Origin of the sequence: Cryobacterium sp. PH31-AA6 (assembly GCF_030063195.1) — a bacterium.
Lineage (GTDB): Bacteria > Actinomycetota > Actinomycetes > Actinomycetales > Microbacteriaceae > Cryobacterium.
Map to the genome: position 1 here is coordinate 1 of NZ_JASISS010000008.1, position 57671 is coordinate 57671.

The 57671-nt window shown below is 69.0% G+C and carries 44 protein-coding genes (1 of these 44 running past the window's edge); 21 read left to right on the plus strand and 23 right to left on the minus strand.

The window, feature by feature from the left end; translation table 11 throughout:
* Positions 1–307 precede the first annotated feature (307 nt).
* The 7 genes from QMG61_RS07840 to QMG61_RS07870 form a co-directional block, all read right to left on the minus strand.
* On the minus strand, positions 308–1042 hold the full coding sequence (locus QMG61_RS07840; protein ID WP_283493785.1) for a HutD/Ves family protein: 735 nt from the start codon (positions 1040–1042) through the stop codon (positions 308–310).
* Between the two features lie 10 nt (positions 1043–1052).
* The gene (gene hutI / locus QMG61_RS07845) at positions 1053–2255 is read right to left on the minus strand and encodes an imidazolonepropionase (protein WP_283493786.1); all 1203 of its coding nucleotides are present in this window, start codon (positions 2253–2255) and stop codon (positions 1053–1055) included.
* The gene (locus QMG61_RS07850; RefSeq protein ID WP_283493787.1) at positions 2252–3694 is read right to left on the minus strand and encodes a formimidoylglutamate deiminase; all 1443 of its coding nucleotides are present in this window, start codon (positions 3692–3694) and stop codon (positions 2252–2254) included. Before QMG61_RS07850 ends, hutI begins: the two co-directional genes overlap by 4 nt.
* Entirely contained in the window at positions 3691–4905 is a 1215-nt protein-coding gene (locus QMG61_RS07855; RefSeq protein WP_349358132.1) for an allantoate amidohydrolase, read from the minus strand. The genes QMG61_RS07850 and QMG61_RS07855 overlap by 4 nt, the downstream gene beginning before the upstream one ends.
* Positions 4902–6590, minus strand: a complete 1689-nt coding sequence (gene hutU, locus QMG61_RS07860) for a urocanate hydratase (protein WP_283493788.1) — start codon at positions 6588–6590, stop codon at positions 4902–4904. Before hutU ends, QMG61_RS07855 begins: the two co-directional genes overlap by 4 nt.
* 57 nt (positions 6591–6647) lie before the next feature.
* Entirely contained in the window at positions 6648–7313 is a 666-nt protein-coding gene (locus QMG61_RS07865; RefSeq protein ID WP_283493789.1) for an IclR family transcriptional regulator, read from the minus strand.
* 152 nt (positions 7314–7465) lie between these two features.
* Positions 7466–9190, minus strand: coding sequence for a M23 family metallopeptidase (locus tag QMG61_RS07870; RefSeq protein ID WP_283493790.1), 1725 nt, complete (start codon positions 9188–9190; stop codon positions 7466–7468).
* Positions 9191–9466: 276 nt separating this feature from the next.
* Between QMG61_RS07870 and QMG61_RS07875 the strand changes: the two genes are divergently transcribed.
* The 7 genes from QMG61_RS07875 to QMG61_RS07905 are packed head-to-tail and all read left to right on the plus strand — an operon-like array spanning position 9467 to position 27389.
* A complete protein-coding gene (locus QMG61_RS07875) occupies positions 9467–16147 on the plus strand; it encodes an SdrD B-like domain-containing protein (protein WP_283493791.1) in 6681 nt (2226 codons plus the stop codon).
* Between the two features lie 47 nt (positions 16148–16194).
* Positions 16195–17529, plus strand: coding sequence for a multicopper oxidase domain-containing protein (locus QMG61_RS07880; protein WP_283493792.1), 1335 nt, complete (start codon positions 16195–16197; stop codon positions 17527–17529).
* A gap of 26 nt (positions 17530–17555) precedes the next feature.
* Positions 17556–18896, plus strand: coding sequence for a multicopper oxidase domain-containing protein (locus QMG61_RS07885; RefSeq protein WP_283493879.1), 1341 nt, complete (start codon positions 17556–17558; stop codon positions 18894–18896).
* A 38-nt stretch (positions 18897–18934) separates the two neighbouring features.
* Entirely contained in the window at positions 18935–21907 is a 2973-nt protein-coding gene (locus QMG61_RS07890; RefSeq protein WP_283493793.1) for a multicopper oxidase domain-containing protein, read from the plus strand.
* 60 nt (positions 21908–21967) lie between these two features.
* The gene (locus QMG61_RS07895; RefSeq protein ID WP_283493794.1) at positions 21968–22492 is read left to right on the plus strand and encodes a hypothetical protein; all 525 of its coding nucleotides are present in this window, start codon (positions 21968–21970) and stop codon (positions 22490–22492) included.
* Positions 22493–22521: 29 nt separating this feature from the next.
* Positions 22522–24363 (plus strand): copper resistance CopC/CopD family protein, encoded by a 1842-nt coding sequence (locus tag QMG61_RS07900; protein WP_283493795.1) that lies wholly within the window; start codon positions 22522–22524, stop codon positions 24361–24363.
* Positions 24360–27389 (plus strand): S8 family serine peptidase, encoded by a 3030-nt coding sequence (locus QMG61_RS07905; RefSeq protein WP_283493796.1) that lies wholly within the window; start codon positions 24360–24362, stop codon positions 27387–27389. Before QMG61_RS07900 ends, QMG61_RS07905 begins: the two co-directional genes overlap by 4 nt.
* Positions 27390–27424: 35 nt before the next feature.
* Here QMG61_RS07905 and QMG61_RS07910 read toward each other — a convergent pair whose 3' ends face one another.
* From QMG61_RS07910 to hutH, 3 genes are all read right to left on the minus strand, one after another.
* Complete coding sequence (locus QMG61_RS07910; protein ID WP_283493797.1) at positions 27425–28762, minus strand: sensor histidine kinase; 1338 nt, start codon at positions 28760–28762, stop codon at positions 27425–27427.
* Positions 28763–28787: 25 nt separating this feature from the next.
* The gene (locus QMG61_RS07915; protein WP_283493798.1) at positions 28788–29426 is read right to left on the minus strand and encodes a response regulator; all 639 of its coding nucleotides are present in this window, start codon (positions 29424–29426) and stop codon (positions 28788–28790) included.
* A gap of 229 nt (positions 29427–29655) precedes the next feature.
* Positions 29656–31266: a histidine ammonia-lyase gene (hutH, locus tag QMG61_RS07920; RefSeq protein ID WP_283493799.1), complete on the minus strand. Its 1611-nt coding sequence runs from the start codon at positions 31264–31266 to the stop codon at positions 29656–29658.
* 122 nt (positions 31267–31388) lie between these two features.
* Between hutH and QMG61_RS07925 the strand changes: the two genes are divergently transcribed.
* On the plus strand, positions 31389–32162 hold the full coding sequence (locus QMG61_RS07925) for an IclR family transcriptional regulator (RefSeq protein ID WP_283493800.1): 774 nt from the start codon (positions 31389–31391) through the stop codon (positions 32160–32162).
* Between the two features lie 292 nt (positions 32163–32454).
* Here the strand turns inward: QMG61_RS07925 and QMG61_RS07930 are convergent, their stop codons facing one another.
* Both QMG61_RS07930 and QMG61_RS07935 read right to left on the minus strand, forming a co-directional pair.
* Positions 32455–33483, minus strand: coding sequence for an alpha/beta hydrolase (locus QMG61_RS07930; protein ID WP_283493801.1), 1029 nt, complete (start codon positions 33481–33483; stop codon positions 32455–32457).
* Between the two features lie 32 nt (positions 33484–33515).
* A complete protein-coding gene (locus tag QMG61_RS07935) occupies positions 33516–33995 on the minus strand; it encodes a GNAT family N-acetyltransferase (RefSeq protein ID WP_283493802.1) in 480 nt (159 codons plus the stop codon).
* 264 nt (positions 33996–34259) lie between these two features.
* Here QMG61_RS07935 and QMG61_RS07940 point away from each other — a divergent pair, with 264 nt between their 5' ends.
* Positions 34260–36503, plus strand: coding sequence for a DEAD/DEAH box helicase (locus tag QMG61_RS07940; protein ID WP_283493803.1), 2244 nt, complete (start codon positions 34260–34262; stop codon positions 36501–36503).
* A 117-nt stretch (positions 36504–36620) separates the two neighbouring features.
* Here the strand turns inward: QMG61_RS07940 and QMG61_RS07945 are convergent, their stop codons facing one another.
* From QMG61_RS07945 to paaI, 4 genes are all read right to left on the minus strand, one after another.
* Positions 36621–36989 carry a PaaI family thioesterase gene (locus QMG61_RS07945; RefSeq protein WP_283493880.1) on the minus strand — a complete coding sequence of 123 codons (369 nt, stop codon included), beginning with the start codon at positions 36987–36989 and terminating at the stop codon, positions 36621–36623.
* 188 nt (positions 36990–37177) lie between these two features.
* Complete coding sequence (locus QMG61_RS07950; RefSeq protein WP_283493804.1) at positions 37178–37795, minus strand: TetR/AcrR family transcriptional regulator; 618 nt, start codon at positions 37793–37795, stop codon at positions 37178–37180.
* A gap of 45 nt (positions 37796–37840) precedes the next feature.
* Positions 37841–39151 (minus strand): phenylacetate--CoA ligase PaaK, encoded by a 1311-nt coding sequence (gene paaK / locus QMG61_RS07955; RefSeq protein ID WP_502847021.1) that lies wholly within the window; start codon positions 39149–39151, stop codon positions 37841–37843.
* A 32-nt stretch (positions 39152–39183) separates the two neighbouring features.
* Positions 39184–39618: a hydroxyphenylacetyl-CoA thioesterase PaaI gene (gene paaI / locus QMG61_RS07960; protein ID WP_283493806.1), complete on the minus strand. Its 435-nt coding sequence runs from the start codon at positions 39616–39618 to the stop codon at positions 39184–39186.
* A gap of 112 nt (positions 39619–39730) precedes the next feature.
* Here paaI and paaA point away from each other — a divergent pair, with 112 nt between their 5' ends.
* The 7 genes from paaA to QMG61_RS07995 all read left to right on the plus strand — a co-directional run bounded on the left by paaA (position 39731) and on the right by QMG61_RS07995 (position 45258).
* Complete coding sequence (gene paaA / locus QMG61_RS07965; protein WP_283493807.1) at positions 39731–40729, plus strand: 1,2-phenylacetyl-CoA epoxidase subunit PaaA; 999 nt, start codon at positions 39731–39733, stop codon at positions 40727–40729.
* On the plus strand, positions 40729–41034 hold the full coding sequence (gene paaB / locus QMG61_RS07970; protein ID WP_134509343.1) for a 1,2-phenylacetyl-CoA epoxidase subunit PaaB: 306 nt from the start codon (positions 40729–40731) through the stop codon (positions 41032–41034). Before paaA ends, paaB begins: the two co-directional genes overlap by 1 nt.
* Positions 41031–41933, plus strand: coding sequence for a 1,2-phenylacetyl-CoA epoxidase subunit PaaC (paaC, locus tag QMG61_RS07975; protein ID WP_283493808.1), 903 nt, complete (start codon positions 41031–41033; stop codon positions 41931–41933). Before paaB ends, paaC begins: the two co-directional genes overlap by 4 nt.
* Before the next feature lie 5 nt (positions 41934–41938).
* Entirely contained in the window at positions 41939–42472 is a 534-nt protein-coding gene (gene paaD / locus QMG61_RS07980; protein ID WP_283493881.1) for a 1,2-phenylacetyl-CoA epoxidase subunit PaaD, read from the plus strand.
* A gap of 2 nt (positions 42473–42474) precedes the next feature.
* Positions 42475–43665 (plus strand): 1,2-phenylacetyl-CoA epoxidase subunit PaaE, encoded by a 1191-nt coding sequence (gene paaE / locus QMG61_RS07985; RefSeq protein ID WP_283493809.1) that lies wholly within the window; start codon positions 42475–42477, stop codon positions 43663–43665.
* Between the two features lie 26 nt (positions 43666–43691).
* Complete coding sequence (locus QMG61_RS07990) at positions 43692–44465, plus strand: enoyl-CoA hydratase/isomerase family protein (RefSeq protein ID WP_283493810.1); 774 nt, start codon at positions 43692–43694, stop codon at positions 44463–44465.
* Positions 44466–44541: 76 nt separating this feature from the next.
* On the plus strand, positions 44542–45258 hold the full coding sequence (locus QMG61_RS07995) for a hypothetical protein (RefSeq protein WP_283493811.1): 717 nt from the start codon (positions 44542–44544) through the stop codon (positions 45256–45258).
* 299 nt (positions 45259–45557) lie between these two features.
* On the opposite strand, the gene QMG61_RS08000 is transcribed toward QMG61_RS07995, so the two are convergent.
* From QMG61_RS08000 to QMG61_RS08020, 5 genes are all read right to left on the minus strand, one after another.
* Positions 45558–46277: an ABC transporter ATP-binding protein gene (locus QMG61_RS08000; protein WP_283493812.1), complete on the minus strand. Its 720-nt coding sequence runs from the start codon at positions 46275–46277 to the stop codon at positions 45558–45560.
* Entirely contained in the window at positions 46274–48190 is a 1917-nt protein-coding gene (locus tag QMG61_RS08005) for a branched-chain amino acid ABC transporter ATP-binding protein/permease (RefSeq protein WP_283493813.1), read from the minus strand. The genes QMG61_RS08000 and QMG61_RS08005 overlap by 4 nt, the downstream gene beginning before the upstream one ends.
* A 5-nt stretch (positions 48191–48195) precedes the next feature.
* On the minus strand, positions 48196–49068 hold the full coding sequence (locus QMG61_RS08010) for a branched-chain amino acid ABC transporter permease (protein WP_283493814.1): 873 nt from the start codon (positions 49066–49068) through the stop codon (positions 48196–48198).
* Positions 49069–49070: 2 nt separating this feature from the next.
* Positions 49071–50255 carry an ABC transporter substrate-binding protein gene (locus QMG61_RS08015; protein WP_283493815.1) on the minus strand — a complete coding sequence of 395 codons (1185 nt, stop codon included), beginning with the start codon at positions 50253–50255 and terminating at the stop codon, positions 49071–49073.
* Between the two features lie 147 nt (positions 50256–50402).
* Positions 50403–51332: an EamA family transporter gene (locus QMG61_RS08020; RefSeq protein WP_283493816.1), complete on the minus strand. Its 930-nt coding sequence runs from the start codon at positions 51330–51332 to the stop codon at positions 50403–50405.
* A 64-nt stretch (positions 51333–51396) separates the two neighbouring features.
* Between QMG61_RS08020 and QMG61_RS08025 the strand changes: the two genes are divergently transcribed.
* Positions 51397–52035, plus strand: coding sequence for a copper resistance CopC family protein (locus QMG61_RS08025; protein ID WP_283493817.1), 639 nt, complete (start codon positions 51397–51399; stop codon positions 52033–52035).
* Between the two features lie 52 nt (positions 52036–52087).
* Complete coding sequence (gene recQ / locus QMG61_RS08030) at positions 52088–54079, plus strand: DNA helicase RecQ (protein ID WP_283493818.1); 1992 nt, start codon at positions 52088–52090, stop codon at positions 54077–54079.
* Positions 54080–54088: 9 nt separating this feature from the next.
* Here recQ and QMG61_RS08035 read toward each other — a convergent pair whose 3' ends face one another.
* Complete coding sequence (locus QMG61_RS08035) at positions 54089–55024, minus strand: SDR family oxidoreductase (protein WP_283493819.1); 936 nt, start codon at positions 55022–55024, stop codon at positions 54089–54091.
* A complete protein-coding gene (locus QMG61_RS08040) occupies positions 55021–55458 on the minus strand; it encodes a nuclear transport factor 2 family protein (RefSeq protein ID WP_283493820.1) in 438 nt (145 codons plus the stop codon). Before QMG61_RS08040 ends, QMG61_RS08035 begins: the two co-directional genes overlap by 4 nt.
* Before the next feature lie 115 nt (positions 55459–55573).
* Here QMG61_RS08040 and QMG61_RS08045 point away from each other — a divergent pair, with 115 nt between their 5' ends.
* The 3 genes from QMG61_RS08045 to QMG61_RS08055 form a co-directional block, all read left to right on the plus strand.
* Entirely contained in the window at positions 55574–56323 is a 750-nt protein-coding gene (locus QMG61_RS08045; RefSeq protein ID WP_283493821.1) for a TetR/AcrR family transcriptional regulator, read from the plus strand.
* Between the two features lie 14 nt (positions 56324–56337).
* Positions 56338–56982, plus strand: coding sequence for a class I SAM-dependent methyltransferase (locus QMG61_RS08050; protein WP_283493822.1), 645 nt, complete (start codon positions 56338–56340; stop codon positions 56980–56982).
* A gap of 150 nt (positions 56983–57132) precedes the next feature.
* Positions 57133–57671 carry the start of an acyl-CoA dehydrogenase family protein gene (locus tag QMG61_RS08055; protein WP_502847020.1) on the plus strand. It continues 1570 nt past the right edge of the window, so only the first 539 of its 2109 coding nucleotides appear in the window; the start codon lies at positions 57133–57135; its stop codon lies beyond the right edge, outside the window.

Consider the following 57671-nt stretch of genomic DNA (forward strand, 5'->3'; position numbering starts at 1 on the left):
GTGGGAAGGGAGGGTCGGGGTCGGGGTGATTTCGACAGGCTCAATCACCGGGTGGACGGACGGGCGGGAGGGGCAGGGGCGGGGTGATTTCGACAGGCTCAATCACCGGCCGGGAGGGGCAGGGTCGTGCGGTCGTGCTGGAGACGATAGCGCACGAGGGGGCCGGAGCGGGGAGCCGGGAACGACCCGGGGGCGCTCGAACTCGTCCACGAAGGCCATGCCCAGGCGCTCCATTGCGGCCGGGACGGGCGGCCTGGCCAGCCGCCAGCCGACCTCGACCTCGCCCCGGGAACAACGGCCGGTACCGTCAGGTCGGAAGCTGGGCGATGCGCGCCACCGCGATCCGCCCCGCGCCATACAGGGTGACCTCCCCGCCGGCGCCGAGGAACACGGCGTCATGGCGGGCGAGGCTGCGGGCGACCCTGGGCCCGTCGGGCGCGGCGTCGCGAACGGCGTTGGAATCGGTGTCGAAATCGCCGTCGAGCACGACGGCAACAAGCTCCTCCTCGGCGGCGTTCGTCAGCGCCAGGCGCCCGACCGCGTCGATCGTCCGCAGGGAACCGACTGACCGGCCCCGGCGCAGCATCAGGTTCAGGTCGAGGGTCGGCTCGCTGACGCCGACCGCGGCCACGGCCCGCTCTCCGGGGAAGGCGTGCACCTCGTGCTGGGCGACCGGCACGAGAGCGCCATCATTGACGAGGGTCAGTCCGCCGGCGGACAGCGGCATCAGCCACCGGTCGACTCCCGGATACCTGGAGAAGTCGCCGTCGCGCTCGACCGTCGCGATACTGATCCTCCAGTCAAAATCGACCCTGGACCCGACCCTGGACCCGGCGACCGACCCGGGGCGCGCGCCGACAGTTCGCCCGGCACCGCGCACGATCACGTCGACGGTCGTGCCCCCGCCGTTCCGCCACGGGGCCGGCACACGGTCAACGGCGGGCAGCCGGGCCCAGCCGGCCTCGGGCAACCGGTTCGACTCGGGCAGCGGTCCGACCTGGGACATCCGGCCGGCCTCGGGCATCCGGCCCGACTCGGACATCCGCCCCGACTCAGGCATCCTGCCCGCCGCGCGGACTCCGCAGACCCCGGCGCCAGACGGCCATCGTGAGCGGCACGCCCGGCCGGTAGGCCAGGTGGGCGACGGATGGCGCGTCGAGCACCTGCAGGTCGGCCCACCCGCCCACTCTCAGCGATCCCACCGCGTCCGCCCCGTGCTCGCGCCCGACCGCAGCGGCGGCGCCTCTGGTCGCCGCCCAGACGGCCTCCTCAATGGTCAACCCCATTTGCAGCACCGCCGTCGCCACGCAAAACGGCATCGACGTGGTGTACGAGGTGCCCGGGTTGCAGTTGGTGGCCAGGGCGATCCGGGCCCCGGCGTCGAGCAGTCGCCTGGCCGGCGGAAACGGTTCCCTGGTGGAGAGGTCGCAGGCCGGCAGCAGCGTCGCCACGGTCGTGCCGCCCGCGAGTGCCTCGATGTCGCGTTCTTCCAGGTGGTTGCAGTGGTCCACGCTGGCCGCGCCGAGCTCGACCGCGAGCCGCACGCCGCCGCTGAAACCGAGTTGGTTGCCGTGCACGCGCACGCCGAGACCGGCCGCGCGCCCGGCCAGAAGCACCTCGCGGCTCTCCTCGACATCGAAGGCGCCGACCTCACAGAACGCGTCAATGTAGTCGGCGTGCGGGGCCACCGCGGCGAGCATCGGACCGGTGACAAGATCGAGGTAGTCGCGCCGGTCCATCCCCGCCGGCACGAGGTGGGCCCCGAGAAAGGTGACCACGTCGGCCACGGCCGCCGCGGCGCGTGCCGATCGGGTCTCGCTCTCCAGATCGAGGCCGTAGCCGGTCTTCGTCTCGAGGAACGTCGTGCCCTGCGCCTCGGCCTCCCGCCGCAGCCGGGCGGCTCCCGCGATGAGCTGCTGCTCGGTCGCGGCGCGGGTCGCGGTCACGGTGGTGTTGATGCCGCCGGCCGTGTAGCGCTGCCCGGCCATCCTGGCCTCGAACTCCGCGGCACGGTCTCCCGCGAAGACGATGTGGGTGTGCGTGTCGACCCAGCCGGGCAGCACGGCGCGACCGCCGACATCCGTGCGGGTGTCGGCGGCGGGGGCCTCGGAGGCCGGGCCGAGCCAGGCGATCCGGCCGTTCTCGATCACCAGGGCGGCACCCCGCAGGCGCGCTCCGTCGTCGGCCTGGCTGGTCAGCTCGGCGATGCCGGTGATCAGTTCGGTGGTCTGCGGGCTGGTCTGCTGGCCGGTCATGCGCGGTCTCCCGACGGGTCGTGGCGGGTGGGCGGGGTGTTGTCGAGCACGGCCAGGGCGTGGCGCAGCAACGCCTCGGGCAGCCGGTCGGCGGCACCGTCGATCGCGGAGACGAGACGACCGGAATCGGCGACGATCACGCCGTTCACGATGACCCGGAGCACGTCGGACGCGGTGGCCGTGAGCGGCACCTGGGCCGGCACCGACCCGACGGTGCGCACGCTCTCCATCGACACCTCGACGAGGTCGCAGAGGGCTCCGGGGCGGAGTCCGTTGTCGCCGAGACCGAGCGACGCATAGCCGTTGGCCGAGGCGGCGCCCAGCAGCGCGGCCGGATCGAATCGTCCGCGTTCCCCGGAGGCCAGGCGTTCGCCGGCCTCGAGGCCGCGCATCTCGAGCAGTGGGTCGACGACGGCGTTCTGGTCCGAGCCGAGGGCGATCCTCGCGCCGGCGTCGGCGAGACGCCTTGCCGGGCCGATCCCGTCGCCGAGGTCGGCCTCCGTCGTCGGACAGATGACGACGGTGGCGCCCGATTCTCCGATCAGCGCGATGTCGGCGTCGGTGAGGTGGGTGGCGTGCACGACGCTCAGGCGGGGTGAGAGAGCTCCAAGGTCCGCGAGCACGCCGGTCGGCGTCAGGCCGTATTCGGCCAGGCAGTCCGCGTTCTCCTGCGGCTGCTCGGAGAGGTGAATGTGCAGGGGCGTCGCGGCAGGCAGTCCGGCGAGCACCTCCCGGATGGCGGCCCTGGGCACGGCGCGCACGGAATGGATCGCCGCACCGAGGCTGACCCGGGCATCCGGGTCGGCGCCGAGCGCGTTCTGCAGTGACCGCCAGCGTTCCAGCCAGGCGGCCGCCGACCCGTCGTCGAAGGCGCGCTGCTCGGGAGCGAGCGGACGCCCGATGCCGCCGGCCAGGTAGAGCGTGTCGAGCAGCACGAGACGGATGCCCACATCGCGAGCCGCCGCGGCCAGCGCGAGTTCCATCGCATGTTCGCGCGGGTACCGGGAGCCGTCCGGGCGGTGGTGCACGTAGTGGAACTCTCCGACGGCCGTCCAGCCGCTGACCAGCATCTCCGCGAACACCGCGCGGGCGAGCGCGTAGTACCGGTCGGGGTCGAGCCGGCCGGCCGCGAGGTACATCGCGTCCCGCCACTGCCAGAAGTCGCCCCCGTCGTCGTGGGTGCGGCCGCGCAACGCGCGGTGGAACGCGTGGGAGTGCGCGTTGGCCATGCCAGGAAACACGGTGCCGAGGCGGACGTCACGCGGTCTCGGCGCGCAGCCCGGCGTGAGGCGGGCGATGCGCCCGTCGTCGCCCACCTCGACGCGAACGCCCGGGGTCGCCACACCGTCGATGAGCAGGGTCTCGCACCAGTAGGTGCGCTCGGCCGCTGCGCTCGGCGAGTTGGTCAACGCCGGGTCGGGCATCGTCGCGGCCTTCACAGCAGGGTCCTCAGCAGTTTCTCCAGGGCCTCGACCCCGGCCACGCAGTCCTCGGCCGTGGCGAATTCCTCGGGCGAGTGCGAGATTCCGGTGGGATTGCGCACGAACAGCATGGCGCTGGGCACGCTGGCCGCGAGCACCCCGGAGTCGTGACCGGCCCCGCTCGCAAGGGCTGGCACGTTGCCGAGGACGGTGTTGAACCGGTCGCGGAGTTCGGGGTCGAAGTGCACGGAAGCGGCCCAGGATTCCTCCACGACGGTGACGGAGCATCCGTTTTCGGCCACGACCGCCACCACCGCTGCGGTGATCTCGTCCAGCAGGGTGTGGGTCTCCTCGTCGGTCTCCGCCCTGGCGTCGAGCCAGGCCTGCACGCTCGACGGGATCACGTTCGTGCCGCCGGGCACGATGTTCATCCGGCCGACGGTGGCCCGGGTACCAGGGCGGGCCGAGGCCGCGTCCTGCACGGCGAGAACGGCGCGGGCGGCGGCCACCATCGGGTCGTGGCGGTCGGCCATCAGGGTGGCGCCGGCGTGGTTGCCCTGGCCGGTCACGGTGAGGCGCCAGCGCCCGTGGGCGAGGATCGACGAGGCCACAGCCACCGGCTCGCCGAGGTCGATCAGGCCGCGGCCCTGCTCGACGTGCAGCTCGACGAACAGTCCGATCCGGTCCAGTGACTCCCGGTCGGTGCCGAGGCGGGCTGGGTCGAGTCCGGCGCGGGCCGCGGCGTCGGCCAGTGTGATGCCGTCGGGGTCGACGAGGGCCCTGGCCCGGTCGGCGTCGAGGGTCCCGGTCATCAGCCGCGAGCCGAGGCAGGCGATGCCGAACCGGGAACCCTCCTCCTCGGCGAAGACGAGGATGGCGCACGGCCGCGACGGCACGAAGCCGCTCGCCTGCAGCCGGGCGATGGCGTCGAGCGCCGACACGACGCCGAGCGGACCGTCGAAGGCGCCACCGCCGGGCACCGAGTCGAGGTGACTGCCGGTGACGACGGCATCCGGCCCGGGTTCGCCCCACCAGGCCCAGATGTTGCCGTTGCGGTCGGTCTCGACGACGAGCCCGATCCGCTCGGCCCGTTCGATGAACCAGGCGCGCAGCTCGAGGTCGGCGGCCTGCCAGACGTGCCGCGAGTAGCCGCCGCGCTGGGTATCCCGGCCGACGCCTGCGATCTCGTCGAGCCCCGCCAGCATTCCGTGCGCGAGGAGTTCGGTCACTCCGACTCCCACATCGGCACGCGCAGGCCGCGCTCGCGCGCCACCTCTTCGGCCCGCTCGTAACCGGCGTCGACGTGGCGCATCACCCCGGTGCCCGGGTCGTTCGTGAGCACGCGCTCGATCTTCTCGGCGGCGAGCGGGGTGCCGTCGGCGACGATCACCTGGCCGGCGTGGATGCTGCGACCGATCCCGACGCCGCCGCCGTGGTGGATCGACACCCAGGTGGCACCGGATGCCGTGTTGAGCAGCGCGTTCAGGAGCGGCCAGTCGGCGATCGCATCCGAGCCGTCTTTCATACCCTCGGTTTCCCGGTAGGGCGAGGCGACGGAGCCGGAGTCGAGGTGGTCGCGCCCGATCACGATCGGCGCCGAGAGCTCGCCGGAGGCGACCATCTCGTTGAACTTCAGGCCGGCCAGGTGACGTTCCTTATAGCCGAGCCAGCAGATCCGGGCCGGCAGACCCTCGAAGTGCACCAGATCCTGGGCCTTGGTGATCCACCGGCGCAGGTGCTCGTCCTCCGGGAATAGTTCGACGATGGCCTTGTCGGTCGCCGCGATGTCCGCCGGGTCGCCGGAGAGCGCCACCCAGCGGAACGGCCCCTTGCCCTCGGCGAACAGCGGCCGGATGTAGGCGGGCACGAACCCGGGAAACTCGAACGCCCGCTCGTAGCCGCCGAGCTCGGCCTCGGCGCGGATCGAGTTGCCGTAGTCGAAGACCTCGGCGCCCGCATCCTGGAACTCGACCATGGCCTTGACCTGCTTGGCCATTGCGGCGCGGGCCCGCTCGGTGAACTCCTCGGGCTTCGCGGCCGCGTAGGCGTGCCATTCCTCCACGGTGACGCCCTCGGGCAGATACGACAGCGGATCATGCGCGCTCGTCTGGTCGGTGACGATGTCAATCGGCACCTTGCGGGCGAGCAACTCGGTGAACACGGTCGCGGCGTTGCCGACGAGGCCCACCGACAGTGCGCGCTTCTCGTCCTTCGCCGCGAGTACCCGGGTGATCGCGTCGTCGAGGTCGGTGGTGAGTTCGTCGAGGTAGCCGTGGTCGACGCGGCGCTGCAGCCGGGTTTCATCGACGTCGACGATCAGCACGACACCATCGTTCATGGTGACGGCGAGCGGCTGCGCGCCGCCCATGCCGCCGGCCCCGCCGGTGAGGGTGAGGGTGCCGGCCAGCGTGCCGCCGCCGTGCTCGTCCGGCCCGCCCCGTCGGGCGGCGAGCTTCGCAGCCACGGCCGCGAACGTCTCGTAGGTGCCCTGCAGGATGCCCTGGGTTCCGATGTAGATCCACGAGCCGGCGGTCATCTGGCCGTACATGGTCAGGCCGAGCGCCTCGAGCCTGCGGAACTCGGGCCAGGTGGCCCAGTCGCCGACGAGGTTCGAGTTGGCGATGAGCACGCGTGGCGCCCACTCGTTGGTGCGGAACACACCCACCGGCTTGCCGGACTGCACCAGCAGGGTCTCGTCCTTCTCCAGCGTCGTCAGTGTGCGTACGATCGCGTCGTAGGCCTCCCAGTTGCGGGCCGCCTTACCGGTCCCGCCGTACACGACGAGGTTCTCGGGATGCTCGGCGACCTCCGGGTCGAGGTTGTTCATCAGCATCCGCAGCGGGCCTTCGGTCTGCCAGCTCTTCGCCGTCAGGGTGGTGCCGCGGGCGGCGCGTACGGGGCGTGATTCTGACATGGGCGGTTCCTTTGGCTCGTGGCAGTTCTTGGTCGGGGTGCTCGAGGGGCGAGCGGGTCAGGCCTGGTTCGGGACGGTCTTGCCGAGTCCGGCGGACACCGTGCCGGCGGCGCGCACCAGCAGGGGTCCGTAGCGGGCGAGGTCGGCTGGAGTCACCCGGTAGCTCGGGATGACCAGGCTGAGGGCGGCCACGACGCGCAACTCGGAACGGACCGGGGCGGCAATGGCCGTGACATCCGTTTCGACCCCGCGTTCGACCACGACGAAGCCTGGCGCCGGGATCTGGCCGGTGAGCACCTGGCCCGCCGCTGACCGTTCGAGCGGCACGGTGCGGCCGACCCAGTTCGCGTGGCGCACGGAGTGGGTGCCCTCGATGATGGCGATGTAAAGGCTCGAGCTGTCGTGCCCCTCGACGCTGAGGTAGGCGGACTCGCCGGTCTCGGCGACGAGGTCCTCCATGGCCTGCCTGGACAGGGACACCAGGGACTCGCTGCTCAGCGACTGAGCCCCGAGCTGGATGATCCGGCTGCCGGGTCCGTAGCTGCCGTCCTCGCCCCGGCGCACGAAACCGCGCGTCTCAAGGGTGCGCAGCAGTCGCAGAGCCGTGCTGGGGGAAAGGTCGACGGCGCGGGAACTCTCCGAGAGCGTCAGCCCGTCACCGTCGCAGATCACGGCGAGCAGGTCGAGCGCGCGCTCCACGGTGCGGGTGGATGACTCTGCCATGCTGCTCCCTTGCCTTGACTATGCCATTCAGTAAAACATGAATGTCATTCGATGGCAATGGTGGCGGGTTGGCGGGAATGGTCGGAATGCGTTCCGATCGGAGTCCCAGCCGGGGCCGGGACAAGCGGGCATGATGACTGACGAGCTGCCGGTCAGTTGCCGAGGTTCACTCCGCGCTGGGTGAGGAAGGGGACGGCGTCGATGGCGGTGCCGTCGATCCTGACCTCGAAGTGCAGGTGGCAACCGGTGGATGCGCCGGTGCTGCCGACCCCGGCGATCACCTGGCCGGCGACCACGGGTTCGCCCACCGTGACGAGGGTTTCCCCATTGGCGATGTGCGCGTAGCCGGTCTCGAGGCCGTTGCCGTGGTCGATCAGGATCCAGTTTCCGTAGCTGCCGAGCGCGCCGGCGGCTTCGACGACGCCGTCGGTCGTCGCATAGACGGCCGCGTCGCAGCCGGCGCCGATGTCGGTGCCGTGGTGGAAGTCACCGACTCCCGCTACGGGGTGCGTGAGGCGCGGCCCGAACGGGTCGGTGATGCGCCCGACGGCCGGCCTGACCCAGCCCTGGGCGCTCAACCGACCGGTATCGAGGACGGCCGGAAGCGGCCGGAGAGCGGAGGCAGCCGGTGCGGACGCGGCAGGAGGGGACGCGACGAGGGTGGCCAGGGCGGCGGATGCCGCGTCGACGTCGGCCTGCGCGGCCTCGACCGCCGCACGGGCCTCGGCCACGGGGACCTGGGCGACCACCGTCTGCGCCGTGGCATCCTGAGCCTCGAGCGCGTGTTCCCGCTTTGTGTCTGCGGCCACCCGGTCACGCACCTCGTCGAGGTTCGAGGTGAGCCTGGACAGGGTGTCCAGGGTGCCGAGTTGGTAGAGGAGGTTGTCCTCGGCGTTGCCGTCGAGCAGTACGTCGACCGTTGCCGTGCCGGACTGCTGGAACAGGCCCCTGACCAGCATGGCAAGCGCGCGGCGGGACGCATCGGCCGTGGTGCCGGCCCGCTCCCTCAGGGCGCGCACGAGGTCGGCCCGACTGAGGGCGGCGTCGTAGTCGGCCTTGGCCGAGGCGTAGGCGAGGTTCGCCCTGCCCAGGGCGGTTTGAGCGGCGTCGAGGCGGGACTGGGCGGCCAAGATAGCGGTGGCGTGTCGCGCCACGGCCGCAGACGCTTCTGCCGCGGCTCGTGCGGCCGTGATTCGCTGGGCCGCGACTCGTGCGGACGCGACTCGTTGGGCAGCCGCAGCAGCGGCTGCCCTGGCGGCCGTGTCCCTCGCGGCCGGCGCGGCTGGCGGTCCGAACGACTGTTTCGGCTCTGGTACCACGGCGGGAGGCACCGCTGCCGGCGGCGTTACCGTGGGTGTCGGGGTTGGAGTCGGGGTGGGTGTCGCAGTCGAGGTGTCTGTCGGGGTGGCGGTGGGTGTCGGTGTGGCGGTGGGCGCGGGATCGGGGATCGGATCCGGCGTGGGCGTGACCGTCGGAGTCGGATCGGGGATCGGATCCGGCGTGGGCGTGGGCGTGACCGTCGGAGTCGGATCGGGGATCGGATCCGGCGTGGGCGCGGCCGGGGGTGTCGCCGGGGAAGGCTCGGCCGGGGAGGCCGCCGGAGCCGGAGCGCCCGTTGGAACGGGGTCGGACACCGTTGCCGGCTCAGGCGCCGCGGGCGCGGATTCGGCGGGCGGTTCGCTCGGTGCGGGTTCCGCTGGTGCAGGTGCGGGCGCCACGATGGTCACCGGCTGCGCGTCATCGGCCCGCGCCGAGGTCGGGACGCCCACGATCGCGAGTGCGACGATCACCACCGACGCAAGCGGGATCGCCAGTCGGCCGGCGGGATGGGCGTCCCCGGGGCGACTGGTCGATCGAACGCTGCGTGGTGAACTCATGTGCCTATGCAATCCATGTTCGGGTGATGGAAGGCCAGATCGAACGGGTCAACGTCCGGCCATCATTACACGCGCGGGCAGGGCGCACAAGCACCGGATATCACGATGAACGGCTATCGGCGCCTCGGGTTCGCACCGTCCGGAAAGGTCCCCTGGAAGCGTCATAGAAATGCAGGGTCACCCCCCAATTTTGGGGAGCCGCGCATCCCTCAGGTGGGGCTTGGCGGGCCGATCGCTCCCAATCACCATGTAGTCGTCCAGACCTTGGAGGTCAGCATGCAAGGAACGAGAGAGTTGTCCGGGTTCAGGCTGTCGAAGCGGCCGCTCTGGCAGCGGATTGTGATCGCCGCCACCGCCCTGGCCATGCCGGTGGCGATGCTCGTGGCCGTGCCCGCACCGCCGGCCCAGGCTGCGACGACGAGCGACCTCATCCTGAACGTGATCAGCGCGCGCACGGAAGCTCGCGCGTTCGCGGGTGCTGGCGTCGTCAAGGGCGACGACATCCCGAACTTCACGTACATCATCAACGAGGACAACACCGGGACGACCGCCCAGAGGAATCCTGCGCCCAACAGCGGCTGCGCGGCAACCGACACCGGGTACCCGGCCAGCTGCGACTGGCCGTCGATCAAAGAGGTGCCGCACACCACGAGCCCGATCGTGCGTCAGGGCGACCAGGCCGACTTCACCGGCGGTCTCACCCTGCCATCGGGGCGCTACCTGATCTCCGTGCTCGCCGACGGTTACAAGATCGACGGGGCGCACTTCAGTGTGCCTCTGCCGGCTACGGGTCTGGTCACCGTCGAGCTCCAGCCCAACCCCCTGCCCGACTCGACACTGCGGGCCTTCATCTTCCGGGACACCGCGCCGACCAACGGCGCCAACGATCAGGGTGAGCCCGGCCTGGCCGGCTTCGTCGGACACATCGCCGACACCCTGGGCGAACTGCAGACCGACGTCTACGGCAACCCCCTGTGCACCGTCTATGAGGGCGAGAATCCGGACACGCATCTGATCCCTCTGGCCAGCCTGGACGCGACTATGTCCCCCGTGCCGATTGCCGGGACAGGGGGCCACTGTGTCAGCGATGCCGATGGCCTTCTGACCATGCCGCACCTGGGTAGCAACCGGTACACGCTGACTGCCACGGCCCCCGATGGGCAGATCTGGATCCAGACGACAACACTCGAGGGCAACCACGACTTTGACACCTGGCTCATGGAAGGCAGCACCGGTTATGACACCGAGGCCCTGGTGGCCGGCGAGCCTGTCCCCGGGCCGATCTTCGGTTTCGTTCCGCCCACGAACACCCTGACCCCCGGCCCCGCCGGGCGCATCACGGGCGTGGTCGTCACCGCAAAGCAGTACACCCCGCCCAAGGGCGGCGACTTCAACTACTGGCTGGGGATGACCGGGAGCAAGATGGGCAAGCCGATCGTGCGGCCATGGCTCTCGCTCGCCGACCTGCAGCAAGGTGACCAGGCCGTTTGGGTGGGGCAGGGCGACGCAAACGGCGCCTTCGACATCTCCGGCGTGCCCGATGGCAACTACAGCCTGAGCTGGTGGGACGAGCCGCAGAACTACTTCCTCAACCTGGTCAACGTGACCGTGAGCGGTGGCGAGACGGTGCAGATGGGCAACGTGCCGATCAGCGGCTGGTGGACGGAATACGACGGGTACGTCTTCAACGACACCAACCGCAACGGGGTCAGGGACCCCGGCGAGAGCGGCCTGCCCAACTTCACGCTGACCATGCGCAAGCAGGACAACTCGTTGATGGATCGGGGTACGAACGTCGTCACCAGCGACAGCACGGGCTACTACCACTTCGAGAGCGCCTACCCGCTGAGTGAGTGGACCGTCATGGAGAACTACAAGGACTCCTTCTACACCACCGGGGTCACCTACCAGGCCGACAACCAGCCGACCCCGACCACGGTCAAGGGCGCCGGCGTCGACGTCAGCGTGCTCAGCATCATCGGGCTCAGCGGCCGGATGGACTGGGGCGTTCACACCTACGATCCGACCGGCGCCAACGGCATCGACCCCCGCAACGGCGGCATCGTCGGCTCGGTGAGCTATGACACAACCCGTAACGAGCTCGACCCGCAGTATGCCGCCTCCGAGGACTGGCAGCCGGGCGTCTCCGATGTACCCGTAGAGCTGTACGCCACGGTCGACTGCGGTACGAACGCGAACACGCCGTGTGGTGGCACCAACGACGCGTACGAGCTGGCAGCAGACGGTTCCCTGGCCACGGGCAAACTGCTGAACACCTACCTCTCTGAACACTGGAGCCGCCCGACCGGGTGCGTGGCTCGCGACGTGGACGGCAACCCGCTCGTCCACGCCAAAGACAATCCCGCGGCCTACGACGAGAACGTGCTCGTGCCCAACCAGGAGACAGACGGAGAGTGCATCTCGAGCTTCATGCAGGGCGTGCAGTTCGGGCCATACCCGACCGACCAGGGCACGGCCGCCGCCAACTTCGGTGCGTCCGTGGACGGCAACTACGGCTTCGGTGACGCCTGTACCGGCACACTCGTCGCGACGGATCCGTCCGCTCCCGTCTGCGACGGTGGAACCTTCGAGCCCCTGACGAGTGGGGACTACCTGGTCAGGCTCGCGATCCCGAAAGACGCCACCGGGAACCCGTTGTACAAGGTGACCGGAGAAGAGGACATCAACATCGGAAACGGCGACCAGATCGTCCCTCAGGTGCCGCCGCCGTCCTGTGCCGGAACGCTCCACACCGTTGACCTTCTTGGTGCCGCAACGGACAACTACCCCGCATTGGTCGGCAACGGCACCAACGGCGCCCCCACGGGGGTCACCGTGCCGGCCTCGACTCCGGTCGCCAACGCCACCTTCCTCGACATCGGCGGGTCGCCCTACGAAGGCTCGGCTAAGCCGTCCTGTGACACCAAGCTGGTGCGAGTGAACAACGGCAAATCGGTCGTGCCCATGTTCAACATCTTCACCGACGTGCCGATCCCGTCCCGCCTTCGCGGCCTGATCGTGGACGACATCAACTTCTCCACCGACTCGCGCTCGACGCTCTACGGGGAGAAGACGGGCGTGGCCTTCGCGCCGGTCGGCATCTATGACTTCGCCAACCGGCTCGTCACGACCGTCGAGTCCGACTTCAACGGCTCGTACGATGTGCTGCTGCCCTCCACCAATCACATCAGCTGCCCCACCCCCTCGGGTGTCTGCGCCAACATGTACCGCTTCGTGGGCAACGACCCGGGGATCCCGGGGCGTCTGAACGCCAACTACAACCCGCGGTATCGCTCCATTGCGACCGAGTTCGAGGCCCTACCCGGTCTGACCATCCCCACTGACCTTGCTCCGACCCAGGTCGGTGTCTATGTCGGGTCGCCGACCACCGGGGTCAACACGGCGGTCGCCTGCACCCTCGACGGTGCCACGCCACAGCTGTTCGCCGTCTCGAAGCCCTACGTGGCCGCGACCGGAACCCGCACGTTCACGATCGCCGGGACCGGCTTCGGCGCCAACAGGGGCACCGGTCAGGTCACTCTGGGCAACACGCCGCTGGACATCACCGCCTGGAGCGACACCGCGATCTCGGCCACTGTGCCTGGCGTCGTCCCGGTCGGGGCGCACCAGCTGGGGATCACGGCCGACAACGGGCAGAGCACGGTCAACGGGCTCACCTTCCATGTGCTGGGAACCGGCTACAGCCCCTCCCTGCGTGAAGTCGGTCCGGGCCACACCTACGCCACGATCCAGGCCGCGCTCGACGACGCATTCACCAACAACGGCGACGACCTGGTGGTCGTCTACCCGGCACCCTCCACCACGGCCAACCCCCGCGGCGCCTACTACGAGAACCTGGTCATCGCTTCGCCGGTCAAGCTGCAGGGCGTCGGCTCCGGTGGCTTCCAGGGCACCGCTTTCGTGCCGGGATCAATCATCGACGCCGGCGCGTTCGGCGGCGACACCGCCCTGGCCGCGGCCTGGTTCACCAAGGTCGGCGGCCTCACCTGGGACGGCAACCAGGCCGTGAACGACGGTGAGGCCATCTACGTACTGGCCTCGGCGAACGCCACCACCGCGCCCGGTGCCGCGCGCCAGTTCACCAGCGGCTTCAAGGCGGCCATCGACGGCTTCGACATCCGCGGCGGCGACCAGGTGGGCTTCCCGGGCAACGTCGACGGTCTCACCGGGGGGCCGACCGGCCTTCCGCCGAACATCACCACCCAGGGCGGAGCGATCTTCGCCAACGCCTACGCCCGATTCCTGCAGATCACCAACAACGTTGTCGACAACAACGGAGGCGGCTACGGGACCATCCGCATCGGCACCCCTGACCTGGCTGCGCCGAACACCAGCCAGCACAACGAGAACGTCCGGATCGCCAACAACCGGATCATCGCCAACGCCGGCACCAACCTGGCCGGCGGCATCGGGCTCTACGCGGGCTCGGACGGCTACGAGGTGGCTGCCAACGACATCTGCGGCAACTTCTCGCTGGAGTACGGCGGCGGGCTGAGCGCCTACGGCTTGAGCCCGGGCGGCAAGATCCACCACAACCGCATGTACTTCAACTCGTCCAACGATGAGGGCGGCGCCATCATGATCGCGGGCCAGCTGCCGGCGACGGTCGGCGCGCTCTCGCCCGGCTCCGGTCCGGTGGACATCTATGCCAACCAGATCCAGGCCAACATGGCCAATGACGACGGTGGCGGCATCCGCTTCCTGATGGCCGGCGACTACCCGATGAATGTCTACAACAACATGATCGTCAACAACGTGTCGACGCACGAGGGCGGCGGCATCGGCATCAACGACGCCCCCAACGTGCGGGTCTTCAACAACACGATCATGAAGAACCTGTCGACGGCCACCGCGGTGACCTCGAACGGCCAGCCCGCCCCCGCCGGGTTGTCAACCTCGGCCAACAGCGACCAGCTGCAGGCGACCCTGCCGGGCGGCTCGCCGACCTTCAGCAACCCGTTGATGTTCAACAACATTCTCTGGGACAACCGGGCCGGCACGCGGGCCGGCACCACGGTCACCGGAATCGGCCTGGCCGGCGCAACCGACATCAACAACTGGGATCTGGGCGTGGCCGACGGCACGGGCGTGCTCGCGCCGAGCAACTCGGTCGTACAACAGAACACCGCTTCTCACCCGTACACGACCAGTCCGACCAACAGCTCCACCGATCCGGCAGTGGTCTCGACCTACGACGTCTCGGTCTCCTTCGCCACCTGGCGTCAGAACCCGGCGTTCGTGGATGCCACTCTCGTGACCCTGGAAGCGCCGCCGAACCTGCTCGGCAACTACCACCTGGCCAACTGCCCCGGCTCACCCGCCTGTAACCTCGGCGCGGCCAGCACCGGCGGTGTGAACGCGCCGACGACGGACTTCGACAACCAGGCTCGGCCGGCGCTGGGTGGCTTCGACAGCGGTGCTGACGAGTACGGCGCCACAACGCCGCCTCCACCGAACTCGGATCTGTACTTCTCGACCACCGGGATCGCCAACCCGCCCACCGTAGCCGGAACCGCCGACGACGCCGACATCTACCTCTGGAACGGCACCGCCTTCAGCCGGTCGATCGATATGTCCACCGCACCGTACAACGTGCCGGGCACCGCGAACGTGGACGGCTTCTCCAGAGTCGACGCCACCCACTTCTACGCCTCCTTCACCGGGAACGTCACCCTGAACGGGATCGGCGCGGTGGCCGACGAGGACGTCGTGTACTTCAACGGCACCGCGTGGTCGTTGTGGTTCGACGGCAGCGCGCACGGGGTCGGCGGTAACATCGACCTGGGCGCTGTCAGCGTCGTCGGTAACACGCTGTTCTTCTCCACCAACAACGATGCGGTACCTCCGGGTGCAGGCGGTTACGGCGACAACGCCGACGTCTACCGCTGGGATGGCGGCAGCTCGTATACCCGGGTCCTGGACGCCACGGCGGCGCCGTACAACCTGCCGAACAGCGGGTCGGCCACCGGAACGACCAACCCCAACGTCGACGGTCTCATCTGGCGCGACGCAAAGCATTTCTACCTGTCGTTCAGCAACACGACCACGACCGTCCCCGGTCTGGGCGCCGTGAACGACGAGGACGTGGTCTACTTCGACGGCACATCCTGGTCACTCTATTTCAACGGTGGCAGCCACGGGCTCACGTCGGCCGCCCAGGATCTGGACGCGATCGCGTTCGCCAGCGGGGCCCTGCCGCCCCTGCCGCCGCCGGCCGGCCAGGACCTGTACTTCTCGACCCAGGGCAACACCAACCCGCCCGGTGTCGGTGGCACGGCGGACGACGCGGATATCTACCGCTGGAACGGCGGCACGTTCAGCCGGGTGAACGCCATGACCACCGCGCCCTACGGTCTGCCGGCCACCGCCAACGTCGACGGCTACGACCGGGTTGACGACACCCACTTCTACCTCTCCTTCACCGCCCTGGTGACCGTGCCCGGTCTGGGGAACGTGCGGGACGAGGACGTCGTCTACTTCAACGGCACCTCCTGGTCGCTGTTCTTCGACGGCAGCGCGCACGGTCTGGGCGGCAATGACAACCTGGACCTCGACGCGATCAGCGTCGTGGGGACAACCCTGTACTTCTCCACGCTGGGCAACAGCAACCCGCCCGGAGTGGTGGGCGTCGCCGACGATGCCGACATCTACAGCTGGAACGGCTCCGCCTACAGCAGGGTGATCGACGCCAGCGCCGCGCCCTACAGCCTGCCGGTTTCCGCCAACGTGGATGGATTCGTGCGGGTCGATGCCACCCACTTCTACCTGTCATTCAGCAACGCGAACACCACGGTGCCGGTACTGGGCGCGGTCCACGATGAGGATGTCATCTACTACAACGCGGGCACCTGGTCGGTCTACTTCGACGGCACCGCAAACGGTCTCGGTGCCACCGGAAGCCTGAACGTTGACGCCTTCGACCTTCCGACCCCATGACCCATTCATCCAGCCGCGCTACAGACGATCCCCAGGGAGATACGGGAATGATCTTTAAGCAGCCTTTCAGCCGCCGAGACCTCTTGAAGTTCGCCGGCGGCGCGGTGGCCGTCGTCGGCACCGGCATCTGGGCGGGCAACGTGCTCATGCCCGAAGCCGCCATTGCGGCCCTCGGGGATCCCGACCTCTACCTGGCCGGGACCGACGGCTGGATCTACCTACCGAAGACCCCGGCCATCCCGCCATTCCACCCCGACGTTCTGGCCCCGGGTCTACTCACGACCTACATCTTCGGGTTCCGCGAAGTCACCGGTCTGACCGACATTCAGGTGTCGAACCAGCAGAACAAGGCCCAGCACTCCGCTCCGCTGTTCTGGGCCAACCAGTTCGACCCGGCCCACCCGGTCGACTTCACGGTGCAGCTGACCAACCTGGGCCTGGCGCTGCGGCCCGACCTGTTCGACGCCCACACCCTGCACTGGCACGGGTTCCGCAACGTGATCCCGTTCTTCGACGGCGAGCCGAGCGGTTCAGTGGCGGTGCGGACCGGACGCATCTTCACCTACGTGTACCGTCCCCGCGAGCCAGGGACCTACATGTTCCACTGCCACGTGGAGGACGTCGAGCACGTCCATATGGGCATGACCGGGCTGGTCTTCGTCCGCCCCCTGCAGGACGGCCAGACCCTCGCCGGACACACCAAGTTCCTGTACAACGACGGTGACGGCTCGACCGGCTTCGAGCGGGAGTTTGCGATGTTCCTCTCGGAGGTGTGGGCCGAGGCGCACTGGGCGGACGCTCACATCCAGCTGCCGGAGTGGAGCGACTACCGGGCCGACTTCAGCCTGCTCAACGGCCGGGTCTACCCCGACACCATCGCCCCCAACGCGCCCATCGATGCCGCGGCATCCACCCACCGTCTTGCTGTGGAGACCGACCCCGTGACCGGCGACCTGGTCGCCCCCGTCGGGCACCCCGAGCTGCAGTACCAGCCGCAGTCTTCGCTGGTGAACTGCAACGCCGGCGAGACGGTCGCGCTGCGGTTTGCCAACCTCGGATTCCGGGAACAGGCGATGACCCTGGCGGGGATCCGAATGCGCGTGGTCGGCCGTGACGCCACCCCGATGCGCGGGCGCGACGGCACCGACACGTCCTACGAGACGGAGACGATCAACATCGGCCCGGGCGAGAGCTTCGACGTGGTCTTCACCGCGCCGGGGCACACCGGTCCGGGGTACGACACGTACATGCTGTACAACCGCAATTACCTGCGGGCGAACAACCTGGCGCCGGGCGGGTTCGGCGGCCAGGCCACAGAGGTTCGAGTGTATGCGGCGGGTGGCGTGCCTGCGCAGGCCTATCCGAACGACTTGGGAGTGTGAGAGCCATGATGAGAGGTGACGCCGTGATGCTTTGGAAGGCCCGCAACCGGCGCCTGCGCCGGCCGACTCTGCTGGTCGCCCTGGCCCTGGTCGGCGCGACGATGACCACATTCGTCCCGGCGGCGACCGCCGAGACTCCGTCGCGGGTCGGCATCGCCTGCACCACCGGGGTCGGGGGAGGTGTCACCACTCCGATCTTCAACCTGACCACCAAGACCGGATACATCAGCCTGCCCGACGGCAACACGGCGTTCATGTGGGGGTACTCCAGCGGGTTCGACGGTTTCCAGCACCCCGGTCCGGTGCTCTGCGTCAACTCCGGCGACACGGTCACGGTGATTCTGCGCAACACGCTGACCGAGGCAGCCTCGATCGTCTTCCCCGGCCAGACCAACGTACTGGCCGACGGGATCCCGGCCCAACCCCAGCTCACCGGGGCCGGCGCGATCACGTCGCTGACCAACCCGGCCGCGGCCGGAGGCGGAACCGTCACCTACAGTTTCGTGGCCGGCGACCCGGGAACGTATTTGTACGAGTCGGGCACCAACCCCGAGAAGCAGGTCCGGATGGGACTGTTCGGGGCGCTGATCGTGCGTCCGTCGGTCGTGCCGGCGGGCGGCGCGGTTGGCTCGGCCGCGAGCGAGTACGCCAACAACCGGGCGGACAGCCGGTTCAACCCCGCCGAGGAGTTCATGGTGCTCCTGAGCGAGATCGACCCGTACCAGCATCAGGCCGTCGAGAACAACAAGAGCTTCAACCTGAACAACTATCACCCGCGTTACTGGCTGATCAACGGGCGGGGCTTCCCCGACAGCATCGCCGACAACGGTGCCAGTTGGCTGCCCACGCAGCCCTATGGCGCCCTCGCGCAGGTGGGTGAGTTCAACCGGGCAGACCCGGCGGATCAGCCGGGGATGGCTCGCTACCTGAACGTGGGCACCGAGGACTACCCGTTCCACCCGCACGGCAACAACGGCCTGGTCGTGGCTCGAGATGGTCGTGCTCTGGAGGGCCCGACCGGGGAGGACCTCTCGTTCGAGAAATTCGCCATCAACATTGGACCGGGTCAGACCTGGGACGTGATCTTCAAGTGGTATGACGCAGAGAGCTACTCCCCATCCAACCCGGTTCCGGTGACGGTTCCGCAGCTGGCGAACGAGTCGATCGGTGTCTTCTACAGCGGAAGTCCCTACCTCGGCACCAAGGAAACCCTGCCGCCCGGAATTCAGAGCGTGAACCAGTGCGGGGAGTACTACATCATCTCCCACAACCACGCCCTGTTCCAGATCACGTCCTGGGGCACGAACATGACCGGACCGATCACGTACATGCGGATCGATCCACCGACGCCCAACAACTGCGGCTGACCAGGAAGGCGTAGAGAGCCATGATTCCCAGGAAGAGCATGAAGAAAGCAACCTCCTCCATCGTGACCGGGCTGTTGGCCGGCGGAGGGCTGGCCGTGCTGGTGGCACTCCTCGTGCCGGCCACGGCCGCGCAGGCCGCGACCGTGGCGTGCACCTCACCCGGTGACCTGTACGCGGTCTCTGGATCCGCGACGCTCGGGACCCAGACGGTGAACGTCTGGGGCTACAGCACCACGGCTGCCGGCGTGACCCGTCCCGGTGGGCCAACGCTGTGTGTCAACGCCGGCGACACGGTCACGATCACACTGCACAACCAGCTGACCGAGAACACAGCCCTGCTCTTCCAGGGGCAGGAGATGGTCCCGGACCGGACCGGCGCGGCACCTGGCACAGCCACGTCGTACAGCTTCACGGCCAGCCGGCCCGGCACCTACCTCTACGAGGCGGGGCTCGTTCCCAACGGCCAGCACCAGGTGGCGATGGGCCTCTACGGCGCCCTGATCGTGCGTCCGGCGACGGCAAACCAGGCCTACGACGCGACGACCACCGCCTATGACGACGAGGCCGTCCTGGTGCTCAGCGAGATCGACCCGGCGCTCAACAACGCCGCCGATCCGGCGGCCTTCGACATGCGCAAGTACGCTCCCCGGTACTCCCTGATCAATGGGAAGGCACACCCGGACACCGACCCGATTGCGGCGACGGCCCCGGGCAACAAGGTACTTCTGCGCTACGTCAATGCCGGCAATCAGTACCACTCGGTGGCATCGCTGGGCGCCGAACAGAGGATCATCGCGCTCGACGGTAGTCCGCTGAACTTCTCTCGTCGCTACGTCGCCGAAACCTTCGGTCCGGGCCAGACCGCGGATGCCATTGTCACCACCCCGGCCGCGATCACCCAGTTGAACCGGTTGGCGATCTACGACGGCGGCCTGCTGCTGCACAACAGCAACACGGCCGGCATCGGTGGGATGCTCACCTTCGTCACGGTCCCCGCCAGCGGAGTTGTTGAACCCGACACCACCGGACCGGTCACCAGCGCCCTCGCCTACACGGCCGGCACCCTGAACGCGACGATCGACGACACCGCCACGGGCGGGTCGGCCATCGTCGGCGGCGAGTACTTCATCGACACGGTGACGGGCGCGGGTACCCCGATGACGGGCAGTGGCGCCGGCAGTGTGAGTGTCACCGCTGCGTTGATCATCCCGTCCGGTGAGCACATCGTCTACGTGCGTGGCCAGGACTCCGCCCTCAACTGGGGGGTCCTCAGCTCGGTGCTGGTCACCGGTGGCGACGCCACCGGCCCGACCACCAAGTCGCCGTCGCTGACGCCGAGCCTCACGAATGGTTCGGCTACCGCGGTCATCGCGGTGCACGCCACCGGGGACGACACCGCAACCGGCGGCTCGAACATCACCGCCGCCGAGTACTTCATCGACACCGTCGGCGCCGATGGTGCGGGAGCATCGTTGGCGGTCAACATTGCCGCACCCATCGCCAGCCTGGATGGCACGATCCCCGCCTCGACCTTGACCGCTTTGGCCGAGGGCACCCATCTCGTGTCGATCCACAGTCAGGACGCAGCCGGTAACTGGGGCGCCCCGACCACCATCATTCTGGTGATCGACAGGACCGCGCCCACCACGTCCGGCATCTCGGCAGCGCCGACACCCAACAACGGCACGCTGGCGTTCAACGGCGGCACCCCGGCCGTCCGGGTGACGGTTGGGAGCATGGCCGATCCGATCGTGGCCACGGTCAACAGCAACATCAGCGCGGCCGAGGCCTTCCTCGACACGGTCGGGGCAAACGGCGCCGGCATCGTCGTCCGGGCCACTGACGGTTCCTACAACAGCCCCGTGGAGGCCGGCTATGCCGACATCCCTCTGGCCACCGTCGCCCAGCTCGCGAACGGTAACCACACCATCTACGTCCACGCGAAGGACGCGGCCGGCAACTGGGGCCCGACGGCGACCACGACCCTGCTGATCGACAAGATCAAGCCTGAGGTCAGTCTCGTCAGCGCAACCCCCAACCCGACCCAGGGTGCCAGAACGGTGAACCTGACGGCGCAGGCAACGGACGGTCTCACGGCGGTCAGCCGCGGCGAGTGGTTCACCGGTGCCGACCCGGGCATCGGTAAAGCGACACCGATGACGGCCACCGGGACCGGCCCGTGGAGCCTGTCGACGCCGATCGACGTCGGCAGTTGGAGTGAGGGCGCATATACCCTCACGGTGCGGGCGCGGGACGCGGCCGGCAACTGGAGTGCGAACGCCTCCACTGTGCTCCAGGTGACCGCGCCGCTGTCCTTCTCGACCTTTGGGAACACCAACCCGCCCGGCGTGCTCGGCACGGCCGATGATGCCGACATCTACGACTGGAGCGGCACCGCCTTCAGCCGGGCGATCGACGTCAGCGCCCCGCCGTACAACCTGCCGGGCAATGCCAACGTCGATGGCTTCGACCGGGTCGATGCCACCCACTTCTACCTCTCCTTCACCGGCCAGGTGAACGTGCCCGGCCTCGGGAACGTGCAGGACGAGGACGTGGTGTTCTACAACGCGGGCACCTGGTCGCTCTACTTCGACGGCAGTGTGCACGGTCTGGGCGGCAACAACAACCTGGACCTCGACGCGATCAGCGTCGTCGGGACAACGCTGTACTTCTCCACCCTGGGCAACTCAAACCCGCCCGGAGTGGGAGGTGCCGCCGACGACGCCGACATCTACGGCTGGAACGGCACCGCCTATAGCCGAGTAATCGACGCCAGCGCCGCGCCCTACAGTCTGCCGGGCAACGCCAACGTGGACGGATTCGTACGGCTCGATGACACCCATTTCTATCTGTCATTCAGTGCGACCAACACGACGGTGCCGGTTCTGGGCGCGGTTCAGGATGAGGATGTCGTCTACTTCAACGCGGGCAGATGGTCGGTTTTCTTCGACGGCACCGCGCACGGCCTCACCGCCGACAACCTCGACGTGGACGCCTTCGATGTCCCGTAGCAACGTCCGTCGGCAGGCCGGTAACCCCGGCAGGCCGGCTGGCGGAAGGAAGGCGACACCGTGATCACCGATATTCTGCCCGAGTCGAACACTGAGACCGGCACTGAAACCGGCACTGAAGCGGCCCCACAGCGACCCGGCCGCGGCCGGTTGATCGCGATCGTCGTGGTGGCCGTCCTTCTGCTCGGGGCAGGTGCCGCACGCGCCTGGTGGCCGGAACAGAAGGCCGACGTTCGCGCGGGAACCACGGCGGTCACGGCCGAGGGCATGGCCGCTCGCTACGGCATCAACGTCAACCTGATCGGCGTGACGGCGGCCGGCGGACTGATCGAGTTCCGCTACCAGGTCGTCGACCCGGACAAGGCCGACCGGATGATGCAGGACACCACGCTGCTTCCGATCGTGGTCGTCGAGGACTCCGGAGCGACCATGGTCATCTCCAGGCCCCACCACGCCGTCGATCCCCAGCTCGGCGGAACCTACTTCTTCCTGTTCGCCAACGCCCACAACGCCATCCATGCCGGGTCGCAGGTGACCCTGGTGATGGGAGACGCTCGGCTCGAGCACATCGTGGCCCAGGGATGACCCGGCGCCGGCTCCGGGCGGGGAGCCGCGTGACCGCGATCCTGCTGGCCGCCATCGTCCTGCTCCTGTTTGGGGCATCGCCGGCTTGGGCCCACGGTGGGCTCGAGCGCTCCGACCCTCCCAACGGCGGGGTGGTGGCCGTCGGCAGAACCGCCCTCACCCTCTGGTATACGGAAGCCCTCGCCGCCAGCGCCAGCACCTTCGACCTCCAGACCACGGACGGTGTGCGGGTGGCCGTGACGGCATCCGTGTCCACAACGGACGGCGGGGGCATCGTTCGGCTCAGTACCAGAGCCCTCGCGAAGGGAACCTATCGGCTGGACTGGAGGGTGCTTTCTGCGGAGGACGGTCACTCATCCAGCGGGACGGTGCTGTTCGGCGTCGGGGCACGCCCCGAGGTCGTTTCTTCCTCCGGCGCGGGAATCCCGGATGCTCCAGGACTGCTGCTTCGCTGGATCGACCTCTCTGCGATCATGCTCGTGATCGGCGCGTTGGCCGTCTCACGTCGCGTCTTCGTTTCGATGGGCGAGATGGGGGTCATTCTCCGCCGGCGCGCGATTTTCATCGGAGTGCTGGCTGCCGGCGTCGCGGTCGTCTCCGGAGCACTCACCCCGTTTCTGCTCACCCCGCGCGGCGGGAGTTCGCTCGGGTCCTGGTACGACGCCACCTGGGTCACCCTGACCGTCACGCCATGGGGCCACCTGTGGCTGGCGCGAGAGATCGCGCTCGTGGTCACGGCGGGCGCCCTGTTCTGGTCGACTCGTTCGAGTCGCGCCGGCCGGTGGGTGCGGATAGCTGCCATCGCCCTGGCCGCAGTCGTCGGCCTGGAGGCGTGGGCCGGTCACGCTTCGACTCTGCCCAGCCGATCCGCTGTGGCTGCCTTTGCCTCCGCTTCCCACCTCGTCGCCGCTGGAGTATGGGCCGGCGGCCTCACCATCCTCGCCATCTGCCTGATCCCCCTGATGCGCCGCAATCGGGCCACACGTGGTCCGATCCTGGCTTCGGCGTGGCGTGCCTTCAGCCCGATGGCGGCGGTCGCAACCGTGGTCCTGCTGGCGTCCGGACTCTACGAGGCGGGTCGTCACCTCCCCGACCTGACCTCCGTGGGCTCGACCATCTACGGCGGCACCGTCGCGGGAAAACTGGTCCTGGTCGGCGTGGCACTGGCCATTGCCGGGATCAACACGCTGCTCGTCAATCCCCGGCTGGCCGCTCGGGTGGGACTCCTGCTCGGCAGACCCGTGGGCTGGGCACCGGTGCCGCTGCGCCGATTCAGCACCATTGTGGCCGCTGAGGTCCTCATCCTGGCCGTCGCGGTGGGTGGGGCGAGCCTGCTCACCACGGTTCCCACGGCCAGGGACATCGCCACGGCGACGAGGCAGACTGCCCCCCACACGTCCACCGTCGATGGCCTCTTCGTCACCGTTGAGCAGCTGGCCGCCGGGCCGGCTCAGAGTCGCCTGATCGTGCGGGTCCGTTCGATCGTCAAGCTGGAGCAGGCACCCGTCACCGTGGTCTCGGTCACCCTCGCCGGCCCGACCGGGACGATGACCAGCGTGCTACTCGAGCGGATCGAGCCCGGCCGATACGAGACAGAGACGGCCAAACCGACTCCCGGCGTCTGGCAGGCATCCGTGGCCATGCAACGGGACGGCCTCCCAGCCGCGGTCACGCAGGTCGGCTGGACCGTCGACGCCGCGAGCCCCGAAGGCCCCAGCGTGCTTGAGGTCGTGACCTCCGTTCTGGCCATCCTGCTGCTCGCCGCGATGCTGGGCGCCGTCGGCTTCACCCGCCGCCAGAAGAACGCCCTGAGGCCGACAGCACGCCGTCCTGTCCTGGCATTGACTGAAGAAAGTGGGAGCCGACGATGAGGAAGACACTCGCCGTGACCGCGTTGGTCGGGCTGTTGGTGGCGGGGCTCGCCCCGGCGGCGTCGGCACGAACCGGCATCACTTCGGGGACCGGCAGGCCGACCCCCGGTGTTCAGTCGGTCCTCGCCTCCGTTCCTCCCGGCGAGATGACCACCGTGGTCGTGACCCTGCGCGACCAGACCGACCTGAAGCGCGTCAGGGGTGCTACCCGTGCGGCGCGTCAGAAGGGCGCAATTCAGGAGCTGACGGCCACGGCGAATGCCTCGCAGGCGCCGATCCGAGCCCTGTTGCGCGTCCGGGCGACCCAGGGCAGGGTCGCCCGGATCACACCGTTCTGGGTCATCAACGGAATGTCGGTGACCGCCACCGCGGACGTCATCCAGGAGCTGGCGGCGCGCGCAGACGTTGCAAGCATCACCCCCGACCAGGTCGCGGTGGTGCCTGCCGTGACGGTCCCGGAAGCCAACATCGCCCAGGTCAGCGCTCCGGCCCTGTGGGACCTGGGCTTTTCCGGGCAGGGCGTGGTGGTGGCGAGCCTGGACAGTGGCGTGGACGGATCGCATCCGGACCTCGCCGGGCGATGGCGTGGTGGCACAAACAGCTGGTACGACCCATACGGCGAGCATCCCCTCACCCCCACTGACCTCTCCGGCCATGGAACGGGGACCACCGGTGTGATCGTCGGCGGCGACGCGGGCGGCACGTCGATCGGGATGGCCCCCGGCGCGAAATGGATCGCCGCAAAGATCTTCAACGACAGGGGCACGGCCACAGCCACGGCGATCCACCAGGCATTCCAGTGGGCGCTGGACCCCGACCACGATCCGAACACACCGGACGCTCCCCAGATCGTGAACGGGTCCTGGTCGATCGGTGCCGGTCCCGGCTGCGACCTCTCGTTCCAACTGGACCTGCAGGCGTTGCGCGCGGCCGGGATCCTGCCCGTCTTCGCCGCCGGAAACTACGGTTCGGGTGGTGCGACCAGCGTCAGTCCGGCCAACTACCCGGAGGCTCTGGCCGTCGGCGCGGTCAACGGCAGCGACGTGATCTACTCGTCCAGCAGCCGCGGGCCATCCACCTGCGGCGGGCGGACTGGGATCTTCCCTGACCTCGTCGCGCCAGGCGTCAACATCCGCACCACCGACGGCTACGGCCTGTATCAGACGGCCTCTGGAACGTCGATGTCCGCACCGCAGGTCACCGGAGCACTGGCCCTGCTGATGGGTGCGATCCCCGGGCTCTCCGTGGACCAGTTGCAGGCCGCTCTCACCGGCACCGCCGTCGACCTCGGCACCTCCGGTCCGGACACCGCGTATGGTAACGGCCGGCTGAACGTTCTCGCCGCATACCAGTTGCTCAGGGGACAGCAGGACTTCGGAGTGGCGCTTACGCCGACCGAAGCCAGTTCGGTCCCCGGAGGCAGCGTGACGTACACCGTGCAGGTCACCCGGGCCTACGGCTTCGGCGGTGACATCTCCTTGTCGCTGTCCGGCCTGGGTGCGGCGCAGGCGGCCTGGACCTTCACCCCGGCGGTCTTACCCGCGGGCTCGAACACCTCCCAGCTGCTGGTGTCCCCGTCGTCGGCGATTCCTCTCGGCGGCTACCCGTTGACGGTCACGGCCGGCAGCGGCACCATCAGCAGAACCGCCACAGCCACTCTCACCATTACAGCGCCCAACGCTGGGGACCTCACCGGTCCGGCAACCACAAACCTCACCCTGACTCCGAGTCCCACCAACGGTTCGGCCGACGCCAGTCTGCACGCCACCGGCGACGACACCGCGAGCGGGGGCTCCAACATCGCGGCCGCCGAGTACTTCACCGACACCGTGGGCGCCGATGGGACGGGGACGGCGATGACCGTGGCCGCTGCCGCACCGACAGCCGGCCTGTACGCCACGATTCCCGCGGCGACCGTGAACACGCTGGCCGACGGCAGCCATGCCGTCTCCGTTCACACCCGGGACGCAGCCGGCAACTGGGGCCCGATGGCGACCACGAGCCTCCTGGTCGACAAGAGCGGACCCTCGGTCAGCGCGGTCACGGCCACGCTCAACCCGACCCTGGGTGCCACCTCGGTGAACCTGACGGCGCAGGCGACGGATGGTCTCACGGCAGTCAGTCGCGGCGAGTGGTTCACCGGCGGTGACCCGGGGGTGGGCAACGCGACACCGATGACGGTCACCGGTACCGGTCCGTGGAGTCTGGTCTCGACCCCGATCGACGTCAGCGGGTGGAGCGATGGCGCGTACTCCCTCACGGTGCGGGCCCGCGACGCGGCCGGCAACTGGAGCGTGAACGCCTCCACCGTGCTCCAGGTGAGCGGCCCGTTGTCGTTCTCGACATTCGGGAACTCCAACCCTCCGGGCGTGGGAGGCACGGCCGACGACGCGGACATCTACGACTGGAGCGGCACCGCCTTCAACCGGGTCGCCGACGCCAGCGCTGCGCCGTACGGCCTGCCGGGTAACGCCAACGTCGATGGTTTCGACCGGGTCAGCCCCACGCAGTTCTACCTGTCGTTCAGCGCGGCCAATACGACTCTGCCGGGCCTGGGAGCGGTTCAGGACGAGGACGTCGTGTTCTACGACGCCGGCACCTGGTCGGTGTTCTTCGACGGCACCGCCCGCGGACTGACTGCGGCGAACCAGGATCTGGATGCGATCAGCGTCGTCGGCGGAACCCTGTTCTTCTCGACGGTCGGGAACACAAACCCACCCGGTGTCACCGGGGCGGCCGACGATGCGGACATCTACAGCTGGAACGGCAGCGCATTCGCCCGGGTGTGGGATGCCTCCGCAAACGGATTGGCGGCCGGCGCCAACCTCGATGGCCTCGTCAGGGTCGACGCCACCCACTTCTACCTGTCCTTCAGTGCCGACACAACGGTGCCGGGCCTGGGAGCGGTGCAGGATGAGGACGTCCTGTACTACAACGCGGGCACGTGGTCGGTTTACTTCGACGGCACCGCTCACGGCCTCGGCGCCTCCGGAAACCTCGACGTGGACGCCTTCGATCTTCCGTAGCCATCTACCTCGGATGGCGTCTTGACTCCGCGTGGCTAGACCCGACTGAGCGTGGCCACAACGGTGGCGCCTTCGCCGGCGTGGGAGGTGATCCAGAGGTCGCCCCCCACCACCCGCACGGTGTCCCGCATGATCCGAAGGCCCAGGTGCCCGTCGGGCGAGGCGCTTTCCGGATCGAAGCCGCGACCGTCGTCGCGCACCGTCAGCACGGTGCGCTCGCCGTCCTGGGTGAGGGTGAGTTCGACGGCGCCGGCACCGGCGTGCTTCACCGTGTTGGTGAGCGCTTCCCTTGCCACACGGTAGAGGAGTGCCGCACGGTCCTGATCGAGGTCGATCCTTTCCGGCATGGACACGGTGGCCTCGACTCCCTGGTCGGCCAGAGGATCGGTCAGTCTCAGCAGGGCCTCGGCCAGGCCCAGCCGGGCGAAGTCGGGTGGATACAGTTCGGTCGTCATCGCCCGGAGCGTGCCGAGATTGCGTTGCAGGATCGAGCGCGCCCGACCGAACAGCGGGCGCTCGCCCGGCGGCCCGTGGGCCTCTTCCGCCTCGAAGGAGTAGGAGAGCCCGGAGAGGTCCTGAATGACCTCGTCGTGCAGTTCCCTGGCGATCCGTCCGCGTTCGAGGTCCGAGGCCACAATCGCATGCTGCAGCAGTCGTCGACGAGACACCTGCTCGCCCTGGATGCGCCGGGCCAACCGGATCGCCGGCAGGAGCTGTCCCAGCTGCAGGGCGATCAGCGACAGTGCGAAGGCCGGGATGATTTCCCGGAGGAGCGCCAGCTGTTCGGCGTGCACGGCCTCGTCGTCGAAGTAGGCCTCGAAGATGAGTGGCCGACCCGAGGCATCCATCGCGCGCACGTTGATCTCCAGAAGCTCGCCCAGGGCGGAATCCTGCTCGTTGTCGGCCCGGCGTTCGGTGCGAACCGACGCGCGGTCGGTGCCTCCGGCGAGCAGGTCCGTGCTCCAGTCGGGGAGCGGGAATGTTCGACCGATCAGTGACGGAAGGTCGGAGTAGATGACACGCCCGGTGGGATCCCAGACTTTGACTCGCAGGACGTAGTCGCCGGCCACCCAGCGGGCGAGCCGGTCGTCGAGCCTGCGCAGGGCGGCGGGGTCGCCGGCCAGGAGTTCGTCGGTGATGAGCGGAGCGACCGCGTGGTCGGCGAGCTCGTGGGTTCGTTGGACGGCGGAAGCCAGGGTATGCCGCTCAGCCTGGCCGCGGATCCACAGCGCGACCGGTACGGAGATCGCCACGAGCGTGACCAGCCCGATCAGCAGGAACCGGGTGACGGCGGAGCGCACCTCGGAGCGTGCGACGGACCCGTCCTCGTCGTGGAGTGATGCGTGGGCCGGATAAATCGGCGGCCTGGACACGCCTGGAATCCGCGGCTCAGGCATCTCAACGTTCGCCGACCAGGCCAAGCCGTGTCGCGCTGACGACCGCCTCGAGCTGTGAGTGCGCCTCGAGCTTCGCGAGGATTGACTTCACGTAGCCGCGGCAGGTGTTCTCCGAAATACCCAGAGAGCGAGCGTTGGCCCGCACATCGTTCCCTTCCGCCATCAAGCGCAGCACCTCGAGCTCGCGCCGGGTGAGGGCCTGCATCGAGTGCCGGTCCTCGTACCGCCGCCACTGCGCGTTCAGGTGGGCGACCAGCGACGGATGCACCAGGAACCCGCCTGGCCGGGCGTTGCGGATGGTGCCCAGCATCCCGGCCAGCGACCCGTCCTTCGGAAGGAAGGCGCAGATCCCGATGGTGGCGGCCTGTTGCAGGGCCTCGGGAGTCGGATCGCCTGTCAGCATCACGATCCTGGTTGCCGGAGACTCGGCCAGGATCAGCGCGGCGACGCTCAGGCCGCTGACGTCGGGCAGATGGTAGTCCAGAACGACAAGGTCGGGGTTCAACGCTCGGCAAAGCTCGATCGCGCGACGACCGCTGTCGGCCGAGCCGACGGTGCACAGGTCCGGTTCGCGATCGAGAGCGTCCATCAGAAGCTCGGTGAAGGTCGTGTGGTCGTCGACGATGAGGATCCGGATCATGTCACTCCGTGGGCGGGGGAGTCGGTGGCGCGGGTCTGCTAGCTGCTGTGGTGCTGTTCGCGCCCTAATTCGGGGTCGGGGCGTCTGGCTTGAGTATGCTCGCGGTCGGGGGCGCTCACCAGCGCCACCACCACCCCCAGTTCAGGTACTAGCGGAGGCGGCGTTCTGGTGCCGTGGCCCGGCACTACCCCGCAACGCCGGCTCGGCAGGGTCCCGGCCGGCACTCCGGTCAGCGCAGCGGACCGGTGACGGAGGCCGCGGCATCCGTCACCGCACCCGACGCCACCAGCCCGACGACGGCCTCGATCTCGGGGGAGAGGAACCGGTCATGGCCCGGGCCCGCGGCCACGGTCCGAACCAGGTCGCGCACGGCGCCGGTCGCCGCCCCCGGCAGCACGGGGGCGCGAAGGTCGAGCGAGCGGGCCGCGGTCATGATCTCGATCGCGAGCACCTGTTCGAGTCCGGCGAGGGAGTGGCGCAGTTTGCGGGCAGCTGCCCAGCCCATCGACACGTGATCCTCCTGCATCGCCGACGACGGAATCGAGTCGACGGATGCCGGCACCGCCAGCCGCTTGAGCTCCGACACGATCCCGGCCGCGGTGTACTGCGCGATCATCAGCCCGGAGTCGACTCCGACCTCGTGCGCCAGGAAGGGGGGCAGGCCCTTGTTGCGGTTCGCGTCGAGGTGGCGGTCGGTGCGCCGTTCGCTCATGCTCGCGACATCGGCCGCGGCGATCGCGAGGAAGTCGAGCACGTAGCCGACCGGGGCGCCGTGGAAGTTGCCGTTGGACGCCACCCGGCCGTCGAGCGCAACGACGGGGTTGTCGACCGCGCTGGCCAGTTCGCGGCCGGCGATCAGCGCGGCGTGGTCGGCGGTGTCGCGGGCCGCGCCGTGCACTTGAGGGGAGCAGCGCAGCGAGTAGGCGTCCTGCACGGTCGGGTCATCCGGTCCGGCGTGGCTGGCGAGCAGCGGGGAGCCGGTCAGCAGCGCGCGCAGGTTGCCCGCGCTCGCGGCCTGGCCCAGCTGGGGGCGGAGAGCCTGGAGGTCGGCGGCGAAGGTCGCATCCGTGCCGAGGAGGGCCTCGACGCTCATCGCGGCGGCGATGTCGGCGGTCGTGAGCAGGCGGCCGAGGTCATCGAGCGCGAGCACGAGCATGCCGAGCATGCCGTCGGTGCCGTTGATCAGGGCGAGGCCCTCCTTCTCGGCGAGCACGACGGGCGTGATGCCGGCCGCGGCGAGGGCGGCCTGGCCGCTCATCGGCGTGCCGGTCGCGTCGCGTACCCGGCCCTCGCCCATCACCGCGAGGGCGCAGTGGGCGAGCGGGGCCAGGTCGCCGGAGCAGCCGAGCGAGCCGTACTCGTGCACCACCGGGGTGATTCCGGCGTTGAGCACGGCGGCGTAGGTCTCCGCGGTGACCGGGCGCACGCCCGTGCGGCCGGTCATCAGGGTCGACAGCCGCAGCAGCATGAGCGCGCGCACCACCTCGCGCTCCACCTCCGGTCCGCTGCCGGCCGCGTGCGAGCGCACGAGGCTCGCCTGCAGTTGGGCGCGGCGGTCGCTGGTGATGAAGGTCGTGGCCAGGGCTCCGAATCCGGTGGAGATGCCGTAATGCGGATTGACGTCGCTGGCGAGACCGTCGATGATCCGCCGAGTCGCGGCGACGCCCTCGAGCGCGGTCGGGTCGAGCACGATCGGGGCGTCCAGGCGGGCCACGGCGACGAGGTCGGCGAAGGACACCGGTCCGGCGCCGACTCTGACAACCTGGGGTCCGGTTGCTGCGGGAGTGGCGACGGCGGGGCTGGCGGCTGCGGGGCTGGCGGCTGCGGGGCTGATGGTCATACTCCGATTGGACACCAGCCCGAGCGCTCCCACCACTCGTTTAGACTTGCTGCTGTCCGGTATGCCGGACAGTTGCGCACGGGTTGCGGGGAAGGTCCGCGGCGAGAAGCAAGGGAGTCCGGATGGCCGGGTCGAAGGTGCCGGCGGCGGAGGCGACGCTGCGGATCCTGTCCCACCTGGCCGTGCAGCGCGGACCGGTGCCGGCCTCGGCGATCGCCTCGGCGCTCGGCCTGCCCCGATCGACCGTCTACGACCTCCTGGCCGTGCTCGCCGACCAGGGCTTCGTGCTCCACCTGCCGGAAGAGCGTCGCTACGGGCTGGGCGTCGCCGCCTTCGAGCTCAGCTCCGGCTTCTCCAGGCAGCAGCCGCTCTCCCACCTCGGCCGTCCGTTGATCGCCGCCCTCGTCGACCGGATCGGCGAGAGCGCGCACCTCGTCGTGCTGCACGGACGCGACGTGATCTACCTGATCGAGGAACGCGCCCCGCGCCGGCCGTCGCTCGTGACGGATGTCGGTGTGCGCCTGCCGAGTCACCTCACCGCGAGCGGGCGGGCCCTTCTCGCCGCGCTGCCGCCCGCGCAGCTGCGGGCCCTGTACCCCAACGCGGCGGCGTTTGCGACCCGGGACGGGCAGGGCCCGAGCACGTCCGGTGAGCTGCGGCGTCTGCTTGACCGGGTGCGCGAGGACGGCTTTGCTCAGGAGGACGGCGAGATCACGGCGGGAATGGCCTCCGTCGCCGTCGCGGTGCGGGACCACGCCGGCTGGCCGGCCGCCGGCATCGCCGTCACCTTCCCCCGGGAGCGGATCGCCCCTGCGGAGTGGCCGGCCCTCGCCGCCGAGCTGGCCGGCACCGCCGCGGAACTCTCCCGCCGCATCCGGGGCCGCCCGGGTGCCTGATCGTCGGCACCCGCTCGCCCGCGCTCGCTCACCCGCTCGCCCGCGCTCGCTCACCCGCTCGCCCGCGCTCGCTCACCCGCTCGCCCGCGCTCGCTCACCCGCTCGCCCGCGCTCGCTCACCCGCTCGCCCGCGCTCGCTCGCCGCGCCCTCGCTCGCGGCCCGCGTTGGGGAAGCGGGCACGCGGTATACCGCGTGCCCCGAGCGCAAGGGCGGGCCGCGAGTGTCGCTCGGTGCGACCCGGGGCGTCCGCGCGAGCATTGCGCCCGAGGCGAGGCGGGCGGGGCGGAGCCGCTAGTCGCCGAGGGCCTCGTGCAGGAACGCGGCGACCCGCCGGCGCATGGCCTCGTCGAGGATGCCGATCGAGTGCACCGAGCCCGGAACGGCGACCAGCTCGTGCTCGATGCCGAGTCGTTCGAGGTTCGCGGCGAGCCGGGTGGCCTGGGCCAGCGGGATGAATTCCTTCCCGGACTGGCCGATGAAGACCGGCGGGTCGGTGCGGTCGAGCTGCCGGGTCGGCGATGCGGTGATGGCCTGTGGGCAGTCGGCGAGGGATGTGCAGCCGAGGTAGCGGAGCACGAGGTCCTGCAGGCGCTGCGAGGACCCGTCGGCGGCGAGGCCCTGCCCGGTCAGGTCGGTCGGGCCGGAGAGTTCGGCAACGGCGGCGACGCGCGATCCCTCGGTCAGTGAGCCGGAACCGCGGGTGCCGAGCAGCAGGGCGAGGTTGCCGCCGGCCGACCCGCCGAAGGCGCCGACCCGGGCCGGGTCGATGCCGAACCGTGCCGCATTGTCGGGCTGCCGGATCCATTCCACCGCCGTGGCGAGGTCGTCGATCGCGGCCGGGAACACGGATGCCGGGGCGAGGCGATAGTCGACCGAATAGGCGACGAACCCTTCGGAAGCGAGCCATTCGCAGACGCCGCGCCAGTCATCGTTGGCCTTGTCGCCGCGCGTCCAACTGCCGCCGTGCACGGACACGACCGCCGGCAGCAGCGCGCTCGCCGGGGTCCCGGGGACCGACCCGGCGGGCGAGCACACGTCGAGGGCGAGGGGGGTGCCGTCGGCCGAGGTCGTGTAGACGACGTCGGGCGTGACCGTCACATCGGCCGGTGCGGTGAACGTGCGGATGCCGACGATCGGTTTGCTCACGGCCCCCACCGCGCCGCCCGTCGCCGCGGCGATCGTCGAGTCGGGGACCGTTGTGCCAGAGTGCAGCCCGGCAAGTCCCGCCGTACCGACGAGGGCGACGACGAAGACGGTCAGGACCGTGAGCAGGCGGGCGCGCCGCGTACCGAATCGGGTCTGGGGAAGGCGGGGATTCACGTGTGCTCCGAGTGCGGGGGTATGCCCTGAGACTAGATCGTCCGCGGCCCGGCGGCCAAGTCCTTCGCGAGGCAGACGCTGAACTCCTCGCCCACGTACTGACCGAATTGGGCGATCTCCCGGTAGCCGCACTCCCGGTAGAACGCCAGGGCGGCCTCGTGCAGCGGCCCGGTCTCCAGCACGACCCGACGGATGCCGGCGGCCGCCGCATCCGCTTCGGCCCGCGAGAGCAGGCGGCGGGCGATGCCGAGGCCGCGAGCGTCCGGGTCGACGAACATGCGCTTCAGCTCGGCGGTGCCGTCGGCCTGGCTCACGAGCGCGGCGATGCCCAGGGCCCGGCCCGACTCGTCTCTCGCCGCATAGAAGGAGACGCCCGGCGCTTCGAGCTCCTCGACGCTGAGCAGGAAGTTGCTTTCGGGCGGGTAGAGGGCCTGCGCATATTCCGCGCTCTGGCGCAGCAGGGCGGCGATCCCGGCCCGTCTGGGCGACTCGATCGCAATGGTCGTCGACATGAAAACAGACTAGACGGAGAAAGTGGTCCGTGACTTTACGGCATCGATCGGGTAACGTAGGTAAGTCGGCTCTTGACACCGCGCAATTTTTACGTGTGCGCGGATGGGTTTGTAAGTCAGGATGGGCCGGTTTCCCAGTAATCCGCTGGTGAAAAATCACTGTATGTGAACGGCCCCGGCCATAGACTGCCCGGGTTCTCAGGTTGCGTCGCGCATGTGCGTCGTCGTTCTGCCATGTACTCAACACAACCCAGGAACTTTTCTATGCCTAATAGCAAGAATCCGGCCGTCGGCCGTTCGAATAAGAATTTCGATCCGAAGTACTCCGCCAAGAGCGGCCCCTCACGCGGCGGCAGCAACCCGGGCAGCAAGAGCCCCGGACACCGCGGCCACCACGACGATGCCGCGGCGCCGAAGAAGGCCCGCTGGAACGCCGGAGAGCGCGCTGACCGCGCCGCCGGCCGCCCCACCAACGACCGTCCGGCCTACGGCAACGCCCGTCCGGCCACCGGCCAGCGCTCCGAGCGTCCCGCCTACGGCGACCGCCCGAACCGCGGCGACCGCCCCGCGTACAACAACGACCGTCCGGCGTACAACAACGACCGCCCGCGAAACGACCGTCCGGCGTACAACAACGACCGCCCGTCGTACAACGGCGCCCCGCGCAACGACCGCCCGACGCACAGCAACACCGAGCGTCCGGCCTACGGCGACCGTGCGCGCAACGACCGCCCGGCGTACAACAACGACCGCCCGGCGTACAACAACGACCGCCCGTCGTACAACAATGACCGTCCGGCTCGCACCGAGCGTCCGGCATACGGCGACCGCGCGCCGCGCACGGACCGTCCGGCCTACAACAACGACCGTCCGCGCACGGACCGTCCCGCGTACAACAACGACCGTCCGCGTACGGATCGTCCCGCCTACAACAACGACCGTCCGTCCTACGGTGACCGTGCGGCTCGCACCGAGCGTCCGGCATACGGCGACCGTGCTCCGCGCACCGATCGTCCCGCCTACAACAACGACCGTCCGTCCTACGGTGACCGTGCGGCTCGCACCGAGCGTCCGTCCTACGGCGACCGTGCCCCGCGCACCGATCGTCCGGCCTACAACAACGACCGTCCGTCCTACGGTGACCGTCCGGCGCGCAGCGAGCGTCCGTCCTACGGTGACCGTCCGGAGCGCTCGCACTCCGACCGCCCGAACCGTTCACCCGACGACGGCGGCCACTCCAGCAACTTCTACCCGAGCCGCGACACCAAGGCGCACTTCGCCGCCGGTGACGACGTGGTGCTGGAGCGTCTCGAGGCCATCTCCACCACGGCAGCCGAAGTTGTCGGCGTGACCTTCGGTGACCTGGGCCTCGGCGAGAACATCGTCCGTGAGCTCGCGACCCTCGGTGCGGCCACCCCGTTCCCGATCCAGGCCGCGACCATCCCCGACGTCCTCGCCGGCCGTGACGTGCTCGGCCGCGGCAAGACCGGTTCCGGCAAGACCATCGCCTTCGGTGCTCCCCTCGTGGAGAAGCTGCTGGAGAACAACGGCGCCAAGGACCGCAAGATGGCGCGCAAGCCCCGCGCGCTCATCCTGGCGCCGACCCGTGAGCTGGCCCTGCAGATCGACCGCACCATCCAGCCCATCGCCCGCAGCGTCGGCCTCTTCACCACCCAGATCTACGGCGGCGTTCCGCAGTACCGCCAGGTCAGCGCCCTCCAGCGCGGCGTGGACATCATCATCGGCACCGCCGGCCGCATCGAAGACCTCATCGAGCAGGGTCGCCTCGACCTGTCCGAGGTTGTTGTCACCGTCCTCGACGAGGCCGACTACATGTGCGACCTGGGCTTCCTCGAGCCGGTTCAGCGCATCCTGCGTCAGACCAAGAAGGGCGGCCAGAAGCTGCTCTTCTCGGCCACCCTCGACAAGGGTGTCGCCCAGCTGGTCAAGGAATTCCTGACCAACCCGGCCGTGCACGAGGTCGCCGGTGAAGACCAGGCCTCCTCCACGATCGACCACCGCGTGCTCATGATCGAGCACCGTGACAAGAGCGCCATCATCGGCCAGCTCGTCGACCGCCAGGGCAAGACGCTGATCTTCAGCCGCACCCGTGCCTACGCCGAACAGCTCGCCGACCAGCTCGAAGACGCCGGCGTGAAGGCGACCAGCCTGCACGGCGACCTGAACCAGGCCCGCCGTACCCGCAACCTGCAGATGCTGACCAGTGGTCGCGTCAACGTGCTGGTGGCAACGGATGTCGCGGCTCGCGGAATCCACGTGGATGACATCGACCTGGTCATCCAGGCCGACGCTCCCGACGAGTACAAGACCTACCTGCACCGCTCCGGTCGTACCGGCCGCGCCGGCAAGTCGGGCACCGTCGTCACGCTCATCCCCAAGCAGCGTCGTCGTCGCATGGACGACCTGCTGGGCCGCGCCGAGATCGAGGCCAGCTTCACCACCGCGGCACCCGGCGACGCCGCGGTCCGCGAGCTCGCGGACAGCTGACCCGGGCTCTAACCAGCAGTCCCGAAGGGGCATCCACCGTCACGGTGGGTGCCCCTTCGGCGTTCCCCGGCCCGATCTCCCGCAGGGGTCGATCGGGTCACCGCCTGGGGAGCCGGGTCAGGACCCCGACGGAGCCGGCGCGGGGGTGTCGATGATCAGGTTCGTGATCCGCGCGGTGCAGAGCCTGCGGCCCTGGTCGTCGCTGATCACGATCTCGTGCGACGCGATCGTGCGGCCCAGTCGGATGGCCGTGGCCACCCCGGTCACGATGCCCTCCCGTGCCGAGAGGTGGTGGGTCGCGTTGATGTCGAGGCCGACGGCGCTCCGGCCGGGCCCGGCGTGGATCACTGCCGCCCACGACCCGAGCGCCTCGGCGAAGGCGACGGATGCTCCGCCGTGCAGCAGCCCGAACGACTGCCGGTTGCCCTCCACCGGCATCGTCGCCACCACACGCTGGGCGGACTGTTCGACGATCGTCACGCCCATCTTCAGGTCGAGCTCGCCGAGGGTGATCTTCCAGCTGTCGTTCACGATTCTCTTTCCGTTGTCGCGGTGGTCGAGCTGGTCGCGGTGGTCGAGCCTGTCGCGGTGGTCGAGCCTGTCGCGGTGGTCGAGCCTGTCGAGACCCGGAGAAAGCACCTTGCCCGCGAGTGGGAGAGTGCTTTCTCCGCAACTCAGCCCTTGTCGGTGGGCGGGGTGACGCGAAGGCCGTCGAGCGCGACGGCGAGCACGTCGTCGGCGAGCTGGGCGGCGTCTTCCGGGCCTTCCGGGCGGTACCACTCGGCGATCGAGTTGACCATGCCGAAGAGCAGCCGGGTCACGACGCGCGGGTCGATGTCTGCCCGCAGGGAGCCCTCGTCGCGCGCCTCGGTGACGAGGGTCGTCACGGCCCGGTCGAAGGCGCGGCGACGCGAGAGGGCCGAGCGTTCGACCTCGGTATTGCCGCGCACCCGCAGGAGCAGGGTCACATAGGGCAGTCGGTCGGTGAGCACCTGCACGGCCCCCCGCAGCACCCGGGCGAGTCGGTCGATCGCCGGTCCGACCGTGGCCTCCTCGTCGGTGAGCACGCCCTCGAGCCCGTCGAGGGCCTCGGCGAGGGCGAGTTCGAGCAGCTCATCCTTCGAGGTGAAGTGATGGTAGATCGCCGATTTGGACAGGGCGAGCCTGGTCGCGAGCACGCCCATCGAGGTGGCGTCGTAGCCGAACTCGATGAACGCGGCCACCGCCACCTCCAGGATGGCGCGCTGATCGTATCCGGGGCGGCCCCGCCGGGTGAGAGCGTTTTCTGACATTACGGAGAAGTCTCTCATGAGCCGGACGCGCCGCCGGGAGTGTCGTCAGCGCAGGTCGTAGACACGCTTGTGCTTGCCGGTGCTGCGCTCGAGCGTGCCGGGTTCGACGATCAGCACGCTCACACTCGAGCCGATCAGGTCCTTGATCCGGTGGATCAGCAGCGCGCTGGCGATGTCGGAGGCCGCATCGCTGGCGTGCTCGTGCCGTTCGATCCGGACGGTCAGCTCGTCCATCCGGTTCGGCCGGGTCAGCTCGATCACGAAGTGCGGCGACAGGCCCGGGATGCCGAGCACGATCTCCTCGATCTGGGTCGGGAACAGGTTGACCCCGCGCAGGATGATCATGTCGTCGTTGCGGCCGGTGATCTTCTCCATCCGGCGCATGCCGGGGCGGGCCGAACCGGGCAGCAGCCGGGTGAGGTCGCGGGTGCGGTACCGGATCACCGGGAACGCCTCCTTGGTCAGGGAGGTGAAGACGAGCTCGCCCTGGGTTCCGTCCGGGAGCACGAGCCCGGTGTCGCCGTCGATGACCTCGGGCAGGAAGTTGTCCTCCCAGAGGTGCGGGCCGTCCTTCGTCTCGATGCACTCGTTGCCGACGCCCGGGCCCATCACCTCGCTCAGCCCATAGATGTCCAGGGCGTCGAAGTCCAGGCGGTCCTCGAGTTCGAGGCGCATCTGGTTGGTCCACGGCTCCGCCCCGAGCACGCCGGCCTTGAGGCTCGAGCGGCGCGGGTCCATGCCGGCCGCGACCATCGCATCCGTGATCGTCAACAGATAGCTGGGGGTGGCCATGATGACGTCGGGCTCGAAGTCCTGGATCATCTTGACCTGCTTGTTGGTCTGGCCCCCGGACATCGGGATGGCTGTGGCACCGAGCGCCTCGATGCCCGCGTGCGCGCCGAGCCCGCCGGTGAAGAGGCCGTAGCCGTAGGCGTTGTGAACCCGCATGCCCGGCCGCACGCCGGAGGCGCGCAGGCTCCGCGCCACAAGCCCGGCCCACATCGCGAGGTCGTTCTTGGTGTAGCCGACCACGGTGGGCAGACCGGTGGTGCCGGAGGAGGTGTGGATGCGCGCAACCTGGTCCATCGGCACGGCGAACATGCCGAACGGGTAGGACACCCGCAGATCGTCCTTGGTGGTGAAGGGCAGAAGGTTGACGTCCTCAAGGGTGCGGATGTCGTCGGGGTGCACGCCGGCGGCGTCGAACTTGCGAGTGTAGAGGGGCACGTTCGCGTAGGCGAGGCGCACCGTCTTCTGCAGACGTCGGAGCTGCAGGGCCTGAATCTCGTCCCTGGACATTCGCTCCTCAGGATCGAGCTCGTCGAGCGCGGGGGCGTGCAGACGGGTCTTGGTCATCGTTGACATGGGGCCTCCTGGTGGAATGCGAATTAGCGTGAAGGTGCGACGGTGCCGGGAAGGGGCAGGTTTGTGGTTCGGCTCCGACCGCGGAACTCCGCGACCGGCACGTTGTGGTCGTTGGTGACGCGCACGTCGTAGAGACCCGAGCGCCCGCTCTTGGTGCGTAGTACGGCGGTCGCGGTGAGGGTCTGTCCGGCGGCCGTCGGCTTGAGGAACGTGATGTCGGCGCCCGACGCGAGTGTGACGTGGTGGTCGTCGTTGCAGGCGATCGCGAATGCGGTGTCGGCCAGGGCGAAGACGATGCCGCCGTGGGTCACGTCGAACCCGTTCATCATGTCGTCCCGCAGGAGCATGGAGACCACCGCACGGCCCGGTTCCACCCCGCGAACGACCATGCCCAGAGCTGCCGAGGCCCGGTCGTTCTGCATCATGGCGCCGTTGGAGGGCGGTGGAGCATCCGTCATGTGGTTCTCCTCATTGAGTTCCGCTGGCCGCAACACATGGTTGTGGGGGTAGTAGGGAAACCATATACTAACTGAACGATCGGTTGGTAAAAGTTCGCGAAACCAGGAGTCAATGATGACAACCCCGCCAGTTCCCTACGATATTGCCCCGAGTGCCGCTACCGTGCTTTCGCCGGAAGAGCAGCAGTTCAACGACCTGATCGCCGCCGATTCGAGGATCGAGCCGCGCGATTGGATGCCGGAGGCCTACCGCAAGACCCTTGTGCGTCAGATCTCCCAGCACGCGCACTCCGAGATCATCGGGATGCAACCGGAGGGCAACTGGATCACCAGGGCACCCAGCCTCAAGCGCAAGGCCATCCTGCTGGCGAAGGTGCAGGACGAGGCCGGCCACGGGCTCTACCTCTATTCCGCGGCGCAGACCCTCGGGATCACCCGCGACGAGATGACGGATGCCCTGATCGCCGGCAAGGCCCGCTACTCCTCGATCTTCAACTACCCGAGCCCGACCTGGGCCGACATGGGCTCGATCGGCTGGCTCGTCGACGGCGCGGCAATCTGCAACCAGGTGCCGCTCTGCCGGGCCTCCTACGGACCGTACGGGCGCGCCATGGTGCGCATCTGCAAGGAGGAGTCGTTCCACCAGCGTCAGGGCTTCGAAATCCTGCTCGAGCTGATGAACGGCACCGACGAGCAGAAGGCGATGGCCCAGGACTCGGTGAACCGCTGGTACTGGCCCGCCCTGCAGATGTTCGGCCCGCCCGACGACGACTCGCCCAACTCGGCGCAGTCGATGAAGTGGAACATCAAACGGTTCTCCAACGACGAACTGCGCCAGCGCTTCGTCGGGATGCTGGTGCCGCAGGCCGAGGTTCTCGGCGTGACGCTGCCCGATCCCGATTTGCGCTGGAACGAAGAGAAGGGTGCGTACGACATGGGCGAAATCGACTGGACCGAATTCCACGAGGTGCTCCAGGGCAGGGGGCCGGCGAACGCGAGGCGCCTCCAGCGCCGCCGCGACGCCCACGAGAACGGCCGCTGGGTGCGCGAGGCCGCGGCCGCGTACGCCCGCAAGCAGGCCGCGAAGCTGACCGAGACGGCGGTCGCCTGATGAGCGCACCCGGTGCATCCGAAAAAGAGGTCTGGCCCCTCTGGGAGGTTTTCGTGCGGTCGAGCCGCGGCATCAGCCACACCCACGTCGGTTCGCTGCACGCCCCCGACGCCACGCTGGCGGTGCGCAACGCCCGCGACCTCTATACCCGCCGCAACGAGGGCGTCTCGATCTGGGTGGTGCCCGCCGAGGCGATCACCACGAGCGATCCGGATGCGAAGGGCGCCTTCTTCGAATCGCCCGCCGGCAAGAACTACCGCCACGCGAGCTACTACTCCAAGAGCGAAGGGGTGAAGCACCTGTGAGCGCACCGAGCAGCACGGATTCCGTCACTGAAGCGGTCACTGAAGCCGGCACGAATGCCCCCGACCGCGGTCACGACCACGGCGAGAACGAGGGCCACGGCCACGTCGAGGTCGACGGCGTCGAACTCTCCGCCGAACTGGTCGAGGGCGCCTCGGTCGCTTCCCGCGACGTCGCCGAATACGCGCTCTGGCTGGGCGACGATTCCCTCGTGCTCGCCCAGCACCTGGGCTGGTGGATCTCCCGGGCCCCGGAGCTGGAGGAGGATATCGCCCTGGGCAACATCGCCCTGGACCTGATCGGCCACGCCCGGTCGCTGCTGCACTACGCCGGGGCGGAATCGAACCGCACCGAAGACGACCTCGCCTACTGGCGGACCGAACCGGAGTTCCGCTCCGCGCACCTCTTCGAGCAACCCAACGGGGACTTCGCGCACACCATCGCCCGGCAGTTCATCGCCGCGAACTATCTGTTCGAGCTCTACAGCCGGCTGGCCGGCTCGGCCGACGCAACCCTCGCCGCGATCGCGGCCAAGGCGGTCAAGGAGGTCGACTACCACCGCGACCACGCCGCCCAGTGGGTGCTCAGGCTGGCCCTGGGCACCGAGGAGTCCCGGTCTCGGATGATCTGCGGGCTCGGCGACCTGTGGCCGTTCCTGGACGAGCTCTTCGTCGACGAGCCCGTGATCGACCGTCTGGAGGGGGTGGCCGTGCGGCCGTCCTCCCTGCGCGGCCCGGTGGAAGAGGCGATGGCGCCCGTGCTCAGGGAGGCCGAGCTGGACGAACCACGCGGCTTCATCTGTTCCGGCGGCGGTCGCCGCGGGGACCACTCCGAGAACCTCGGCCCCCTGCTCGCCGAGATGCAGGTGCTGGCGCGGGCACACCCCGGGGCGTCCTGGTGACCGAGATCAGCCCGGCTCCCGGCCCCTCCATCGCCCGGCCGCGACCGACCGACCCCGCCTCCCGGCGGGCCTGGGACCTGGCGGCCAGGGTGTGCGACCCGGAGATCCCGGTGCTCACGATCGAAGACCTCGGCGTGCTGCGCTCGGTCACGGTCGACGGCAGCCGAACCACGGTCACGCTGACCCCGACCTACAGCGGATGCCCCGCGATGGAGGCCATGCGCGACGACGTGCTCACCGTATTGCGCGGTGCCGGCTACGACGACGTCACCGTTGACCTCGTTCTCGCCCCGGCCTGGACCACCGACTGGATGAGCGAGGAGGGCAAGGCCAAGCTGGTGACGTACGGCATCGCCGCCCCCACCGGTCGCTCCGGTGTTCGACCGGCCGGTGCCGTGCGCCTCCAGCTGGCGGTCAAGTGCCCGCGCTGCTCCTCTCTGAATACGCGGGAACTCGCCCGCTTCGGTTCGACGTCCTGCAAGGCGCTCTACGAGTGCCGGGACTGCCTCGAACCGTTCGACTACTTCAAGGTGTTGTGACCATGGCCGCACGAAATCTCGGCAGTACCGATTCCGGCACGACCGTCCTCGACGAGAGCCTTCCGCCGGCAGTGAGTGAGGATGCCCCCGGCGCCCCGGCCGGCAAACGCCGCGGCCGGTTCCACACCCTCACGGTCGCGGAGGTGCGACCGCTCACCTCGGACAGCGTCGAAGTCACCTTCGCCGTTCCAGCCGAGCTGCACGGGGAGTATGACTACGACCCCGGGCAGCACCTCGCCCTGCGTGCCACCATCGACGGGCGGGAACTGCGGCGCAGCTACTCCCTGTGCCGGCCGCGCACGGCCGGCTCGGTCAGCGTCGCCATCAAACGTGACCTCGGCGGCGCCTTCTCGAGCTGGGCCAACACCGAGCTCAAGGCGGGGGACCGGCTCGACGTGATGAGCCCGCAGGGCACCTTCACGACCGCCCTGGAGACTCTCGACGACACCCACATCGTCGGCATCGCGGCGGGAAGCGGCATCACCCCGCTGATGTCGCTCGCACACACCGTGCTCGAGCGGTCGACGACCTCCCGTTTCACGCTGGTCTACACGAACCGCACCGCGATGGACGTGATGTTCCTCGACGAGCTCGCCGATCTCAAGGACAGGTACCCGGCCCGGCTGGCGCTGCACCACGTGCTCTCCCGCCAGACCCGATCCTCGACCCTGCTCTCCGGCCGGATCGACGAGGAGAAGCTGCGGCTCATGCTCGCGAGCATCATCCGGCCGGCCGCCGTCGACGAGTGGTTCCTCTGCGGCCCGTTCGAGCTCGTGCAGCTGTGTCGTGACACGCTGCAGAGCGTCGGCGTCGCGCCGGAGCACATCCGGTTCGAGCTGTTCACGACCGGTGAACCGACCCACGCCACGGGCGACACCGGTCGTCCGGTCGTCGTCGGGGCGGGAGACAAGACCTTCGAGATCGAATTCACCCTGGACGGCGAGAGCGCCACGGTGACGACACCCGTCAACGCGAACGAGAGCATCCTCAACGCCGCCCTCCGGGTGCGGCCCGACGTGCCGTTCGCCTGCGCCGGGGGAGTGTGCGGCACCTGCCGCGCCAAGCTCGTCAGCGGCGACGTGACGATGACGGAGAACTACGCGCTCGAGCCGGATGAGCTGGCCCGCGGTTACGTGCTCACCTGTCAGTCGCACCCGACGACCGACAAAGTCGTCGTCGACTACGACGTCTAACAACCAGCCCGGAAAGGCCACCATTCGTGATTGACCTGAGCATCCGCGACGACGTCGCACACGTTGTCCTGAACGCCCCCGACCGGCTCAACGCGCTCGACGGGGCGGCGATCGCCGAACTCGATGCCGCCTACGTGGCGGCGGAGGCCGCAGGCGTGCGCGCCCTCGTGCTGCGCGGCGAGGGCCGGGCCTTCTGCGCCGGGCGGGACATCGCGGGCGTCGACCCGCGGAGCGACGACGTGATGGGTTTCCTGGGGGGACTCGTCACGCCCCTGCTCACCCGCATGGCCGCCTTTCCCGCGCCCACCTTCGCCCTCGCACACGGCGCCTGCCTCGGCGTCGGTCTCGGTCTGCTCATCGCAACGGATGTCGTCTACGTCGCCGATACTGCCAAGATCGGCTCCCCGTTCGCCAACCTGGGTGCGACGCTCGATTCGGGCGGGCACGCCCTGTTCGTCGAGCGGCTCGGTGCACACCGCACCCTCGACCTGATCTACTCCGGCCGGCTGATGTCGGGGGCCGAGGCGGTCGCCGCCGGCCTGTTCAGTCAGGTCTTCCCCGCCGATGAGGTGCAGGCGGCGACCGAGGCCGCCGCCGCGCACGCGGCAACCGGCGCCACCCAGGCCTTCCTCGCCAGCAAGGAGCTGGTGCGGGCCCTCCGCGACGACCGACTCGGGCTGTGGGAGAGCATCGCGGCGGAGAACCGCGCCCAGGCCGCGCTCTGCGCCACCGCGGACTACCGGGAGGGCTTCGCCGCCTTCCAGGCGAAGCGCCGGCCCGCGTTCACCGGGCGGGGCTGACCCGGAGAGCTGAACGCCTTCCGCGCTTCCCCGGTACCGCCTATCGAAGGCGCATGATTCGCAGCACAATGAGGCGATGGCTGCCCACTCGACTGACGCCGCCCCCGACGACGCCCCCGCCGAGGCCGCCCCCACCGTGGAGGGCGACTCCACCGCGCCGCTTGCCGTTCACGTCCAGATTCTCGCGACCGAGCATTGGAGCCTCCTCGCCTCGCGAACCACGACGCAGGCGGAGGTCCTGACCAGGATCACCATCTTCCTGACGCTCGTGTCCGCCGGGCTCGTCAGCCTCGCCCTGGTCGGGCAGGTGACGAATTACTCCGAGTCGTTCGTGTTCTTCGCGATCGCGGTTCTTGCGGTCATCCTGGTCATCGGCGTTTTGACCCAGCTTCGGGTCTTCAACGTCGGGCTGGAGGACCTGATGTACGTCCTGGCCATGAACCGGCTCCGCGGCGCCTACGTCCGCCTCGATCCCGCGGTCGCTCCTCTTCTGATGACCTCGACACACGACGACCGGGCCGGCGCAGAGAGCACCTACTATTTCCTCGGTCGTCGGCGCGGGGCCAGTCATTTCTTCGGGAGCAGCATGGCGTTGATCACGCTGGTGAACGGGGCGCTGGTCGGCCTGCTGTGCTCCGCGACGACCGGGGTGCTCCCCGTTTCGCTCGAGGTAGTGATCGTCATCGCCGCCGCCGCGGGGCTCGCGTACACGATTGTCACGCTCTGGGTCGGGAAGCGGCGGTTTGAGCGGACCTGGGAAGACTTCAGGTCGCGGTTTCCGTCCCCGGAGTAGGCCGCCGTTGTGACTGCACGGTGCGCGCGAACCGTGGAGTCGCCGCATCTGATTCGACGGCGTGTCGTTCCCGCGAACACCGATGACGAAATCGTAGGATCCAAATATCTGCGGCTCGCTAGTGAGACGCGGCATCCGTTCGGATTCTCCGTCGCAATTCGGGTTTGCGGCCGACGACCAGAACGATGAGTCGCTGTGGGGCTGCCTCGGGTGGCTGCCCCACAGTGACATTTGCCGGTGAGATCCGGCAGTGTCTGTCCTCAGGGAGAACCGCCCGAGGCGCCGCGCGCCCCGTTCGTCTAGGACGCGGCGGGCGTGGACGCTCCGCCCAGGTAGGCGTTGTGCACCTCGGGAAGCTCCACGAGCTCGGCCGGCGTTCCCGTGAGCGCCACCCGCCCGCGGTGCATGACCACGGCGCGGTGCGCGATCTTGAACGACGCGTGCACGTTCTGTTCCACGAGCAGCACCGCGATCTGCTTCTCGACGCAGAGCCGGGAGAGCACGTCCATGATCTCGGCGACGACCTTCGGCGCCAGGCCGATGGACGGCTCGTCGAGCAGGATCGCCGTCGGCTCGGCCATCAGACCGCGACCGATGGCCACCATCTGCTGTTCGCCGCCGGAGAGCGTTCCGGCGGCCTGTCCCATCCGGGTGCGAAGCCGGGGGAACAACTCGAGGATCGAATCGACGTCGCCGCGGCCCTTCTTCGTCCAGGCGCCCAGCATGAGGTTGTCGCGCACAGACAGGGTCGGGAAGCACAGTCGGTTCTCCGGCACATGGGTCAGGCCGAGCCCGGCCATCTTCTCCGTCGGCCTGCCCGTGATGGTGCGGCCCTCGAGGGTCACGGTGCCCGCGGTGGGCCGGATCAGGCCGCTGATGGCACGCAGCAGGGTTGTCTTCCCTGCCCCGTTCGATCCGACGACGGCGACGATCTCGCCACGCGCCACCTGGAAGCTGACGTCGTGCAGCACGCCGAGCTTTCCATAGCCGGCATCCAGGCCGGAAACGATGAGCGTCATACGTGCTCCTCCAACTCGTTCAGGTCGGCTTCGGCCTCGTCGAGGTCCGTGCCCAGGTAGGCGACAACCACGGCCGGGTCGTTGCGAACCGACTCCGGGTCGCCGTGCGCGATGAGCACACCGTCGTCGAGCACCGCGACGTGGTCGGCGAGGGACATCACCTGCGCCACATCGTGCTCCACGAGCACGATCGTGAGTCCGGCGCTCCGGAGCCGCCGCAGCAGCTCCGCCATCACCTCGCGTTCCGCACCGGACAGGCCGGCCATCGGTTCGTCGAGGAGGAGGAGGGCCGGCTCGGCAGCCAGGGCCCGGCAGACCTCCATCATCCGCTGCTTGCCGAACGACAGGTCCGAGGCCGAATCGTCGGCGGCATCCGTGAGCCTCATCGACTCCAGGATCTCGTAGGCGGCGGCTCGGTGCGCGGTCTGTTCGGCCGACTGCAGGCCCAGCATGCCGCGGAGCACGCCGGCGGTTCCCTGCCGGTACCGGCCCATGTACACATTGCCGACGACGTCCGTCGAGGTGAACACCTGCAGGTTCTGGAACGTGCGGGTCAGTCCGTGCGAGGCGGCGACGTTCGGCTTCCGGCCGGAAATGACCTGGCCGAGGAACGTCACGGTCCCCGAGGTCGGCACCAGGGCGCCGGAGATCATGTTGAAGCAGGTCGTCTTGCCCGCCCCGTTCGGCCCGATCAGACCGAGGATGGTCCCGGCCGGCACGGTGAGGTTCACCTCGTTGACGGCGACGACGCCGCCGTACCGCTTGGTCAGGCCAGAGATCTCGAGGATCGGTTCCCCGAGCGCGACGGGAGTGCTGACATTCGGGAGGATCGGGATCGTGAAGTCGTCCTCCGTGGCCTGCGCGTGCGCGTCGGCGGGTGGCCTTCTCCCGGGGAACGGGAGCTTCGCCCACAGGCTGGTAGCCGCCTGGTGGAGGCCGCCCGGGAGGAGCAGGATCACCAGGATCAGCACGATGCCGTAACCGAGCAACTGCACCTCGCCCGTGGCACCGGGGAAGATGGCCGGGATGGCGTCGCGCATGCCCTCGCCGAGGAACTGCACGAGGAATGCGCCTGCCACGGCACCCCAGACCGATCCGAGGCCGCCGATGACGACCATCAGCAGGATCGACACCGACAGGTGGAATTCAGCGGTCGCCGGGCTCACGATCGCGACCTGGTAGGCGTAGAAGACACCCCCGAGACCGGCGAATCCGGCGGACAGCACGAAGACCTTCAGTCGCAGCGCGTAGGTGTTGACGCCGAGGCTCTCCGCGGCGAGTTCGGAGTCGTTGACGGCCGAGAGGGCGCGACCGGCGCGGCTACGGGTGAGGTTGAGAGCCAGGATCAGTCCGATCACCACGAACGGGGTGAGGAACCAGAGGAAGAACCCGTTGTTGTCGATCGGCACGCCGAGGACGGTGGGGCGGGCGATTCCGTAGATGCCCGTGGTGCGCCCGGTGACGTCCCATTCGCGCACGCCGATCATCACGATGAAGCCGAGCCCCAGCGTCGCCAGCGCGAGGTAGTGGCCCCGCAGGCGCATGATCGGAAGGCCGACGAGAAAGGCGACCAGCATGGCGGCGAGAACGCCGATGGTGGCCGCGACCGGGCCCGGCAGATGGAGCTTGGTCAGCATGATCGCGTGCGTGTACGCACCGATCGCGAAGAACGCGGCCTGCCCGAGGCTGACCTGTCCGGCCAGACCCATCAGCAGGTTGAGCCCGATGGCCGGCAGGGCGAAGATCATCGCGAACACGACGATGTTCATGGCCGTGGAACTGGCCGTGAAGGGGAACACGATCATCAGCACGACGAGGATGCCGCAGCCGATGATCGTGCCCTTGTTGTTCAGCCAGAAACGTGCCCAGGGGGACAGCATCCCGGCGAGGGCTGGTGTGGTTGCCTGTGTCATTTTCGCTACACCCTGACCGCTGTCGGCTTGAGAACGAGGCCCTGGGGACGGACGACGAGCACAAGGATGAGGATGAGGAAGGCGGCGCCGTCCCTCAGGCCGGAGGCGACATAGCCGGCCACGTAGGCCTCGATCATGCCGAGCATGAGCGCCCCGACGATCGCAGCCCGGAAGGAGACGAAGCCGCCGAGGACGGCGGCGACGAAGCCCTTGAGGCCGAGCAGCACGCCACCCGACCAGAGCGAGAGATAGATCGGGGAGGACACCACACCGGCGACCGCCCCGACCAGTCCGGCGATGGCGAAGGCCAGCACGGACGCGGCGACCGGGGAGATCCCGACGATGCGCGCTGCAACGGGTTGCTCCGCACACGCCCGAAGCGCCTTGCCCCACCGTGACTTCTCGTAGAAGAGCACGATCCCGCCGCCGACGACCACGAGGGCGCCGATCATCCAGAACTCCTGTGAGCGGATGCTCACCCCGCCGATGAGGACGTTGGTCCCCGGGAACCGGGGCACGCCCTTGGCCTCCGGGCCCCAGATCAGCAACATGATCGCCTGCAGCAGCGTCGAGACGCCGAGGGTCAGGATGATGGAGATGAGCGGAGTCAGCTTCTTCACCCTCGCGATGATCAGCCGCTCCATCGCGATGGCCACGAGGGTGACCGTGAGAATGGCGACCAGGATCGCCAGGAAGAGCGGCATGCCGGACGCGGTGAGCCAGGCGGAGCCCAGTCCGGCCAGCATCGCGAACTCGCCCTGGGCGATGTTGATCACGTGGCGCACGGTGTAGACGGCGATCAGGCCGACGGCGAGCAGGGCGTACACAGATCCCTGTGAGAGCCCTGCCACCGTCAACTGCAGGAAATCAGTGAGCACGATCAGTCCTTGAGGAGGTTCCAGCGACCATCCTGAGCCTCAGCCAGGATGAGTGCGGAGGCATCGAGGCCCGAGTGGTTCTTCGCGGTCATCTTGAAGACACCGGAGATGCCGGTGAACTCCGCCTTCTCCAGCTCATCGCGCAGGGCGGCGGGGTCGGTGCCGACGGCGTCGATCGCGTTGACCGCGATGTGCCAGGCGTCGAACGCGTGGCCGCCGAAGGTGGAGGGCTGCTCGCCGTAGGCCGCGCTGTAGTCGGCCTGGAACTTCTCGATGACCTGGCGCTGGGGGTTGTCGGCCGGAAGCTGGTCGGTCACGAGCAGGCGACCCATCGCCGCGATGGCGCCGTTGGCCGCGTCACCGGCCGTGTCGAAGAACGCCTTGTTGGCGATGCCGTGCGAGTGGTAGACCGGCTTGTTCACGCCGAGCTGCACGTAGGCCTTCTGGGCCAGGCCCGCCGACGGGTTGATGCCCCAGATGATGACGGCGTCGGCGTCAGAGCCGCGCACATTGGTCATCTGCGGGGTGAAGTCGGTCGCGCTCGGCTCGAAGGACTCGGTCGTGACGAGGGTGATGCCTCGGTCAGCGCCGAGCTGAGTGATGTAGTCCGCGATCCCTTCGCCGAACCCGGTCGCGTCACGAACGAGGGCCAGCTTGGTGTAGCCCTTTTTCTGGGCGTCATTGAGGATGGTCTCGAGCACGCTGACGTCGTTCTGCGTGGTCTTGAAGACCCACTGGGAGTCCGCGACGATGGCCACGTTGGCCGCGACGGAGATCAGCGGGATTTTCGCTGCTTCGGCCAGGGGTCGCATGGCCAGGCTGGGTCCGGTGCGGGACGCGCCGATGATGATGTCGACCTTCTCGCTCTCGATCAGCTTGCTGGTGGCCTTGGCCGCGCCGTCCTCGGTCGACTGGTCGTCGAGGATGATCAACTCCACGTCGCGGCCGCCGATGCCGCCGTCGGCATTGAGCTGCTTGGCGAGCATGGTGAGCGTGTTCTGCTCCGGGACGCCGAGGCTGGCGCCGACGCCGGTGACGTCGAGGACGGCGCCGATCTTGATCGGCCCGCTGTCTCCGGCTGGGTCTGCGGGGCTGCTGCCGCCGAGGTTCGAGGTGCTGCAGCCGGCCAGCGCAAGGGCTGTGACGACGGCAATCGGCGCGATGAAACGCAGACGAGACTTCTTCATTGGAATCTCCTTCAGAGGGACAGATAATTAGTGACCGACCAGTCGTTCACTAATTCAGGTGTGGCCTGACAGTATCCCGGGGAGGCCGCGCACGGCAAGGGCCCAGGCCGGACCGGACGTAACGAGTGGGTAACCCTGCACCGCGGGTCAGGCCGCGGCGAGCATCCCGGCGGCGATGAGCGCGGCCGTCAGACCCAACCACTGCACGGGGGCGATGCGTTCGCGCAGCACGAGCGCCGCGAGCAGGATGGTGCCGGCGGGGTACATCGCCGTGAGCACGCTCATCACGCTGAGATCCCCTGCCCGCATCCCGAGAAGCAGCAGGAAGTTCGCGACGACATCGACCACGCCGCAGGCCACCGCCAGGCGAAGCCCCACGATCAGCGTCGTGCGTCGCAGGACTACCCCGGCGCCCGAGCCGGGAGCGTGCGCCGAACCCGCGCCGCTCGCCGCGCCGGCCGGCGGCATCCGTCGCCGACGCAGGCCGACCAGGGCCAGCACGCCGACGAGGGTGAACATAATCGCCCCGTTCACGGCCCGATTAAGCACCAGTGGCACCAACCCGCTGTCGGTCGGGGTCAGGTCGATCATGATCATGAACGCACCGATCATCGTGCCGGAGCCCAGTGCCATCAGCACCCCGATCGTGCTCGGACGCACGGCCCCCCGCTCGGGCACGAAGCCGACGAGCACCACGGCGACCAGGGCAAGGCCCAGCGCCCAGTAGCCGATCGGGGCCAGCTTCTCGCCGCCGGCCAGCCCGGCCACCATCGGCACGACCGCGGAGGCGACCGCCGTGAGCGGGGACAGGATGCTCATCGGCCCGATCGCGAGGCAGGCGTACAGGAGCGAAATGGCAATGGCGCCGCTGACCCCGGACAACGCCCCCCAGAAGACGGCTTCGGGCGACCAGACACCGCCGACGAACGGCAGCGCGAGCAACAGAGCAGCCAGGCCGGAAGCGGCAGCGACCGCCGTGACGACCATCGCGCTCATCCGCTTCGCGGCGAGCCCGCCGAGGAAGTCGGCGCTGCCGAAGATGAGCGCTCCGATGAGGCCGAGTGCCGCTGTGAGCATGAGAAGCCCAGCTTAGCGACCGGCGCCCGGCCGCCACTCCCCGCGGACGGTTTAGGCTCCTTCCATGAGAAAAAACAGGGTGGCGCACGCCGTGAACGCCCGGCGCTGGTCGGTCGGGGCGCTCGCCGGGGCCGCCGTCGTCGCGGCTCTGGTCGGCTGGTCCGCCGCGCCGGCGTTCGCGCACAACTCCCCGATCGGCTCCTCGCCGGCCGATGGTGAGGTTGTCACGGAGCAGCCCGGTACCTTCACGGTGACCCTGAACGATGAGCTGATCGACCTGCACGGTGAGGGCTCCGCGAACGCCATGGCGATCCGGGGACCCGCCGGCGCGGCCGCACCGCTCTATTACGGCGACGGCTGCGTCACCCCGCTCGGGCCGAGCATCGAGACGAAGGCCCAGCTCGGCCAGCCGGGGGAGTACACCGTGATCTGGCAGGCCGTCTCCACCGACGGGCACTCCGTCTCGGAGGAATACACCTTCACCTGGCAGCCCGCGGCCGGCCAGGAGCTCGCCGAGGGGTCGCCGGCCCTGCCCGCCTGCGGGAGCACGACGACGGCCGGAACGGATGCCACGGCATCCGCACCGGCCGGCCCGGGCACCGGCCTCGCCGACCTGGCCTGGGTCGGCGGGGCGCTCGGCGCCGTGGTCCTGGGAGTCGGCGGCACCCTGCTCGTCGCCCACCGGCGCGGCCGCAAGCCGTGACCGGGGCCCGATTCGTCGGCAGGCCGTCGGAGGTCGCGGGTAGAGTTACCGGGTGAGTTGGAACGCCGAAATACCGTGGGATCCTGACGAATTCGAGCCACCCGAGGATTTCGACGCCCCGCCCCCGCCGGAGGGGTACGGCGACCCGGCATTCGCCGGGGCGCCCGGCCTGCCCGCCGGCGCCCGTCAGCCGGTCGCCGCGCCGCGGCGAGCCACCGCGAAGTTCGCGACCGCCGCCGACGCGCTGCGTACCGTCTTCGGCTACGACTCGTTCCGGGGTGAGCAGGCCCAGATCATCGACCAGGTCATCGGCGGCGGCGACGCCGTCGTGCTGATGCCCACCGGCGGCGGCAAAAGCCTCTGTTACCAGATCCCGTCGCTCGTGCGCGAGGGCACCGGCATCGTCATCTCCCCGCTGATCGCCCTGATGCAGGACCAGGTCGACGCGCTCACCGCCGTCGGGGTGCGCGCCGCGTTCCTCAACTCCAGCCAGGACTCCGCCGCGCGCGGCCGGGTCGAACGGGACTACCTGGCCGGCGACCTCGACCTTCTCTACGTCGCCCCGGAGCGGCTCTCCTCCGAGGCCACCAAACGTTTCCTCGACCGCGGCACCATCGCACTCTTCGCCATCGACGAGGCCCACTGCGTGTCGCAGTGGGGGCACGACTTCCGGCCCGACTACCTCGCCCTGTCCGAACTGGCCGACCGCTGGCCCGACGTGCCGCGGATCGCGCTCACGGCGACCGCCACGGACGCCACCCACAAAGAGATCACCACTCGCCTGCAGTTGGGTGAGGCCCGACACTTCGTCGCCAGCTTCGACCGGCCGAACATCCAGTACCGCATCGTCGGCAAGGCGGAACCGCGCAAGCAGCTGCTCGCCTTCATCCGCGCCGAGCACCAGGCCGACGCCGGAATCGTCTACGCCCTCAGCCGCAAGACCGTCGAGCAGACCGCCGAATTCCTCCGCCAGAACGGCGTGAACGCGTTGCCGTACCACGCCGGCCTCGACCAGGGACTGCGTGCCCGCACCCAGTCCCGGTTTCTCCGCGAGGAGGGCGTCGTCATCGTCGCCACGATCGCGTTCGGCATGGGCATCGACAAACCCGACGTGCGCTTCGTGGCCCACATCGACCTGCCGAAGTCGGTCGAGGGCTACTACCAGGAGACCGGCCGCGCCGGCCGTGACGGACTGCCGTCGACCGGCTGGCTGACCTATGGCCTGCAGGACGTCGTGCAGCAGCGGCGGATGATCGACGAGTCGCCCGGCGATCTCGCCCACCGTCGCAAACTCTCCGCGCACCTCGACGCCATGCTCGCGCTCTGCGAAACCGTGAGCTGCCGCCGGGTGAACCTGCTGCGCTACTTCGGCCAGCCGAGCGAGCCGTGCGGCAACTGCGACACCTGCCTCGAGCCGCCCGTCGGCTGGGACGGCACGGTGGCCGCGCAGAAGCTGCTCTCCACCGTGGTGCGCCTGCTCCGGGAGCGCAGCCAGCGCTTCGGTGCCGGGCAGCTCATCGACATCCTGCGTGGCAAGGTGACCCCGCGCACCACCCAGCACGGCCACGACCAGCTGGCCACCTGGGGGATCGGGGCCGATCTCAGCGACCAGCAGTGGCGTGGTGTCGTGCGCCAGCTGCTGGCCCAGGGGCTGCTCGCCACCTCCGGCGAGTACGGCACGCTCGTGCTCACGGATGCCGCGGCCGAGGTGCTCGCCGGGCGTCGCACGGTCGAGCTGCGCACCGAGCCGGAGCGGGCGGCCCGCCCGGCCGCCGGAGCCAGGAAGAGCGCGGCGAAGGCCGCCGCCGCCGACCTCAACCCCGAGCAGGAGACCCTGTTCGAGGCGCTTCGAACCTGGCGTTCGGCGCAGTCGAAGGAGCAGGGGGTGCCGGCCTACATCATCTTCGGCGACGCGACCCTGCTCGCCATCGCGGCGACCCGGCCGGGCAGTCTGGCCGAACTCGACGGGATCTCCGGGGTCGGCGCCAAGAAGCTGGATTCCTATGGCGCGGCGATCCTCGAGGTCGTCGCGGCCGGCGCCTGAGTCGCTCTCTCAGGAGTCGGGCGTCCGGGCACCCGGGACCCCGAACACTCCGCGGGACGCGGTGAACGCGCGGAGGGCCTCAGCGGGCGCGGTGCACGGTAGATCCGGATAGCGGGCACGCGCGTCGTTGACGCCACCGGAAAATGTCAGATCGGAACGGTCCATCGCGAGTGCGGCCCGCGCTTGTCTGCCCAACTCGGGGCGCAGACGCCCGATTGTGGCGGCCATCGCATGCAGTGCGGCACGCGGGATGTGCCGGGGGTCCGAGCCGCCGCGGTGCGCAACCACCATCCGGGCGAGCTCGTTCATGGTGAGGTCGACCGGTCCGCCGATCTCCAGCGTCTGGCCGCGGGTCGCCGGATCCAGCGTGACGCGCTCGACCAGCGCGGCGACGTCGCCCACCGAGACGAAATTGATCGGGTTCCGTCCGTGACCGAAGACCAGCGCACGATTCGTCCGCCCGGCCGTGTCGGCAAGGATCTCGATCCACAACTCGAGGAATGCCGTAGATCGCACCACGGTGGCGGGCACCGTGGTGGAGGCCAGAAATGCCTCGGCGGCGTGCTTCATCCGAAACAATTCGAAGGGGCTGTCCGGTGCGGAACCCACAACCGACATCAGCACCACCTCGGCGCCCGCCGCTCGGCCGGCGACGATCAGGTGCGTGTTGCCACCCAGGTCGACCGTCGTCGGCGACACCCCTCCCGGTCCGGCGAAGCCGTGAACGGCCGACACCACGGCATCGACACCGGCCGCGGCCGCCAGGGCGCTGGCCGGGTCGCGCACATCACCGGTGACCAGCTCGATTCGCTCACCGGCCAGATGCACGGCGCGCCGCGGATCGCGCGTCATCACCCGCACGGTAACCCCGCGAGCGGCGAGACCCTTGACGACGAGCGTGCCCAGCCGACCGGTGCCTCCGGTGACCAGCACCCGGGAGATCATGACGCCGTCCTCCCCTCGACCTGGCGCCGGACCGCTGCGTCGACGCCAACACCGGCGTCGTCGACCGGCTCCAGGAAGAACCGGGCCGAAGCGATCAACCCGTCGGTGACGCGGAAGACAACCACCCCCCGCAGCAGATGGATTGTGCCATCCCGCCGCGTGCCGGTGTGCTCCCATTCGACCCACACCATGTTGCCTGACACGGCCGAGGCGACGATCTCGGTTGAGACGTCCGGTATCGCCGCCACGATCTGCGTCCAGTTGCGTCTCACCTGCTCGTTGCCGACAAAATTGCGCACCGGATGCGCCGGCGTCTCGTTTCGATAATCCGCGGCGAAGCAGGCGACGATCGCGTTGATATCGTGCGCGTTCGTCGCGACTCGCAACCGCTCTACCACCGCGCTCGGATCTGTTTCCCGTGCCGGCAAGGACATGACGCCTCCGATCCAAGACCGGCCCCGGCGCGGTCATGGCCTCGTGACGCCGCGTGGATTGACGATCTTATCTGTTCCAGTAGACTAGATTCATTCTATAGCCATGGAGTCGATATTGGATACTGTCAATCCTCGCCGCTATGACGCCAGCCGCAGGCGCGAACAGGCTCGCCTCACTCGCGAGGCAATCGTCGCCGCCGCGCGGAAGCGATTCCTGGCCGATGGCTTCACCGCAACGACGCTGGCATCGATCGCGTCCGATGCCGGCACATCGGTCGACACCATTTACAAATCCTTCGGTGGAAAAGCCGGGCTCCTGCGGCTGATGTGTGAGGACGCCCTCAAGGGCGAAGGCCCTGTCCCCGCCGAACGGCGCTCCGACGCGATGCAGGCCGCCGAGGCCGACCCTCGAACGATGCTGCGTGGACTCGGCACACTCACCACGGAGGTCGCGCCTCGCATCGTTCCCCTGCTCCTGCTGTTGTCGAGCGCGGGTGAGACCGATGACTCGATGGCTCAATTGCGTGCCGACTTCGACGCGTCGCGCCTGGACCGGATGACCCACGTGGCCCACAACCTGGCACGCAGGACTCAGCTGCGCCCGGGCCTCTCCGTCGACGAGGCAGCCGAGATCTTATGGGCATACAGTTCGCCCGAGCTGTACAGCCTCTTCGTCCTCAACCGCGGCTGGCGCCCCGAGCGCTATGGCGAGTTCGTCGGCGAATCCCTCGTCGACGCCCTCCTGGGTGATGCGCCACGGACACCGACACCGAGCCGCTCCACACCGGACCTGAGCGGACCTGAGCGGACCTTGCCCCCTGGCTCGACTGATACGACACTGGTGTCACCATCACAGAACACCTAGTGGTCGGGGAGGTCATGGACTGGACGGCTTACTACGATGCTCAGGCCGGCCGAGCCGTGCGATCGGTGCTGCTGGCAACCCTCCGACTGCGCGGAGACGCCGAGGCCGGGGTCGCGCTCGACATGGGCAGTGGCGACGGCGTGGAGACCCGTCATCTGCTGTCCCTCGGCTGGCGGGTGCACTCCTACGACGCCGACCCGGTGGCGCGAGAACGGCTCACGACCGGGCTCGACCCCGGCGCGCTCTCGCGGTTGTCTTTCAGCTCGGCTCAGTTCGAAGAGCTCACCGGCCTTCCGGAGGCCGACTTCGTGTATGCCGGGTTCTCTTTGCCGTTTTGCGCGCCCTCAGCGTTTCCCGGGCTGTGGGACGCCATCCGTTCCGCCGTGAAACCGGGCGGTCTCTTTGCGGGCGAGTTGTTCGGTCCCCACGATTCCTGGGGGTCGCGCACGGACATGAACTTCCATGACCGGGAACAGGTCGCCGGGTTGCTCGCCGGGCTGGGGGTCCTCAGCCTCGTCGAGGAGGACCGCGAGGGCCAATCCGCCTTCGGCCCGCGACACTGGCACGTCTTCCACGTCATCGCACGCAATCCGCCGGCACCGGCCTGGCCCGGCGCGCACCCCGAACAGCCTCCGAAAGCAGAGGTTTTGTCGGTATGAGTGACCCGAACCGCAATACGGTTGTGGATTCCTACAAAGCGGATGCCGGGGTCGGCACGCTTCGTTGTAGCCCCGTCACGCACCATTTCCGTGTGCCCGGTCGTCGACCTAGCGTGTAAGAAAATTCCGCGCGAAGACGAAGGACCAATGATGGTTGACACTGCCCAGCGCTCCACCGCCCCCAAAAAGACCTTAGGTTCGACCAAGCCGGCGGTCGACACCGGCCCGGTCATGGTGGCCGGCCACCCGGGTTCCCCGACCGTGAACGTCGCCGCCCTCAACCGCCAGCTGCTCGGCACCTGGGCCGATGTGCGTGTGCGCGCCCGTGAGCTCACCGCGCGCCCCGAGTTGCATCGGATCGAGGGCCAGTCAATGGAGGAGCATCGCGTCCGCGTGCTCGCCCAGCTGAAGATCCTCGCCGACAACGGCCATGTGCACCGCGCCTTCCCGGTCGACCTGGGCGGCTCAGACGACAACGGCGGCAACATCGCCGGCTTTGAGGAGCTCGTCACCGCCGACCCCAGCCTGCAGATCAAGGCGGGCGTGCAGTGGGGTCTGTTCGGCGGTGCCGTGCTGCACCTCGGAACGAAGAGGCACCACGACGCCTACCTCCCCGGAATCATGTCGCTCGAGGTGCCCGGCGTCTTCGCGATGACCGAGACCGGCCACGGGTCGGATGTCGCCAGCAT

Excerpts from the sequence above, each read along its gene's own strand:
- QMG61_RS07840 (WP_283493785.1), bottom strand. The coding sequence starts at position 1,042 with ATGTCCGAGTCGGGCCGGATGCCCGAGGCCGGCCGGATGTCCCAGGTC.
- hutI (WP_283493786.1), bottom strand. The coding sequence starts at position 2,255 with ATGACCGGCCAGCAGACCAGCCCGCAGACCACCGAACTGATCACCGGC.
- hutU (WP_283493788.1), bottom strand. The coding sequence starts at position 6,590 with ATGTCAGAATCACGCCCCGTACGCGCCGCCCGCGGCACCACCCTGACG.
- QMG61_RS07865 (WP_283493789.1), bottom strand. The coding sequence starts at position 7,313 with ATGGCAGAGTCATCCACCCGCACCGTGGAGCGCGCGCTCGACCTGCTC.
- QMG61_RS07870 (WP_283493790.1), bottom strand. The coding sequence starts at position 9,190 with ATGAGTTCACCACGCAGCGTTCGATCGACCAGTCGCCCCGGGGACGCC.
- QMG61_RS07875 (WP_283493791.1), top strand. The coding sequence starts at position 9,467 with ATGCAAGGAACGAGAGAGTTGTCCGGGTTCAGGCTGTCGAAGCGGCCG.
- QMG61_RS07880 (WP_283493792.1), top strand. The coding sequence starts at position 16,195 with ATGATCTTTAAGCAGCCTTTCAGCCGCCGAGACCTCTTGAAGTTCGCC.
- QMG61_RS07885 (WP_283493879.1), top strand. The coding sequence starts at position 17,556 with ATGCTTTGGAAGGCCCGCAACCGGCGCCTGCGCCGGCCGACTCTGCTG.
- QMG61_RS07890 (WP_283493793.1), top strand. The coding sequence starts at position 18,935 with ATGAAGAAAGCAACCTCCTCCATCGTGACCGGGCTGTTGGCCGGCGGA.
- QMG61_RS07905 (WP_283493796.1), top strand. The coding sequence starts at position 24,360 with ATGAGGAAGACACTCGCCGTGACCGCGTTGGTCGGGCTGTTGGTGGCG.
- QMG61_RS07915 (WP_283493798.1), bottom strand. The coding sequence starts at position 29,426 with ATGATCCGGATCCTCATCGTCGACGACCACACGACCTTCACCGAGCTT.
- hutH (WP_283493799.1), bottom strand. The coding sequence starts at position 31,266 with ATGACCATCAGCCCCGCAGCCGCCAGCCCCGCAGCCGCCAGCCCCGCC.
- QMG61_RS07925 (WP_283493800.1), top strand. The coding sequence starts at position 31,389 with ATGGCCGGGTCGAAGGTGCCGGCGGCGGAGGCGACGCTGCGGATCCTG.
- QMG61_RS07935 (WP_283493802.1), bottom strand. The coding sequence starts at position 33,995 with ATGTCGACGACCATTGCGATCGAGTCGCCCAGACGGGCCGGGATCGCC.
- QMG61_RS07940 (WP_283493803.1), top strand. The coding sequence starts at position 34,260 with ATGCCTAATAGCAAGAATCCGGCCGTCGGCCGTTCGAATAAGAATTTC.
- QMG61_RS07945 (WP_283493880.1), bottom strand. The coding sequence starts at position 36,989 with ATGGGCGTGACGATCGTCGAACAGTCCGCCCAGCGTGTGGTGGCGACG.
- QMG61_RS07950 (WP_283493804.1), bottom strand. The coding sequence starts at position 37,795 with ATGTCAGAAAACGCTCTCACCCGGCGGGGCCGCCCCGGATACGATCAG.
- paaK (WP_502847021.1), bottom strand. The coding sequence starts at position 39,151 with ATGACCAAGACCCGTCTGCACGCCCCCGCGCTCGACGAGCTCGATCCT.
- paaI (WP_283493806.1), bottom strand. The coding sequence starts at position 39,618 with ATGACGGATGCTCCACCGCCCTCCAACGGCGCCATGATGCAGAACGAC.
- paaA (WP_283493807.1), top strand. The coding sequence starts at position 39,731 with ATGATGACAACCCCGCCAGTTCCCTACGATATTGCCCCGAGTGCCGCT.
- paaB (WP_134509343.1), top strand. The coding sequence starts at position 40,729 with ATGAGCGCACCCGGTGCATCCGAAAAAGAGGTCTGGCCCCTCTGGGAG.
- paaE (WP_283493809.1), top strand. The coding sequence starts at position 42,475 with ATGGCCGCACGAAATCTCGGCAGTACCGATTCCGGCACGACCGTCCTC.
- QMG61_RS07995 (WP_283493811.1), top strand. The coding sequence starts at position 44,542 with ATGGCTGCCCACTCGACTGACGCCGCCCCCGACGACGCCCCCGCCGAG.
- QMG61_RS08000 (WP_283493812.1), bottom strand. The coding sequence starts at position 46,277 with ATGACGCTCATCGTTTCCGGCCTGGATGCCGGCTATGGAAAGCTCGGC.
- QMG61_RS08005 (WP_283493813.1), bottom strand. The coding sequence starts at position 48,190 with ATGACACAGGCAACCACACCAGCCCTCGCCGGGATGCTGTCCCCCTGG.
- QMG61_RS08015 (WP_283493815.1), bottom strand. The coding sequence starts at position 50,255 with ATGAAGAAGTCTCGTCTGCGTTTCATCGCGCCGATTGCCGTCGTCACA.
- QMG61_RS08020 (WP_283493816.1), bottom strand. The coding sequence starts at position 51,332 with ATGCTCACAGCGGCACTCGGCCTCATCGGAGCGCTCATCTTCGGCAGC.
- QMG61_RS08025 (WP_283493817.1), top strand. The coding sequence starts at position 51,397 with ATGAGAAAAAACAGGGTGGCGCACGCCGTGAACGCCCGGCGCTGGTCG.
- QMG61_RS08035 (WP_283493819.1), bottom strand. The coding sequence starts at position 55,024 with ATGATCTCCCGGGTGCTGGTCACCGGAGGCACCGGTCGGCTGGGCACG.
- QMG61_RS08040 (WP_283493820.1), bottom strand. The coding sequence starts at position 55,458 with ATGTCCTTGCCGGCACGGGAAACAGATCCGAGCGCGGTGGTAGAGCGG.
- QMG61_RS08050 (WP_283493822.1), top strand. The coding sequence starts at position 56,338 with ATGGACTGGACGGCTTACTACGATGCTCAGGCCGGCCGAGCCGTGCGA.